The 57,671-nt window shown below is 70.1% G+C and carries 49 protein-coding genes (1 of these 49 running past the window's edge); 18 read left to right on the top strand and 31 right to left on the bottom strand.

The window, feature by feature from the left end:
* The 3 genes from V8J39_RS12560 to V8J39_RS12550 form a co-directional block, all read left to right on the top strand.
* Positions 1–712: the final stretch of an FAD-dependent oxidoreductase gene (locus V8J39_RS12560; protein WP_336461263.1), read on the top strand. It extends 935 nt beyond the left edge of the window; only the last 712 of its 1,647 coding nucleotides appear in the window; its start codon lies off the left edge, out of view; it ends in the stop codon at positions 710–712.
* On the top strand, positions 709–1,461 hold the full coding sequence (locus V8J39_RS12555) for an SDR family NAD(P)-dependent oxidoreductase (protein WP_336461262.1): 753 nt from the start codon (positions 709–711) through the stop codon (positions 1,459–1,461). Before V8J39_RS12560 ends, V8J39_RS12555 begins: the two co-directional genes overlap by 4 nt.
* 73 nt (positions 1,462–1,534) lie before the next feature.
* The gene (locus V8J39_RS12550) at positions 1,535–2,230 is read left to right on the top strand and encodes a TetR/AcrR family transcriptional regulator (protein WP_336461261.1); all 696 of its coding nucleotides are present in this window, start codon (positions 1,535–1,537) and stop codon (positions 2,228–2,230) included.
* 33 nt (positions 2,231–2,263) lie between these two features.
* Here the strand turns inward: V8J39_RS12550 and V8J39_RS12545 are convergent, their stop codons facing one another.
* Positions 2,264–2,455: a DUF2256 domain-containing protein gene (locus V8J39_RS12545; protein ID WP_336461260.1), complete on the bottom strand. Its 192-nt coding sequence runs from the start codon at positions 2,453–2,455 to the stop codon at positions 2,264–2,266.
* An 80-nt stretch (positions 2,456–2,535) separates the two neighbouring features.
* A complete protein-coding gene (locus V8J39_RS12540) occupies positions 2,536–4,089 on the bottom strand; it encodes a lyase family protein (protein ID WP_336461259.1) in 1,554 nt (517 codons plus the stop codon).
* Between the two features lie 729 nt (positions 4,090–4,818).
* Here V8J39_RS12540 and V8J39_RS12535 point away from each other — a divergent pair.
* The 7 genes from V8J39_RS12535 to V8J39_RS12505 all read left to right on the top strand — a co-directional run bounded on the left by V8J39_RS12535 (position 4,819) and on the right by V8J39_RS12505 (position 14,594).
* On the top strand, positions 4,819–5,562 hold the full coding sequence (locus tag V8J39_RS12535; RefSeq protein WP_336461258.1) for a class II aldolase/adducin family protein: 744 nt from the start codon (positions 4,819–4,821) through the stop codon (positions 5,560–5,562).
* Positions 5,563–5,711: 149 nt separating this feature from the next.
* Positions 5,712–7,277 (top strand): ABC transporter substrate-binding protein, encoded by a 1,566-nt coding sequence (locus V8J39_RS12530; protein ID WP_336461257.1) that lies wholly within the window; start codon positions 5,712–5,714, stop codon positions 7,275–7,277.
* Positions 7,278–7,343: 66 nt separating this feature from the next.
* Entirely contained in the window at positions 7,344–8,300 is a 957-nt protein-coding gene (locus V8J39_RS12525; RefSeq protein WP_336461256.1) for an ABC transporter permease, read from the top strand.
* Positions 8,301–8,307: 7 nt separating this feature from the next.
* Positions 8,308–9,132 carry an ABC transporter permease gene (locus V8J39_RS12520; RefSeq protein WP_336461255.1) on the top strand — a complete coding sequence of 275 codons (825 nt, stop codon included), beginning with the start codon at positions 8,308–8,310 and terminating at the stop codon, positions 9,130–9,132.
* A 10-nt stretch (positions 9,133–9,142) separates the two neighbouring features.
* Positions 9,143–10,756, top strand: coding sequence for an ABC transporter ATP-binding protein (locus V8J39_RS12515; protein WP_336461254.1), 1,614 nt, complete (start codon positions 9,143–9,145; stop codon positions 10,754–10,756).
* Positions 10,757–10,814: 58 nt separating this feature from the next.
* Positions 10,815–13,064 carry a glycoside hydrolase family 3 N-terminal domain-containing protein gene (locus V8J39_RS12510; RefSeq protein WP_336461253.1) on the top strand — a complete coding sequence of 750 codons (2,250 nt, stop codon included), beginning with the start codon at positions 10,815–10,817 and terminating at the stop codon, positions 13,062–13,064.
* Between the two features lie 84 nt (positions 13,065–13,148).
* Positions 13,149–14,594: a sulfatase-like hydrolase/transferase gene (locus tag V8J39_RS12505; RefSeq protein WP_336461252.1), complete on the top strand. Its 1,446-nt coding sequence runs from the start codon at positions 13,149–13,151 to the stop codon at positions 14,592–14,594.
* Positions 14,595–14,725: 131 nt separating this feature from the next.
* Here V8J39_RS12505 and V8J39_RS12500 read toward each other — a convergent pair whose 3' ends face one another.
* The 3 genes from V8J39_RS12500 to V8J39_RS12490 form a co-directional block, all read right to left on the bottom strand.
* On the bottom strand, positions 14,726–15,940 hold the full coding sequence (locus V8J39_RS12500; RefSeq protein WP_336461607.1) for an NAD(P)/FAD-dependent oxidoreductase: 1,215 nt from the start codon (positions 15,938–15,940) through the stop codon (positions 14,726–14,728).
* 4 nt (positions 15,941–15,944) lie between these two features.
* The gene (locus V8J39_RS12495; RefSeq protein WP_336461251.1) at positions 15,945–16,262 is read right to left on the bottom strand and encodes a 2Fe-2S iron-sulfur cluster-binding protein; all 318 of its coding nucleotides are present in this window, start codon (positions 16,260–16,262) and stop codon (positions 15,945–15,947) included.
* Between the two features lie 92 nt (positions 16,263–16,354).
* Positions 16,355–17,494 carry an SRPBCC family protein gene (locus V8J39_RS12490; RefSeq protein ID WP_336461250.1) on the bottom strand — a complete coding sequence of 380 codons (1,140 nt, stop codon included), beginning with the start codon at positions 17,492–17,494 and terminating at the stop codon, positions 16,355–16,357.
* A 412-nt stretch (positions 17,495–17,906) separates the two neighbouring features.
* On the opposite strand from V8J39_RS12490, the gene V8J39_RS12485 reads away from it, so the two are divergent.
* Entirely contained in the window at positions 17,907–19,895 is a 1,989-nt protein-coding gene (locus V8J39_RS12485) for an alpha/beta hydrolase domain-containing protein (protein WP_336461249.1), read from the top strand.
* Positions 19,896–19,907: 12 nt separating this feature from the next.
* Here the strand turns inward: V8J39_RS12485 and V8J39_RS12480 are convergent, their stop codons facing one another.
* The 5 genes from V8J39_RS12480 to V8J39_RS12460 form a co-directional block, all read right to left on the bottom strand.
* Entirely contained in the window at positions 19,908–20,837 is a 930-nt protein-coding gene (locus tag V8J39_RS12480) for a LysR family transcriptional regulator (RefSeq protein ID WP_336461248.1), read from the bottom strand.
* Positions 20,837–21,514, bottom strand: a complete 678-nt coding sequence (locus V8J39_RS12475; protein WP_336461247.1) for a DUF1028 domain-containing protein — start codon at positions 21,512–21,514, stop codon at positions 20,837–20,839. The genes V8J39_RS12480 and V8J39_RS12475 overlap by 1 nt, the downstream gene beginning before the upstream one ends.
* Positions 21,515–21,557: 43 nt before the next feature.
* A complete protein-coding gene (locus V8J39_RS12470) occupies positions 21,558–21,971 on the bottom strand; it encodes a RidA family protein (protein WP_336461246.1) in 414 nt (137 codons plus the stop codon).
* Positions 21,972–22,006: 35 nt separating this feature from the next.
* On the bottom strand, positions 22,007–23,290 hold the full coding sequence (locus tag V8J39_RS12465; RefSeq protein ID WP_336461245.1) for a flavin-containing monooxygenase: 1,284 nt from the start codon (positions 23,288–23,290) through the stop codon (positions 22,007–22,009).
* Between the two features lie 194 nt (positions 23,291–23,484).
* Positions 23,485–24,714 carry a Zn-dependent hydrolase gene (locus tag V8J39_RS12460; protein WP_336461244.1) on the bottom strand — a complete coding sequence of 410 codons (1,230 nt, stop codon included), beginning with the start codon at positions 24,712–24,714 and terminating at the stop codon, positions 23,485–23,487.
* Between the two features lie 224 nt (positions 24,715–24,938).
* Here V8J39_RS12460 and V8J39_RS12455 point away from each other — a divergent pair, with 224 nt between their 5' ends.
* The 4 genes from V8J39_RS12455 to V8J39_RS12440 all read left to right on the top strand — a co-directional run bounded on the left by V8J39_RS12455 (position 24,939) and on the right by V8J39_RS12440 (position 28,845).
* Entirely contained in the window at positions 24,939–25,913 is a 975-nt protein-coding gene (locus V8J39_RS12455) for a phosphotransferase family protein (protein WP_336461243.1), read from the top strand.
* Positions 25,910–26,860 (top strand): choline/ethanolamine kinase family protein, encoded by a 951-nt coding sequence (locus tag V8J39_RS12450; RefSeq protein WP_336461242.1) that lies wholly within the window; start codon positions 25,910–25,912, stop codon positions 26,858–26,860. The genes V8J39_RS12455 and V8J39_RS12450 overlap by 4 nt, the downstream gene beginning before the upstream one ends.
* A 282-nt stretch (positions 26,861–27,142) precedes the next feature.
* Entirely contained in the window at positions 27,143–28,054 is a 912-nt protein-coding gene (locus V8J39_RS12445; RefSeq protein ID WP_336461241.1) for a helix-turn-helix domain-containing protein, read from the top strand.
* A complete protein-coding gene (locus tag V8J39_RS12440; RefSeq protein ID WP_336461240.1) occupies positions 28,051–28,845 on the top strand; it encodes an HAD-IIA family hydrolase in 795 nt (264 codons plus the stop codon). The genes V8J39_RS12445 and V8J39_RS12440 overlap by 4 nt, the downstream gene beginning before the upstream one ends.
* A gap of 3 nt (positions 28,846–28,848) precedes the next feature.
* Here the strand turns inward: V8J39_RS12440 and V8J39_RS12435 are convergent, their stop codons facing one another.
* Positions 28,849–29,268, bottom strand: a complete 420-nt coding sequence (locus V8J39_RS12435) for a MarR family winged helix-turn-helix transcriptional regulator (protein ID WP_336461239.1) — start codon at positions 29,266–29,268, stop codon at positions 28,849–28,851.
* Between the two features lie 133 nt (positions 29,269–29,401).
* Positions 29,402–30,436: a substrate-binding domain-containing protein gene (locus V8J39_RS12430; RefSeq protein ID WP_336461238.1), complete on the bottom strand. Its 1,035-nt coding sequence runs from the start codon at positions 30,434–30,436 to the stop codon at positions 29,402–29,404.
* 225 nt (positions 30,437–30,661) lie between these two features.
* Between V8J39_RS12430 and V8J39_RS12425 the strand changes: the two genes are divergently transcribed.
* Entirely contained in the window at positions 30,662–32,110 is a 1,449-nt protein-coding gene (locus V8J39_RS12425) for an amidase (protein ID WP_336461237.1), read from the top strand.
* Positions 32,111–32,120: 10 nt separating this feature from the next.
* Positions 32,121–32,813, top strand: a complete 693-nt coding sequence (locus V8J39_RS12420; RefSeq protein WP_336461236.1) for a cysteine hydrolase family protein — start codon at positions 32,121–32,123, stop codon at positions 32,811–32,813.
* Between the two features lie 28 nt (positions 32,814–32,841).
* On the opposite strand, the gene V8J39_RS12415 is transcribed toward V8J39_RS12420, so the two are convergent.
* From V8J39_RS12415 to V8J39_RS12360, 12 genes are all read right to left on the bottom strand, one after another.
* A complete protein-coding gene (locus tag V8J39_RS12415) occupies positions 32,842–33,702 on the bottom strand; it encodes an urease accessory protein UreD (RefSeq protein WP_336461235.1) in 861 nt (286 codons plus the stop codon).
* The gene (ureG, locus tag V8J39_RS12410; protein ID WP_336461234.1) at positions 33,699–34,304 is read right to left on the bottom strand and encodes an urease accessory protein UreG; all 606 of its coding nucleotides are present in this window, start codon (positions 34,302–34,304) and stop codon (positions 33,699–33,701) included. Before ureG ends, V8J39_RS12415 begins: the two co-directional genes overlap by 4 nt.
* Positions 34,301–36,004, bottom strand: coding sequence for an urease subunit alpha (ureC, locus tag V8J39_RS12405; protein WP_336461233.1), 1,704 nt, complete (start codon positions 36,002–36,004; stop codon positions 34,301–34,303). The genes ureG and ureC overlap by 4 nt, the downstream gene beginning before the upstream one ends.
* Positions 36,001–36,675: an urease subunit beta gene (locus V8J39_RS12400; protein ID WP_336461232.1), complete on the bottom strand. Its 675-nt coding sequence runs from the start codon at positions 36,673–36,675 to the stop codon at positions 36,001–36,003. Before V8J39_RS12400 ends, ureC begins: the two co-directional genes overlap by 4 nt.
* A gap of 18 nt (positions 36,676–36,693) precedes the next feature.
* Positions 36,694–37,353, bottom strand: coding sequence for an urease accessory protein UreF (locus tag V8J39_RS12395; protein WP_336461231.1), 660 nt, complete (start codon positions 37,351–37,353; stop codon positions 36,694–36,696).
* Positions 37,354–37,356: 3 nt separating this feature from the next.
* Entirely contained in the window at positions 37,357–37,818 is a 462-nt protein-coding gene (locus V8J39_RS12390; protein WP_336461606.1) for an urease accessory protein UreE, read from the bottom strand.
* Positions 37,819–37,835: 17 nt separating this feature from the next.
* Complete coding sequence (locus V8J39_RS12385) at positions 37,836–39,350, bottom strand: amidase (protein ID WP_336461230.1); 1,515 nt, start codon at positions 39,348–39,350, stop codon at positions 37,836–37,838.
* Positions 39,351–39,475: 125 nt separating this feature from the next.
* Entirely contained in the window at positions 39,476–40,183 is a 708-nt protein-coding gene (locus tag V8J39_RS12380; RefSeq protein WP_336461229.1) for an ABC transporter ATP-binding protein, read from the bottom strand.
* The gene (locus V8J39_RS12375) at positions 40,173–40,910 is read right to left on the bottom strand and encodes an ABC transporter ATP-binding protein (protein WP_336461228.1); all 738 of its coding nucleotides are present in this window, start codon (positions 40,908–40,910) and stop codon (positions 40,173–40,175) included. Before V8J39_RS12375 ends, V8J39_RS12380 begins: the two co-directional genes overlap by 11 nt.
* Positions 40,903–41,949 carry an ABC transporter permease subunit gene (locus tag V8J39_RS12370; protein WP_336461227.1) on the bottom strand — a complete coding sequence of 349 codons (1,047 nt, stop codon included), beginning with the start codon at positions 41,947–41,949 and terminating at the stop codon, positions 40,903–40,905. Before V8J39_RS12370 ends, V8J39_RS12375 begins: the two co-directional genes overlap by 8 nt.
* A 12-nt stretch (positions 41,950–41,961) precedes the next feature.
* Positions 41,962–42,828, bottom strand: coding sequence for a branched-chain amino acid ABC transporter permease (locus V8J39_RS12365; protein WP_336461226.1), 867 nt, complete (start codon positions 42,826–42,828; stop codon positions 41,962–41,964).
* Positions 42,829–42,849: 21 nt separating this feature from the next.
* The gene (locus V8J39_RS12360; protein WP_336461225.1) at positions 42,850–44,085 is read right to left on the bottom strand and encodes an urea ABC transporter substrate-binding protein; all 1,236 of its coding nucleotides are present in this window, start codon (positions 44,083–44,085) and stop codon (positions 42,850–42,852) included.
* A gap of 318 nt (positions 44,086–44,403) precedes the next feature.
* On the opposite strand from V8J39_RS12360, the gene V8J39_RS12355 reads away from it, so the two are divergent.
* On the top strand, positions 44,404–46,194 hold the full coding sequence (locus V8J39_RS12355) for a nitrilase-related carbon-nitrogen hydrolase (protein WP_336461224.1): 1,791 nt from the start codon (positions 44,404–44,406) through the stop codon (positions 46,192–46,194).
* A gap of 86 nt (positions 46,195–46,280) precedes the next feature.
* On the opposite strand, the gene V8J39_RS12350 is transcribed toward V8J39_RS12355, so the two are convergent.
* From V8J39_RS12350 to V8J39_RS12320, 7 genes are all read right to left on the bottom strand, one after another.
* On the bottom strand, positions 46,281–47,240 hold the full coding sequence (locus V8J39_RS12350; protein ID WP_336461223.1) for a substrate-binding domain-containing protein: 960 nt from the start codon (positions 47,238–47,240) through the stop codon (positions 46,281–46,283).
* An 8-nt stretch (positions 47,241–47,248) separates the two neighbouring features.
* Entirely contained in the window at positions 47,249–50,647 is a 3,399-nt protein-coding gene (locus tag V8J39_RS12345; protein WP_336461222.1) for an ATP-binding protein, read from the bottom strand.
* 1 nt (position 50,648) lies between these two features.
* Positions 50,649–51,572 carry a response regulator gene (locus V8J39_RS12340; RefSeq protein WP_336461221.1) on the bottom strand — a complete coding sequence of 308 codons (924 nt, stop codon included), beginning with the start codon at positions 51,570–51,572 and terminating at the stop codon, positions 50,649–50,651.
* 80 nt (positions 51,573–51,652) lie between these two features.
* Positions 51,653–53,206, bottom strand: coding sequence for an HlyD family type I secretion periplasmic adaptor subunit (locus V8J39_RS12335; protein WP_336461220.1), 1,554 nt, complete (start codon positions 53,204–53,206; stop codon positions 51,653–51,655).
* Positions 53,207–53,343: 137 nt separating this feature from the next.
* The gene (locus V8J39_RS12330; RefSeq protein ID WP_336461219.1) at positions 53,344–55,581 is read right to left on the bottom strand and encodes a peptidase domain-containing ABC transporter; all 2,238 of its coding nucleotides are present in this window, start codon (positions 55,579–55,581) and stop codon (positions 53,344–53,346) included.
* A complete protein-coding gene (locus tag V8J39_RS12325; RefSeq protein WP_336461218.1) occupies positions 55,581–57,185 on the bottom strand; it encodes an ABC transporter ATP-binding protein in 1,605 nt (534 codons plus the stop codon). Before V8J39_RS12325 ends, V8J39_RS12330 begins: the two co-directional genes overlap by 1 nt.
* A gap of 90 nt (positions 57,186–57,275) precedes the next feature.
* Positions 57,276–57,671 (bottom strand): hypothetical protein (locus V8J39_RS12320; protein ID WP_336461217.1); only part of this gene is annotated, 396 nt, incomplete at its 5' end.

The following is a 57,671-nucleotide window of genomic DNA, read 5'->3' as shown; positions in this document are numbered from 1 at the left end:
CGCCCCCGCCCTGCCCGCCCGGCTGCGCGGCCGCGCGCTTCCGATCGGGACCTTCCACCACCGCGAGCCGGGGGCGATCCTCGTCGGGCCGGACGGGCGGCGGTTCGTCGACGAATGGGCCTTCAACCTTGGCGAGGTGCTGCTGGAACGCCGCGGCGACGGCGCGGCGGCGCATCTTCCCTGCTGGCTCGTCGGGGATGCCGCCGCGCTGTCGGGGGCGCCGATGCTGCGCTGGTTCCTGCGCGCGGCCCCGGGCTGGGCGCGCGAAGCCTCCGATGCCACCCGGCTCGGCGCGACGCTGGCGCTGCCCCCGGGCGCGCTCGAGGCGACGCTCGCCGACTGGAACGCCGGTGCGGCACAGGGCCGGGATCCCCGGTTCGGCCGCCATCTCGATCCGTGGTCGGGTCCCGATCCGCGCCGGTTGCGGCCGCTGGCGGGGGCGCTCTGGGCCCTGCCCTTCAACCTCGTGTTCCTCTCGACCAAGGGCGGGCCGCGCACGGATGCCCGCGCCCGCGTGCTCGACCGCGACGGACGCGCGATCCCGGGCCTGTGCTGCGCCGGCGTCGCGATGGCCAATCCCTTCGGCACCCGCGCGATGGGCGCCGGCACCACCATCGGGCCGAACCTCACATGGGGCTGGATCGCGGGCGCCACCCTGCTCGACCGGCTGGCCACCCCCCCTGCAGACGTCGCGAAGGAGACCGCAGCATGACGAACGATCTTTCCGGCCAGGTGGCGCTGGTCACCGGCGGCGCCCAGGGGCTCGGCGCCGCGATCGCCGCCGGGCTTGCCGAGCGGGGCGCCCGGGTCGCGCTGACCGGCCGGTCGGACATGGCAGGGGCCGCGGCGACGGCGGCGCGGCTGGGCGGGCGCGCCTACGCGATGGATCTGACCGACCGCGGCTCGGTCGAGACGGCGTTCGACCGGATCGCGGCAGAGCTGGGCCCGCCGGAGATCGTGGTGAACAACGCCGGCGCCTCGGCACGCGGCAAGCTGCTCGCGCTGTCGGGCGACGACTGGGACCATCTTTTCGCGGTCCATGCGCGGGGTTTCTTCCACGTCGCGACCGCCGCCGCGCGCCGCATGATCGCCGCCGGGGTCGAGGGCGCGATCATCGGCATCGCCGGCGCCTCGGCGCAGCGCTGCTATCCCGGCGCGGGGGCCTATGCGCCGTCCAAGGCCGCGGTGCTGGCCGCGGCGCGGCAGATGGCGGTGGAATGGGCCCCGCACCGCATCCGGGTGAACTGCGTCCTTCCCGGGCCGGTGCGCCCCGCCGACGGCGCCTGGCAGGCCCACGAGCCCGCCCTCGCCGAGGAGGTGCTGAAGATCCCCTTGTCCCGCGCGGGAACGCCCGAGGAGGTGGCCGAGGCGGTAGCCTATCTGGCAGGCGCGCGGTATGTGACGGGACAGGAGCTGGTCATAGACGGAGGCAGCACGACCACGTGGTATATCCAAGGGTGAGCCGACCCTGCCGCCCCCCGGCGCCCAAGCCGATCGATCCGACCCCAGAAGCCCTGCCCTTGCGAGCCCGAGCATGAACGGTGACGACACCTCGACGACCCGGCCCCGCCGCACCGCGCGCTCGGTGCGCGCGCGCCGCGACAGCGACGGCAGCCTGACGATCCCGCCCGGATCGCCGCCCGACCTGATGTGCCGCGTCGCGCTGGATCTGTTTGCCGACCAGAATTACTCGAGCGTCACGATCAAGGACATCGCCCGGGCCGGGGGCATGAACCCGTCGCTGATCTACTACTACTTCGACAACAAGGAGGATCTCTTCATGAAGACGATCTCCCGCGTGGTCGAAGAGGCCTTCGCCCGCTTCGAGACGCTGACGCGCGACGCGACCTCGCCCGAGGCGCTGGTGTCGCAGTGGATCGAGATGCACGTGACCGATTTCGTGCGGCTGCAGAAGGTCGCGAAGATGAGCCTCGATTACGCAAGCTCGCACAACCGCACGCCGCTGGTCGACCGCGCCATCCGCGACTTTTACGAAAAGGAAGCCGCGATCCTCAGCCGGACCATCGCCGAGGGCATCCGCGACGGCGCGTTCCGCAGCGGCAACCCGGACGAGATGGCGCTGTTCATCTCGACCTTCCTGGACGGGGCGCTGTTTCGCAACGTCATGTTCCCGACCTTCAACTACCAGCGGGCGATCCGCTCGATGCGCCGGATCGTGCTCGACCAGCTCAGGGCGCCCGCCGCCGGTGAGACGCCGCGGGCGAAGTGATCCGCCGGCCCGACACGTCGTCGCCGTGGCCGGCTAGCGCCGCCGGCCGGTGGCCACCGGCGGCGGCGCTGTCGGGTCGGGAACAGCCTTGCCCCGGCCTTCGCGACGGCAGCGCTCGGAGCAATAGACGACGTTCTCCCAGTCGCGCTGCCACTTCTTGCGCCAGGCGAAGGGCCGGCCGCAGACCGGGCAGATCTTGCTGGGAAGGTCGGACTTGCGGCGCATCTACGCGGCCGGCGACCTGCGCCGCGCCGGGCGACGGCGCCGCCTGACGCGGGCGGATGCGGTCACCGGCACGGCCATCCTCAGCCCCCGAGCAGCGCGGAGAAATCGGCATCCAGCCGCGCGAGGCTGTCATCGACATGCGCCCGCTGCGCCGCGATCCAGTCCCGGTTGCCCGTCAGCCGCTCTCGTGCCGAGGCCAGCATGAGGTCCATCTCGGCCGGCTGCGGCCCGCCGGCGGTGGCGCGGTTGCGCACGATCGCGGCCGGGTCGAGCACGGCGCGGAACTCGGCCTCGGTCAGCGGGAATTCGGCCGGAACCTCGACACCGGACTCGGTCGCGGCCACGGTCTCGGCATAGATCCGGCGCACCTCGTCATAGGGGAAGTCGAGCGGCCCGATCCCCTGCTGGCGCGCGACGGTCACCATCTCGGAGGCGACGTGGTGCCCCTCGCGGAACGGCATGCCGTGTTCGCGCATCAGCAGGTCCGCCAGTTCCTGCGAGGCGGTCCAGTCGCCGTTCAGCTCCTCGAGCGCGCGCTCGGGGTTGATGCGCAGCGCCTTCAGCACCCGGTCGAGCCGGTCCAGCGCCTTGGTGCCCGCGGCGACCATCGCGGAATTGGCATCGTCATCCTTCGGGTCGGACATGCCGGGGGTGATGTTGTGGGTCTGCAGCATCGGCCCCAGCGCCAGCGTCAGCGCGGTCGAGGCATCCGAGCGGGTCGAATTCAGGATGCCCGGGTTGCGCTTCTGCGGCATCGCGGACGAGACATAGGTGTTGTCCCCGCCTTCCTCGAGCAGGATCCACGGCCGGCTCTGGGCATACTGGGTCATCACGTCTTCGACGAAGTTGCCGACATGCAGCGCGACCGAGGCGACGATCTGCCCGGCCTCCACCGGCTGGTCCATCGAGCTGATCTGCGAGGCGTCATAGGCATTCTCGACGGTGCCGGCAAAGCCGAGGTAGTCGGCCATCCGCTGCCGGTCGAGCGGCCAGCTCGAGCCGTTGAGCACCGTGGTGCCCATGGCGGAGCGGTCGATGCGGGCATAGGCCTGCCGGATCCGCTCGGCATCGCGGTCGAGGCCGGCGGCATGGCCCAGCAGCATGTGCCCGTAGCTGTTGGGCTGGGCCGCGACGCCGTTCGTGTAGTTCGGGACGATGGTGTCGCGATGCTCTTCGGCCAGGTCGACCAGCGTGGTGGCCGTGGTGTTCAGCTGGTCGGCCAGCGACAGCATGTCGTCGCGCAGGATCGCGGCGCGATAGGTCGCGTGCATGTCCTGGCTCGACCGGCCCGCGTGCAGCAGCGTCACGTCGATGCTGCCCGCCTCGATCAGCAGCGGCTCGAAGGTGATGACGGTCGAGGGGCGCTTGGCGCCCTCCTCGGCGCCGGCGGTGATCACGGTGTCGATCGCCTTGGCGATGCCGGGCACCTTGTCCGACGGCAGCAGCCCCGCCTCGCTGTTGATCACGGCCGTGGCCTTGTTGATCTGGCCGAGCCAGAAGAATTCGTCGCGCGTCGGCGCATCCTGTGCGGCCGCGGGCAGCGCGAGGCCGAAGACGAGCGCCCCGGTCAGCCCGCCAAGACGGCGCGCGGACGAGGACGGGCGCCCGAAGGCGCGAAGGGATTGCAGGGTCATGTCTCCTCCCAGAGATCACCGCGGGCACCAGCGGCCCGCTCGGACGCCCCGGGGCCGCTCGCGGCACGGGGAGGGGCCGGTCCGGGTGGGGCCCTTCCGACTATAGGGGCCTGTCGCCGCCATGCGACCCATGCGAGCCGTCTCGGCGGGTATCCGCCCGTGCCGCGTCGTCGCCGCGCGGTGCAAGGGGTCGATGTCCGTGGCGGCAGGATCCCGACCCACCCGTCACAGAGGCTTCGATCCGCGACCGGGTCTGTCGCGATCGCGAGGCGGCCAACGCGCGCGCGATCCGCCCGGATCGGGCCCCCCGCGTGCCAGCGACACCCGCCTGCCCCTGCCGTCCATCCGAGAGGGCATCGGCAGCACTGGCGACGGGGGAATCGCCGACGGGATCTGTGCGATCGGCCCGCCGGCCGGCGCCGAGGGTCTCGTCAACACGAAACGAAACCTCAACGGATCGCCCATATCGTCATCGCCGCAAGACATAAGCGCACAATTTTCATGCTGGCGGTGTCACGGCGGTGCCTCGCCGGCCGGCGCCCCATCGGGAAATCTCGGGGCGGGAAAAAGCATTTATATGATATTAATACATATTTCAGACGGAGTTAGAATTTATCTATCCAAAGCTGCGGATTTTTGAAGTTTCGCCCAAGCCCGTCTTGTCCGCACCTCTGACGTCAACGCCGCTCGATGAGGCGCCTCGGCGAGCCGCGAACGAAAGGGAACACCATGCTGGACCAGACTGTCCTTGACGAAACCCAAGCCCGGATCGACCTTGCGGCCGCGCTGCGGATGACGGCCCGCGCCGGTATGCACGAGGCGGTCGCGAACCACTACTCGGTGGCCCTTTCGGCGGATGGCAAGCGGTTCCTGATCAACCCGAAATGGATGCACTTCGCCCGCGTCCGCGCTTCGGACCTGATCCTCGTCGACATGAACGACCCCGAAAGCCAGAAGCGCCGCCCCGACCTGGACACCACCGCCCGCGTGATCCACGGCCAGGTCCACACCCTGTGCCCCTCGGCCCGGGTGATCATGCACCTGCACCCGATCATGACGACGGCGCTCGCCAGCCTCGATCCGCCGGAAATGCCCGCGATCGACCAGAACTCGGCCCGCTATCACAACCGTCTGGCCGTCGACCTGCACTACGGCGGCATGGCCAATGCCGATGAAGAGGGCGCGCGCCTCGCCGGCCTGCTGGACGGCAAGAGCCGCCTGCTGATGGGCAACCACGGCATCATGATCACCGCGGCCACCGTGGGCGAGGCCTGGGACGACATCTACACCTTCGACCGCTCGGCCCAGATCGTCGTCGCCGCGATGTCGACGGGTCGGCCGCTCAAGCACCTCAGCCCCGAGGTGGCCGAACAGACCGCGCAGGACTGGGAAGGCATCGCCAACTTCTCGATCCGCCACTTCGAGGAGGAGAAGCTGATCCTCGACAAGGAATGCCCCGACTACCGGGACTGACCCCGCGCCGCAAAGCGTGCCCGGGCCCGCCACCGCGGGTCCGGACCGCCGGGACCGCAACGCCGGACCGGCCCTGAAACCAAGAAAAGCCACAGCAACAGCCATGCGACGGTCGGCCTCCCCCGCCTCGCATCGACGGAGGGTTTCCGATGACGTTCAACACCAGTTCCTTGCCCCAGATCGGCCGTCGCGGCTTCCTGGCGGGGGCCAGCGCGATCGGCGCCGGCCTTCTGCTGGGCGCCGGGACCGCGCGCGCGGCGACGCCGAAGACCGGCGGGCACTTCCGCATCGGCATCGGCGACTTCAAGACCACCGACACGCTCGACACCACGTCCAACGACACGAAGTTCTACAACATCTCGCAGTTCATCCTGCGCAACAACCTGGTCGAAGTCGCGCCGGACGGCGAACTTATCCCCGAACTCGCGACGTCCTGGGAAAGCTCGGCGGATGCCACGACCTGGGTGTTCAAGCTGCGCCAGGGCGTGACTTTCCACTCGGGCAAGACCTTCGGGCCCGAAGACGTGATCTTCACCCTCAACAAGCACGTGGCCGCCGACAGCACCTCGGCGATCAAGCCGTTCCTGAAGTCGATCGTCAGCGTGACCGCGACGGCCCCGGACGAGGTGACCATCGTCCTGGCGGACGGCAACGTCGGCCTGCCCGCGATCCTGACCGTGCCCGCCGCGGCGATGCTGGCCGAGGGCACCACCGACCCGCTCGACGGCAACGGCACCGGCCCCTACAAGCTCGAGCGCTGGCAGGCCGGCATCGGCGCGTCGTTCAGCAAGAACCCGTCCTACTGGAAGGAGGGCCGCGGCCATTTCGACAGCGTCGAGCTGATCGCGATCGCCGACCCCTCGGCCCGGACCGCGGCCCTGGTCGGCGGCAAGATCGACGCCTACAACCAGGTCGACCTCAAGACGGTCAACCTGCTCAAGCGCAACGCCGGCATCCAGATCCTCAGCCAGGCGTCCAAGGCCCACTACGTCTTCCCGATGAACATGACGCTGGCGCCGTTCAACAACCCCGACGTGGTCGCCGCGATGAAATACGCGATCAACCGCCAGGACCTCGTCGACCGGATCCTCAACGGCTACGGCACCGTGGGCAACGATCAGCCGATCTCCTCGGCCTATCGCTACTACAACGCGGACCTGCCGCAGCGCGAATACGATCCCGAGAAGGCGAAGTCGCTGCTGGCCAAGGCCGGCATGTCGGGGCTCAAGGTCGAACTCAACGTCTCGGACGTGCCGTTCTCGGGCGCGACCGACGCGGCGGTGCTGTTCAAGAGCCATGCCGAGGCCGCCGGCATCACCATCGACGTCAAGCGTGTGCCCGACGACGGCTACTGGGACAACGTCTGGATCAAGTCGCCGCTCTGCGCGAGCCGCTGGTCGGGCCGCCCGACCGAGGACATCATGATCGGCGGCGTCTACACCAAGAGCGCGGTGCAGGCCGGCTGGAACGAGACCAGCATGCAGGACGACCAGCTTGACCAGCTCGTCCTCCTGGCGCGCAAGGAACTGGACGAGACCAAGCGCCGCCAGATGTACTTCGACATGCAGCAGATCATCCACGAACGCGGCTCGGCGAACATCTTCGCCTTCGCCAACTTCACCGATGCCGCCAGCAGCAAGATCGCCTTCGACACGATCGGCAACGACTGGGACCTCGACGGCTTCCGCGCAGCGGAACGCTGGTGGTTCGCCTGATCGGCATCCAACCAAGACACCGGCCGGGGGGATCTTCTCCCCGGCCCTCATCCAGGTGACCCTCGCTTGACCGTCCTGACCCGCACCATCCTCACCCGGATCGCCGCCAGCATCATCATGCTGGTGCTGATCTCGGTCTTCATCTTCTTTGCCGTCGACATGCTGCCCGGCGACGTCGCCCGCGCCATCCTCGGCAGCTCGGCCACGACCGAGGCGCTTGCGGCGCTGCGCACCAAGCTCGGCCTCGACGAACCGGCGGTCTGGCGGTTCGCGCACTGGGCCTGGGGGGTGCTGCACGGCGATTTCGGGACGTCGATCACCACGCAGGAACCGGTCACCACCATCATCTCGTTCCGGCTGGGCAACACGCTGTGGCTCGCGGCGCTGGCCGCCGCGATCTCGATCCCGCTGGCGCTTGCGCTCGGCATCGGCTCGGCGCTCTGGGAAGGCTCGGCCTTCGACCGGATCGCCAGCATCGTGACGCTCGGCGCGATCTCGATGCCCGAATTCTTCGTGGCCTACTCGCTCGTCGCGCTGTTCGCGCTGAACTGGCAGATCTTCCCGCCGATCTCGACCGTGACCACCGACAGCACGTTCCTCGACCGGCTCGACGCGCTGATCCTGCCCGCGATCACGCTGGCCTTCGCCGTCGTCGCGCACATGATGCGGATGATCCGCGCCGCGATCCTCGACGTGCTGGGCAGCCCCTTCATGGTCATGGCCGAGCTCAAGGGCATGCCGCTGCGCCGCCGGATCCTGCGCCACGCGCTGCCGAACGCCGCGGCCCCGATCATCAACGTGATCGTGCTGAACCTTGCCTACCTCATCGTCGGCGTCGTCGTGGTCGAGGTGATCTTCGTCTACCCCGGCCTCGGCCAGCTGCTGATCGACAGCGTGGCACAGCGCGACCTGCCGCTGGTGCAGGCCGGCAGCCTGATCTTCGCGGCGATCTACCTGACGCTCAACACGGTCGCCGACGTGCTGGCCATCGCCTTCAATCCCCGCCTGCGCTTCCCCCGGTGACGCCATGATGACCACGCTTTTCAAGATCATCGGCTGGGGGCTGCGCGGCATCGTCGTGCTGTGGGTCCTCGCCTCGCTCGGCGCCGAATTCGTCGCGCCCTACAAGCCCAACGACATCGTCGGCCAGATGTGGAACGGCGCGTTCTGGCAGGACACCTCGGAAACCGCGCGGCAGGTGCTGGGCACCGACCAGCTGGGCCGCGACCTGCTCTCGCGCCTGCTCTACGGCACGCGCAACACGCTGACCGTCGCGCTGGGCGCGACCTTCGCGGCCTTCGCGGTCGGGATCGGCTTCGGCTTCTGGGCCGCGATCGCCCGCGGCCGGATCGACATGGCATGCTCGCGCGTGGCCGACCTGATCATCGCCGTCCCCACGCTCATCGTGACGCTGCTGGTGATCGCCGCCGTCGGCCCGTCGGTCGGCGTGCTGGTCGCGATCATCGCGGTGGTGGACGGCGCCCGCGTGTTCCGCCTGGCACGGCTGGTCGCGATGAACATCTGCGCGATGGAATATTTCGAATCCGCCCGCCTGCGCGGCGAGAACCTGCGCTGGCTGATGCTGCACGAGATCCTGCCCAACGTGCGCATGCCGCTGATCACCGAGTTCGGCCTGCGCTTCTGCTTCATCTTCCTGTTCATCGCCGCGCTCAGCTTCCTGGGCCTTGGCCTGCAGCCGCCCGAGGCCGACCTCGGCTCGATGGTGCGCGAGAATGCCTCGGCCATCAGCTTCGGCGTGCTGGCGCCGTTCTTCCCCGCCGCCGTGATCGCCATGCTCGCCATCGCCGTGAACCTGTCATCCGAGGCGCTGGTCCGCGCCAAGCGCCGCGCCTGAGGAGCTGACCATGACCCTTCTGAAAATCGACGGCCTGCGCATCGAGGTCGAGAAGGATGGCGGCTGGACCGAGGTGCTGCACGGCGTCTCGCTCGAGCTTGCGCGGGGCGAGATGCTGGGCGTGATCGGCGAGAGCGGCGCGGGCAAATCGACGATCGGCCTTGCCGCGCTGGGCTATGTCCGCGCCGGCGGGCGGTTCGCGGGCGGCAGCGTCGTGCTGGACGGGACCGAGCTGATCGGGGCGCCGACCGCGGTGCTGGAAGGCATCCGCGGCCTGCGCGTGGCCTATGTCGCGCAATCGGCGGCAAGCTATTTCAACCCCGCCCACACGATCGGCGACCAGTTCGCGGAGGTGCTGCACAGGAAGCGCGGCATGAAGCGGGCCGAGATCGACGCGAAGGCCGCCCAGCTTTATGCCGAGCTGGGCCTGCCGCAGCCCGAGCGCATCGGCGGCCGCTATCCGCACCAGCTTTCGGGCGGCCAGCTGCAACGCGCGATGATCGCGATGGCGATGGCCACCGACCCGGACCTGCTGATCTTCGACGAACCCACCACCGCGCTCGACGTCACGACGCAGCTCGACGTGCTGGGCTGCATCCGCCGCGCCATGGCACGGTCGGGGGCGGCGGGGATCTACATCACGCACGACCTCGCGCTGGTCGCCCAGGTCTCGGACCGGATCATGGTGATGCGCCACGGCCATACGGTCGAGGTCGCGCCGACCCGGCAGCTGCTGTCGGCCGCGACGCAGGACTACACCAGGGCGCTGCTCAAGGGCCTGCGCTCCGAACGCGTCGAGGCCGCCGCGCGGCCCGCGGACGAGCGTCCGCTGCTCAGGATCGACGCGCTGGATGCGCGCTATGGCACCGGCACCAAGGTGCTGAACGCCGTCGACCTGCGCGTTCATCGCGGCGAGACCGTCGCCATCGTCGGGGAAAGCGGCTCGGGCAAGTCCACCCTCGCCCGGTCGATCTGCGGCCTGCTGCCGCCGACCGGCGGCGCCATGATCTTCGACGACCGGGAACTGCCGGCGCAGCTGAGCGCGCGCAAGGCCGACACGCTGCGCCGGATCCAGCTGGTGCATCAGCTGCCCGACCTGGCGCTGAACGGGGCGCAGAGCGTGGGCAAGATCATCGGCCGCCCGGCCCAGCTGTTCCACGGCCTGCGCGGCGCGAAACTCGCCGCCCGCGTCACCGCCCTGCTGGAGATGCTGGAACTGCCGGCGAGCTATGCCAGCCGCTATCCCCACCAGCTGTCGGGCGGCGAGAAGCAGCGTGTCGCCATCGCCCGGGCGCTTGCCGCCGAGCCCGACCTGCTGATCTGCGACGAGGTGACCTCGGCCCTCGACCAGCTGGTGGCGGCGGGGGTGCTGAAGATCCTCAGGAAGCTGCGCGAGGAGTTCGGGCTGGGCATGATCTTCATCACCCACGATGTCGCCACCGTGCGCGAGATCGCGGACACCGTCGTGGTCATGCGCCACGGCAAGGTCATGAACGCGGGCTCGGTGTCCGAGGTGCTCGACCAGCCGGACGAGCCCTACACCCGCCAGCTGGTCGAGGCGACGCCCGAGATGGACCCGGACTGGATCGTCCGGGTCCGGCCCGACTTCGCCCGGGTCGCCTGAGCCACCGGGATCGGGCCGCGCCGCGCCCGGCCCCTTCCGACCCTGCCGGAGCCCTTCCATGCCCGATGACCAGCTGACTGTCCTTGCCGATGCCGACGAGGCGATCTCGCTGACGACCGGCGCCGATTACTGGACCAGCATCGCCGCGCCGGCCCACGGCCTGCGCGCGCTGCGCTTCGCCGATGGCCCGCACGGCCTGCGGCTGCAGAACGACGACGAGCCCGACCACCTCGGTATCGGCCGCAGCCTGCCCGCGACCTGCTTCCCGCCCGCGACGACGCTCGCCTCGTCCTGGGACATCGACCTGATCGCCGAGGTCGCGGCGGCCCATGGCCGCGAAGCCCGCGCGCAGGGGGTCGACGTGGTGCTGGGGCCGGGCCTGAACCTCAAGCGCAGCCCGCTGTGCGGGCGCAACTTCGAATACTACTCCGAGGACCCGCTGCTGTCGGGCACGCTCGCGGCCGCCTATGTGCGCGGATTGCAGGGCCAGGGCGTCGCCGCCTGCGTGAAGCACTTCATCGCCAACAACCAGGAAGACGACCGCCTGCGGGTCAGCGTCGAGGCGGACGAACGCACCCTGCGCGAGATGTACCTGAAAGGCTTCGAGATCGCGGTGAAGGACGGCGGCGCCTGGGCGGTCATGTCGTCGTACAACCGCGTCAACGGCACCCATGTCGCCGAGAACCGCTGGCTGCTGACAGAGGTGCTGCGCGATGACTGGGGCTTTGACGGCGTCGTCGTGTCCGACTGGGGCGGCGGCGGCGACCCGGCCCGCGCGCTGGCCGCCGGTCTCGACATCCGCATGCCCGGACGGCAGGACGACCAGCGCCTGCGCGCGGCCCATGCCGCGGGCCGCGTGGACGACGCGCGGCTTCTTGAGACCGTGAACCGCTTCCGCACCCTCGCCGCCCGCACCGCGCAGGGCGCGGCCACGGCCCCCGACCACGACGCCCACCACGCGCTGGTGCGCAAGGCGGCCGCGCAGTCGGCGGTGCTGCTGAGCAACGACGGCACGCTGCCGCTGGACCTGTCCGCCCACAGGCGCATCGCGGTGATCGGCGAGCTTGCCCGGACACCCCGCTTCCAGGGCGCAGGCAGCTCGTTCGTGAATGCCCGCCAGCCCGGCACCGGCGCGCTCGAGGCGCTGACGGCCGCCGCGGCGGGGGCCGAGGTCGTGTTCGCGCCAGGCTATTCGCTGCACCCCGGGACCGACAGCACCGAGCTGATCGCCGCCGCCGCCGATCTGGCCGCCTCTGCCGATCTGGTCATCCTGGTCCTCGGCCTGCCCGACGCCTATGACGCCGAAGGCCGCGACCGGTCGACGATCGCGCTGCCGCCCGATCAGCTGGCGCTTCTCGACCGGCTGCAGGGCATCCGCGCGCCGAAGGCGGTCGCGCTGTGCAACGGCGGCGCGGTCACCACCCATGGCTGGCGCGACAGCGTCGGCGCCATCGTCGAGTTCTGGCTGACCGGACAGGCCCATGGCGAGGTCATCGCCGACATCCTCACCGGCGCGGTGAACCCCAGCGGCAAGCTGCCCGAAACCCTGCCCGAACGGCTGGAAGACACGCCGGCCTTCCTCAACTTCCCCGGCGAGCATCAGCACGTGACCTATGGCGAGGGGATCTTCGTCGGCTACCGCTGGTACGACGCCCGCCGGATGGCGGTCGATTTCCCCTTCGGCCACGGCCTGTCCTACACCACCTTCGACCATGCCGACCTCGCGATCGAGGTGCACGCGCCGCAGGACGACATCGCCTTCACCGCCCGCCTGACCGTCACCAACACCGGCCCGCGTCACGGGGCGGAGGTGGTGCAACTGTATCTCACCGACCACGACCGGCTGATGATCACCCCGCCGCAAGAGCTGCGCGGCTGGGCCAAGGTCGACCTCGCCTCCGGCGAGAGCCGCAGGGTCGCGATCCCGGTGCGGCGCGACCGGCTGACCCACTGGCACATGCCGTCGCGGGCCTGGGTCCACCAGGGCGGTGCGGCGACGGTGCGGATCGGCAGCTCGTCCCGCGACATCCGGTGCGAGGCGATGATCGAGCTGCCGGGCCGCAAGGTCGCGGGGCCGCTGACCCCCTGGTCGACGCTTGGGGAATGGCAGGACCATGCCGCCGCGGGCCCGCTGCTGGCGGCCCTGATCGACAGCCGCGGGGGCATCCGCGGCCGGATGGGCGACCTGCTGGCCACGCCCGCGGGCTTCCATTCCGTCCGCTCGGTGCCGATCGCCGCGATCGCGGAATTCCCCGGCGTGCCCTTCGACGTCGATGACCTGCACCCGATCCTCGACCAGGTTCCCTGACCGTCCGCTGACCCTCCCCGCCCGCCCCTCTGCCCCGCCCCCCGGCACCCGCGCCGCCGGTCCTGACCGCCGAAGGAGACCCCCATGAAAAGATCCGGAAACCTGATCGTCATCCTGTCCGATGAACACACCGCGAGCGCGCTGGGCTGCGCGGCGGCAGATGTCAACGTGCTGACCCCGAACCTCGACGCGCTGGCCGCGCGCGGGGTCCGCTTCACCGGCGCCTACACGCCGACGCCGATCTGCGTGCCCGCCCGCGCGGCCTTCGCCACCGGGCGCTACGCGCACCAGAACCGGCTGTGGGACAACGCGATGCCCTATCGCGGCGACCCCGAGGGCTGGGGCCATGCGCTCCAGCGCAAGGGCGTGCGCGTCGAATCCATCGGCAAGCTGCACTACCGCGACGACGACGACCCGACCGGTTTCGACGTGCAGCACATCCCGATGCATGTCGCGGGCGGGCACGGCATGGTCTGGGGCTCGATCCGGCGCGAGGACGAGCGCGTCACCAAGTCCGAACGCATGCTGGGCGATTACATCGGCCCCGGCGAAAGCCCCTACACCCGCTACGACGCCGCCGTGGTCGCACGCACGAAGCTGTGGCTGGAAGAGACCGCGGCAGACGGCGACCAGCGCCCCTGGTGCCTCTATGTCGGGCTCGTCGCGCCGCATTTCCCGCTGATCGTGCCGCAGGAATACCTCGACCTCTATCCCGCGGACTCGCTGCCGCCGATCAAGCTGCACCCGCGCGACGGCTACGAACAGCACCCCTGGATCGCCAAGCTCAACGCCACCTTCGGGGGCGACGAGGCGATGAAGGACGAGGACGAGCGCCAGATGGCGCGGCGCGTCTACTACGCGCTGTGCACCTGGCTTGACCACAACATCGGCCAGATCGTCGCGGCGCTGGACGCGACCGGCTTCGGGGACGACACCACGCTGATCTACAGCTCGGACCATGGCGACAACGTCGGTGCGCGCGGGCTGTGGGGCAAGGCGAACATGTACCAGGAATCGGTGTCGATCCCGCTGCTGGTGGTGCCCCCCGCCGCCGAGGGCGCTGTCTGCGGCACGCCGGTGAGCCTGCTCGACGTTTCCGAGACGATCCTCGACCATTTCGACGCGACGCTCGCGGGCGAGCGTCCCGGCGCATCGCTCTACGACATCGCGGCGCAGCCCGACGATCCCGACCGGATCGTCTTCAGCGAATATCACGCGGTCGGCGCGGTGTCGGGCTGCTTCATGGTGCGCAAGGGCGGCTGGAAGCTGGTGCATTACCACGGCTTCCGGCCCGAGATGTTCGATCTGACCACCGACCCGCAGGAGATCGTCAACCGCGCCGAAGACCCCGCCTGCGCCGAGAAGCTGGCCGAGATGTACGAGGCGCTGCGCAGCATCTGCGACCCGGTGGCCGTCGACGCGCAGGCCTTCGCGGACCAGCACGCGCTGATCGAGAGCTATGGCGGGCGCGAGGCCGGGTTGGCGATCGGTTCGGCGACGGCGACGCTGCCGCCCAAGACCGGGGCCTGAGCGGCCCCGGCCGCCGATCAGGGGCCGGCCGGCCGGATGGACAGGCGCCCGTGTCGGGCGCCTGGCTCGGGCTTCGGTGTCGGGCTTCGGTATCAGGCGTCTGCCTCAGGCGTCCGGTTCAGGCGCCCGGATCAGGCGGGGGCTTTCGAGAAGGCCATCACCGCCTGCCAGCCCTCGGCCACCGCGTCGGGGGCGGGGGCCGACCCGGCGGCAAGGAACCGGCGCGCCAGCATGTGCATCGCCGGATCGCTGACCGCATCGACGGCGCAAAGCCGGTCACCGGCATAATACCAGTGCGACACCGCGCCCGCGCGCTTGCCCGCGCAGGTGACGATCCGGTCGGCGCCGGTGCCGATCCCGGCGATCTGCAGCTTCAGGTCGTACTGGTCCGACCAGAACCACGGCACCGGCGCATAGGCCACCGACGCCCCCAGCATGTTCTGCGCCGCGCAGGCGGCCTGGTCGATGGCGTTCTGCACCGACTCGAGCCGCCCCGGCACGCCGCCCAGCGGGAAGGTCGCGCAATCCCCGGCCGCGAAGATCCGCGGATCCTCCGTCGCGCAGAAGCCGTCGACGAGGATGCCGTTGCGCGTGGCAAGGCCCGCCGCCGCCGCCAGCGCATCCCCGGCGACCGCGCCGATCCCGACCAGCACGAGGTCGGCGGGCACCACCGTTCCATCGTCCAGTTCGACGCCCTGCGCCCGCGTCTCGCCCAGGATGCGGCTGACCCCGCATCCCTCGATGATGCGCACGCCCTCGGCCCTGTGCCGGGCCCGCAGCAGCGCCGCCGTCTCGGCACAGGCGACGCGGTTGAGGATGCGCGCGCCGGCCTCGACCAGCGTGACCTCAAGCCCCAGACCGCGTGCCACCGCCGCGACCTCGAGCCCGACATATCCGCCGCCGATCACCGCCAGCCGCCTGGCACCGGCAAGCGCGCCGCGCAGCGCGACAGCGTCCCCGAGGCCGCGCAGAGACAGCACGCCCGCCAGCGTGCCGCCGATCCCGGACGGCAGGCGCCGGGCCTGCGACCCGGTGCACAGCAGCAGCCGGTCGAAGCGGACCGCCGTGCCATCCGATAGCTGCACGCAAGCCGCCGCCCGGTCGATGCGCTCGGCCCGGACGCCCAGCCTCAGCGTCACGCCCTCGTACCAGGCCTGCGGCCGCAGCGAGAGCGTGGCCGCCTCGACCTCGCCCTTCAGCATCGCCTTCGACAGCGGCGGGCGCTGATAGGGCAGCGCGGTCTCGTCGCCGATCAGGGTGATCGCGGCGGTGCTGCCGGCCTTGCGCAGCGTCTCGATCGCGGACACGGCGGCCTGCCCGGCCCCCAGGATGACGATGTCGGCCACCATGTCAGACCCCCGGAACCGTCAGGCGCAGCCCGTCGAAGGCCGGCGTCACCGTCAGCTGGCAGCTCAGCCGGCTTGTCGGTTCGCGCCCGGCATCGACCATGTCGAGCATGTCGTCCTCCATCGCGTCCGGCGACCCGAGGGCGGCGGCGCGGGCGGGGTCCACCACCACGTGGCAGGTCGCGCAGGCCAGGTTGCCGCCGCACTCGCTGTGGATGCCCTCGATCCCCAGCCCGCGGGCGGCCTCCATGAGGGTGCGGCCCACGGCCACCTCTGCCTCGACCTCGCGGCCCGAGGCGCAGATCCATGTGATGCGCGGCATGTCAGGGGGTCTCCGTTCGATGGGCCGGGCAAGCCGAAAGACGCCGCGCGGGGAACGCGCAGCGCCGGATCGGGCCCGGGAAGGCAGGAAGGTCAGGCGGGGACGGAGCCGGGCGACACCTTGCCCGAGATCCACTGCGCGAACTCGTAGTTCGGGCGCTCCAGGTGCGACAGCGGCCCCGGCACGGCGAAGCGGCTTTGCAGCCCCTGCCAGACGCGTTCGGTGCAGCCCTTGTCCTCTTCGTTCACGTCATCGAGCAGGGCCTTGAGCGCGGCGAAATATTCGGGCGCTTTCGGGTCCTGCATGAACTCGGGCGACAGGCCGCCGCCGTACAGGATCTTGACGTGATCGGGACCGTCGGGAACCAGCGACAGGTACCAGAAATACCCCGGCGTCAGCGTGATCATCAGCGAGGGATACAGCGCCAGCAGCCATGTCCGGCGGCGATCCTCGCCCTCGAGCACGGTGTTGGTCGGATGCGCCAGCGCCAGCGGGACGGTGTCGTCCTTCAGGATGTGGTGATAGTTGAACCCCGGATAACCCTCGGGGCAGACCATGTCCTTGAGCTTGGTCGCGCCGCCGATCGTGCCGCCGTGGCACATCGGCAGGTGGTAGCTCTCCATGAAGTTCTCGGCGAGGATCTTCCAGTTGGTGTTCCAGCGGTGCTCTTCCCGGAAGGTCTCGACATAGCTCGACATGTCGAGATAGCCGACCAGGTCGTCGACGCCGGCGAAGACCACGTCCGGCTCGGGCAGGCTGTCGTCGAGCGTGAGCATGATCCAGCCCTTCCAGTCCACGCAGCGGATCGCGGGCAGGCGGGTGTCCTTCTTGCAGAAGCTCCCGTTCAGCTCCATCGCAGGCGCGCCGCGCAGCGAGCCGTCGAGCGAATAGGTCCAGGCGTGGTACGGGCAGGTGATCGTGCGCGTGGTGCCGCGCCCTTCCAGCAGGATCGACATCCGGTGCCGGCAGACGTTCGACATCGCGCGCAGCACCTCGTCCTGATCGCGGACGACGATGATCGCCTCGCCCGCGACCTCGAGCGTCATGTAGGCGCCCGGGCCCTTCAGCGCATCGGCCCGGCCGGCGCAGATCCAGCTTTTCGCGAAGATCTCGGACTGTTCCAGCGCCAGGAAGTCAGGTGACTTGTAGACCGAGGCGGGCATCGCCTGCGCGCTTTCGAAGGGGGTGGCGACGTTGTCGGCCAGTTCCTTCGCGGCGGTAACCTTGTTCATCTGACGCTCCTGTCGGTTTGCGGGACGCGGGCTCGCCCGTCTGGCGGGTGCATCTCCGGTCAGGGTCGCGCTGGGAGGCGGCAAGACGGGGAGGGCCGGGGAGGCACCCTGCCGCCGAACCTGCCGTGCGCGCCGCGTCAGGAAAAGGAAGAAATACTTTAGGTTGGGTTAGGAAAATACGAAGGGTGCCGGGGGCCTGTCGACGGCGCTGAAGGCGCCCTGACCGTCCATATTTTTCCGATTGAATACAGCATGATGGCGACGCCCCGGCCGACAGTGCCCCGGCCGCGCCGCGGCCACCGCCGACACGGCGATGCGCGGCTGCATCGCCCCGTGACCCGCGGCGCCGGGCGCGGTTAAAGCTAACCCGCCGGCGCGGTAGACAGGGGGCGGCAGCAAAAGGAGCCAGCCATTGATCGCGCTCGACATCGCGACGCAGGCCGAATTCGCCGGGGGCCGCACCTTCGGTTCCGCCGGGCGCTATACCGCGTCCGAGGGTCGGGTCCGGCTGGCGATCCGACCCGAGCAGATCGGCGCGGACGGCATCTGGACGCCCGAGCGGATTGCGACGGACCCGGCGGGCCTGATCCGGGCGGAGTGCGACGCCACCCTGCTGGTGCCTGACACGGGCAACGGCACGCTGCTGGTCGAATTCGTGAACCGCGGGCGCACGCGGCTGCTGTCCACCTATTGCGACGCGCCCGAGGCGAACCGACCCGTCACGGCGGATCAGGCCGGGAACGGCTGGCTGATGGAGCAGGGCTATACCCTGCTGTCGCTGGCCTGGCAGGGGGATCTGCTGCCGGGCGCGGGGCGGCTGACGGCGCGGCTTCCCGGGTTCACCGACGATCGCCCGACCCGGATCGCCACCGAATACGTGGTCAACGATCCCGGCCACACCTGCCTGCCGCTGTCGGGCGACATCATCGTGCGCAGCTATCCCGCGACCTCGACCGATCCCGCGCGGGCCCGCCTGACCCGCCGCCGCTGGCCCGAGAGCCCGCGCGAGCCGCTGGACGGCTGGGCCTTCGAACGGGTGGAAACCTCGGCCGCGGGGCGGTTCGGCCCGCCCGCGAAGATCGCGGTGACCCCGAGCGCAGAGCACCTGCACCTGCCCGCCGGGTTCGAGCCGGGCTGGATCTACGAGCTGGACTACGAGGCGACCGGCGCCCTTGCCTTCGACATCGGTTTCGTCGCGATCGCCGAAACCGTCGCCTTCCTGCGCCACGGGGGCGCGGGCAATCCGCTGGCCGGCCGCATCGCGCGGACCATCGGCATCGGGCAGTCGCAATCGGGCCGGGCGCTGCGCGAATTCCTGTGGCGCGGCTTCAACCGCGACAGCGCCGGCCGGGCGGTCTTCGACGGCATCCTGCCGCATGTCGCGGGCGCGGGCCGGATCGCGATGAACCGCTACGCCAATCTCAACATCCCCTCGTCGCGGGACTACGAGGATCATGCCCATCCGTCGGACCTGTTCCCCTTCGCCTACGCGGCCTCGACCGACCATCTCAGCGGCCGCCGCGACGCGATCCTGAAGCGGCCCGGCATCGATCCGAAAGTGATCCACAGCCAGACCTCGGCCGAGTACTGGCATCGCCGCGGCTCGCTCGTGCACACGGACACGCAGGGAAACGACCTGCCGGAACCGGAGGGGCTGCGCTGCTACCTGTTCGCCGGCGCGCATCACGTGCCGCCCAACCCGCCGGTGCGGCCGGTGCGCGGCTATTGCCAGCAGCTGGGCAACACCGTCTATGTCGCGCCGCTGGAACAGGGGCTGCTGCAGATCATGCAGGACTGGCTGACCGGCGTGGCCCTGCCGCCGCCCTCGCGCGTGCCCACGCGCGCCGCGGCGACGCTGGTGTCGCCCGAGGAGTGCCTTGCCCGGTTCCCCGCCCCCGAGGGCACCGCCCTGCCCCGGCACGACAACCGGCTGGAGGCGATCGACTATGGCACCGCCTTCGCCGCCGGTGGCGCGGCGGCCGCGGACGCCCGGCCCGATCCCGCGCGGCGCTACGTGACGCTGGTCCCGGCCTGCGACGCGACCGGCAACGACCTCGGCGGGATCCGCCCGCCGATGCTCGACGCCCCGCTGGGCAGCTACACCGGCTGGAACCTGCGCTCGGCCGAACAGGGCGGCGTGCGGCTGTTCTCGTTCGCGGGCGGCTACATCCCCTTCGCGGTGACTAAGGCCGAGGCGGCGGCGCAGGCCGACCCGCGGCCCGCGATCCTGTCGCTGTTCCCGACGCCGGAACGCTATGCGCAGGCGATCGGCACGGCGGCCCGCGCGCTGCTGGCCGAGCGGTTCATCCTGCCGCAGGGTGTCGACGCCTTCCTGCGCCACGCGGCGGGATGGGGGCGGGTCAATCATGTCCACGGCCTGTCCGAGCCGGGGGCGGACTGACCGCCCCGGCCCTCAGCCCGCGTTCATGCTGAACGGAGTGGCCGAGGTGATGTTCTGCTGCACGTGGCTGACGAAGGCCGACACCGTGCGCGACCGGTCCATGCCATCGGTGATCAGAAGGCCCAGCCGCAGCGACCGCACCGGGCCGCTCAGGGGCACGAAGCGCAGCTTGCCGCCATCGGGCGCCTCGTTCGACAAGGGCCGGATGTTGGCCACCGAATAGCCGAAGCCGTTGGCGACGAGCGAGCGCATCACCGCGATGTCGCGGGTGCGCTCGACGATGTCGGGGCGCACGCCGAGGGTCGAGTAGAACGACAGGAAGTAGTCGCTGCTCATCGGCAGGTCGAGCAGCACCATCGGGTAGTCCGCAAGGTCGAGCGGCGAGACATGGCTGCGATCGGCCAGCGGGTGCCCCTCGCCGAAGAGGGCGAAGGGCGGCAGGTCGACCAGCGGCAGGAAGGTGAAGTCCGCCGGGATGTTCAGGTCGTAGGTCAGCGCCACGTCAAGCTTGGCGGTGCGCAGGTCCGCCAGCAGTTCCGACTGGTCGCGCTCGTACTGGTGGAAGGTGACCTCCGGGTAGAGATCGACGAAGCCGCGGCGCAGCCGGGGCAGCAGGATCTGCGCGAAGGTCAGCAGGCAGCCGACGCGCAGCTCTCCGCGCACCTTGCCCGCGATGTCATTGGCCAGATCGGTCAGGCCCTGCGCGCTGGCCAGGGTCTCGCGCGCGCCGGTCAGGAAGCGGAAGCCGGCGTGCGACAGCGACAGGCTGTGGGCATGGCGGCGCACGAACAGCTTCAGGCCGAACTCGGCCTCGAGCTGGGCGATGGCGGTCGAGATCGTCGGGGACGAGACGTTGACCTTCTGCGCGGCCTGCGCGATCGAGCCACAATCGCAGACGGCGACGAAGTATTCGAGCTGTCTGAGCGTGACGCGCAGCGGCATTACCGGTCGCCCGGCACGCCGTAGGACGGTGCGGCGACGGGGTTCAGCGCCCGGGTGACGTAATCGTCGGCCTGCGGGCGATAGACCTCCCACGCCCGCGCCAGCGCGGCGATGGGGCAGCCCTCGTCCAGCCAGTCGATGCGAAGGTCGACATAGGGCCAGCTTTGCGTCCCGGCGATCAGCAGCCCGGCGGACCGCACCGGGCCCGCCTCGCCACCGGCGGCAAGTCCGGCCTGAAGCGCGGCCGTCAGCCGGTCGCCCAGCGACCCGGTCGCGCCCTCGAACCCGGCCACCATGGCGGCGGGGACGCCGGCATCGGCCAGCAGGTTGCCGCCCGACGCGCAGTTGCGCCCGGCGGCCTCGCTCCAGACGCCAAGGGCGCGCGGGCCGGAATGGATCGCCGTCGCGCCCGAGCCGTCGACAGCCAGCAGCTGGCGATAGTCGGGATGGGCGTCGCCGTCGCGCGCGGCGGCCACGGCGGCGGCCGGCCCCTCGCCCGCGGCGAGGAGGTCGAGCACCCGGTCCCCGAGCGCGGGGTTGGTCACGTTCTGCGTCGCCACCGCGCCCACGCCGGGGCGGACCCAGGCGCAGCGCGCGGCGACGGCGGGCGAGGACGACGAGATCGCGACCCCGAACTGACCGGTTTCTTCACAACGGGCGACGATCGAGAACGTCATGGCAGCGCGGGTCCTTCGGGGTCGTGGCAGTGTCTTGGGGCGTTCAGTCGGGGATCACGGCGGTCGCGTCAATCTCGACCAGCCATTCGGGGCGGGCGAGCGCGACGACGACCAGGCCCGTGCAGACCGGGAACACGCCCTTGATGTATTCGCCCATGGTCCGATAGACCGCCTCGCGGTGGCGCACGTCGGTCAGGTAGACGACCAGCTTGGTCACATGCTCCATCTTGCCGCCCGATTCCTCGACCAGCTGGCGGATGTTCTGCATCACCTTGTGGGTCTGCTCGACCGGGTCGTGGCTGTCGATGTTCTTGGCGGTGTCCAGGTCCTGCGGGCACTGGCCGCGCAGGAAGATCACGGTGCCGCGGGCGACGACCGCCTGGCACAGGTCGTTGTCGAGCTTCTGCTCGGGATAGGTGTCCTTGGTGTTGAACGGGCGGATGCGGGTATGGGCCATCTGGGATCCGTGTCTTCTGGAGGGCGTGGGAAAGGTCAGGCGTTGCTGGCGCTGGACAGCGGCACGTCGTCCTGCGGGCGATAGGCGCGGTACTGGGCGTGGATCTGGATGTGGTCGGCCAGATACTTGGCGTCGTGCCAGACGCCCCAGATGAAGCTCGACCCCCGGCCCGAGAGCCAGGGCAGGCCAAGGAAGTAGATCCCCGGTTCGGAGGACACGCCGCGCTGGTGGCTGGGGCGGCCCTGGGCGTCGAAGGCGTCGACCGCCATCCAGCCGTAGTCGTTGCTGAAGCCGGTGGCCCAGATGATCGTGCCGATGCCCGCGGTCTTGAGATCCAGCGCGGTCAGCGGATCGGTGACGCTGGCAGGCATCGGCGCGATCGCATGCGCCTCGGGTTCGGGCGGCAGGTCGAGGCCGTTGCGCGCGATATAGGCGTCGGCTTCGCGCAGGACCGACAGGTAGTTCGCGTCGCCGTTGGCGATGTTGCGCTCGAGATCGGCATCGAAGGACAGCACGCCGTCCCTGCAGGCCTCGGTGCGGCCGACCAGCGTCATCCCCGCCGCCGCCAGCTCGCGGAAATCGACGGTGTGCCCGCCGTTCGCGCCGCTGACCGCGATGGTGACATGCTCCGTCCCCGGCGCCTTCGCCTGCATGTCCCACTTGCCCAGCACGCCCAGCCACCAGACGAAATCGCGGCCGCGGTAGCTGCGCGGCGGACGGTCGTGGGGGCCGACGGACAGGTAGACCTTGCGGCCGGCCCGCTGGATCTCGTCCGCGATCTGCACGCCCGAGGACCCGGCGCCGACGACAAGGACGGCCCCGCGCGGAAGTTCGGCGGGATTGCGATAGCCCGAGGAATGCATCTGCAGAACGCCCGGCTGCTCGGGCACGATGGCCGGGACGACGGGGGTCTGGAAGGCCCCGGTCGCGACGACGACGTTCAGCGCCTCGATCACGCCCTGCGATGTCTCGACCCGGAAGCCCGGACGCCCGTCAAGCCGGGCGACGCCCGTCACCGTGACGCCGCAGCGGATGTCACCGCCGAACCGCCCGAGGTAGGTCTCGAAGTAATCCGCGACCTGATCCTTCGGCACGAAGGCATCGGGCGAGATGTCGGGGAAATCCATGCTGGGGAAGCGGTCGTGCCAGGCCGGGCCGTTCGCCACCAGCGAATCCCAGCGCCGGGTCCGCCACGATTCCGCGACCCGGTCCCGCTCCAGCACCAGGTGCGACACGCCCGCGCGGGTCAGGTGCTCGCTCATCGCGACACCCGCCTGACCGGCCCCCACAACCAGCGTATCGATCGTCTCAACGGGCATCGTCGGTTTCCTTCAGGCTAACGTCCGGCTCCCTGCTTACATCCGCACTGGGTTGCAAAAAATTACGTTCTTTGTCAGCAGCGCTTAGGGAAAAGCTAATGCGATCGGCCGTCAAGACGGCGCGGGGCCGGCGGCGCCGGTCGCGGCCCCCCAGGATTGCGCGACAGGGCCACGTCAGGCCCGCGCGCCGCCGATCAGCGTTCCACCAGCGCCGACAGCGCCGCGACGAGGACATCGCGGCCATTGAGGCAATCGCGGTCATGGGTCAGCTCTGCCGGCGTGTGGCTGAGGCCACCGACACTGGGCACGAAGACAAGGCCGCTCGGCAAGGCGCCCTGCAGCGCCAGCGCGTCGTGGCCGGTGATCGACGACATCGCCATCCCCCGCAACCCGCAGCTTTGCGCGGCCTGCATCAGCGTGGCGCGCAGGGCGGGGTCGAGTGTGGTGCCCGGGCGATGCTCGTCGGCGACGACGTCGATCCCGATCTCCTGCCGGGCGGCGATCGGGCGCAGCGCGGCAAGGACGCGTTCGCCGACGGCGGCGGCGCGGGCCATCTCCCGGTGACGCATCTCGAACCAGACGGTGACGCGATGGGCCACCACGTTGGGGCTGTCGGGCTCCGCCACGATCTTCGCCGCCGACCAGTGATAGGTGTCGGCCCCGGCCGCGTCCTCCATGATCTCGTGGAAGCGCGAGATCGCGGCTGCGGCGGCGCGCATGGCATCGCGGCGACGGGCCATCGGCGTCGGCCCGGTGTGCGAGGGCGCGCCGACGAAGGCCAGCGTCAGCTTGCGCACGGCCCAGGAGTCGTTGACGATGCCGATGTCCATGCCTTGCGTTTCCAGCACGTCGCCCTGCTCGACATGCAGTTCGAGATAGCAGCGCGCCTGCAGGGAAAAGTCCCCGGCCCCGAGGAAGCCGATGCGCGACAGCTCGTCGCCCAGCGCGCGCCCCTCGCGGTCGCGCAGCGACAGCGCCTGCGCGAGCGGCATCGCGCCGGTGAAGACGCGGCTGCCGGTCAGGCTCGGCTGATAGCGCGCGCCCTCCTCGTTGGTCCAGTTCACCACCGTCAGGTCGTGGCGCGCCGCGATCCGGCCGCCCGCGACCCGCGCGGCGACCTCGGCCGCGGCGTCGAGCCCCGCGAGCACGCCCAGCACGCCGTCGAACCGCCCGCCGGTCGGCTGCGAGTCGAGGTGCGAGCCGACGAGAACCGCGCTTGTCGCCGCCGGTGCCAGCGGGAAGGTCGCGAACATGTTGCCGATCCTGTCGACCTGCACGCCGGCGCCGCGGCGGCGGGCTTCCTCGGCGAACAGTGCCCGGGCGGCGCCATCCTCGTCGCTCGCGGTCAGCCGGCGGACCCCGCCCCCGGGCGTGGCGCCGATCCGGGCGAAACGGGCGAGAAGGTCGATCAGGGTGTCGGGCATGGCGGCGACCTTCGGCTGGGGGACGGGGTACTCGGCCCTGACTAGATCCTCGCCGCGCGCGATGCAGCCGCGCGGGGCGCCGGCGGAGGCTCAGGCATGAAACGCTGGAGCCGCAGGCAAATCCCCGGCCTGCCCGCGATATACATCGACCGGTCCAGCGGGCAGTCTTGCGGGTGACACCACGGCCCCCGGCCCCGCGCGGCCGGATCTGCAGCGGACCCCGGATGACCCAAGTTGCCCAAGACGAGGAGCTTCGCGCGGCGCTGCGCGGCATCGACGGCTTCGACACGCCCGATCTCGAGATCGGCACCGCCTTCCCGGTGCTGGCCTCGCCCAGCTGGCGCGGGGTCGACGGCGCGCCGCTGATCGTGCGCAACCGCGCCGCGGGGCGCAGCCTGTTCGTCAAGCGCCTGCATCCCGACACCGCCTTCTACATCGATCCTGACGCGGCCTGCGCCGCCGCGACCGCGGCCGGCGCGGCCGGGATCGGCCCGCGGGTCCTGCTGGCACGGCCCTCGCAGGGCCTTCTGGTGATGGAGGACCTGTCGCCCGGCTGGCAGGTCTGCGGGCTGGAGCGCGTCGCCCGGGCCGGCTTTGCCGATCGGCTCCTGCAGCGCCGCGCGGACTGCGCGCGATTGCCCGGGATCACCCGGGCCGTGGACGTCTTCACCGAGTTGCCCCTGTTCCACGCGATGCTGTGCGACACCGGGGCCCCGGTCCCCTCGGACATGGGCTGGGTCTTCGACACGGTGATGCGCGCCGCCCCCGAGGCGCGGGGCGCCTGCGCCGCACGGGTCGTGATCCACGGCGACGGCAACCTGTCGAACGTGATGACGGCCGCCGACGGCCGGATCCGGCTGGTCGACTTCGACCGCTGCGGCGTCGGCAGCCCGCTGGAAGAGATCGGCTCGGCGCTGGTCGAGATGTGCGAACTCGACCCCGCCGCGCGGCAGGTCTTCGCGCGCTGCCTGCCGATGTGGGAGGGGCTTGGCATCGACCCCGAGCGCGGCTTTGCCGCCGCCCGCCTTTACGGCGTCGCCGACGACCTGCGCTGGGCGATGATCGCCATGGTGCTCGACCACGTCTCGCCGCGCCGGACACAGAACGAATTCTACAAGTTCGGGATCTGGCGCTTCCTGCGGGCGCGCATCGCGATCCGCGACCCGCGCTTCGGTGAGCGGCTGGGGGTGGCGGCATGATCCTGAACCGCAGGCTCGGCGAGGGCGAGACGGCGGACGAGCGCACGGCCGAGGCCGCGATCCGGCGCGTGCCGCAGTGGCAGGACCGCCTGCACGATGTCAGCTACGGCATGCTGGTCGGCGGGCTGAACAACCGCAACTGGCGCATCAGCGTGGCGGGCGACACGCGGGACTACTTCCTCAAGGTCCCCGGGGCGGGCACCGAGATCTTCATCGACCGCGCCGCCTCGAACGAGGCCGCGGTCAACGCCCACCGGCTGGGGATCGCGCCCGAGGTCATCTTCTATGCGCCCGAGGACGGCACCGAGGTGCACGAGTTCCTCGATGGCTACCTCACCTGCACCACCGCCGATTTCGCCCGCCCCGAGATCCGCGCGGACGTGATCGGCCTGTTCCGCACCCTGCATTCCGGCCCGCGGCTGTCGCTGGTCAAGACGATCTTCGACCTGATCGACGAGCATCTCGAACAGGCGCGGACGTTGCAGTCGGACATGCCCGGGGACCTCGGCTGGCTGCTGCACCACTACGAACGGATCCGGGCGGCGATGCTCGCGTCGGGGCTGGATCTGGTGACCTGCTACAACGATCCGATGCCGGGCAACTTCCTGATCGCGCCGGGGCGGCCGATGCGGCTGATCGACTACGAATTCGCCTCGACGAACGAACGCAGCTACGACATCGGCGTCTTCGCCTGCGAGATGTTCCTTGACGATGACGAGACCGAGGCCCTGATCGAGGCCTATTTCGGCCGGGTGACGCCGCAGATGATCGCCCGCGTGAACCTCAACCGCATCCTCGCGGACCTGAAATGGGGCAGCTGGGCGGTGGTGAACCGCAAGCTGTCCGACTGGGATTTCGATTTCCAGAAATACGGCCTGTGGAAGTACATGCGCGGCAAGGCGATGATGCGCGATCCGCGGTTCGCCGACTGGCTGCGGCGCGCCTGACGCGAGCCGTCCGCGGGCTGCCCGAAAGGCCCGCACCCGCGCGACGCCCGCCCAAGATGCAGGCATCCGCCACGCCATCCAGACGGCGCCGCGCGCAGATAATTGCCGTTTCAATTATATCGGATGACGGTACCCGGGCGGCGGCGCACTGGCGCGCCCCGGTTTCAAGGACGATGCCCTGACTGTTCTGCCCACATCCCCGCATTGGCGCCCGGCGGCGGGCCAACGCGACGGCACCGCCATTCAGGCGCGGGCAGCGGCCCCGTGCCCCGGGGCCGCGCCATGCTGATCGAGCGGCTCGGGATGGACAGCCCGGAGACAGGCCGCGCGCTCGCGCTCGGGCGGCTGACGATCCGGCGCGACCGGCTGGCCGCGCCGGAGCGGCTGCACCAGCCCTCGGGTCCGGGATCCGACGGCTATGCGCTGGTGATCCCCTGCCGCGGCGCCCTGCGCTTTCACCACGCGGACCGGACCGGCGAGGTGGCGGAGGGTGGCTACCTGCTTCTTGACCGCGCACGGTTCTTCGCGATCTCGGGCGCGCCGGCGCAGCGCTTCTGGTCGGTGTCCCTGCCGGCCGAGGAGACGCGCCTACGGATCCCGGCCATCGAGGATCATCTGGCGGGGCGGTGCGCGCAGGATCCGCAGATGGCCCGGCTGCTTGCGCGGATGATCGAGACGACGGCGACGCTGTTCCATGCCCATCCCCCCGCGCAGCCCGAGGCGCTCGCGGCCGAGATCGTCGCGCTGGTGGCCCTTGTCCTGCGCGCCGAGACGGTCCCCGCGCCCGGGGTCGGGCGCACTGGCCGGGCCCGGACCCGCCACCGGATCATGCGCTACATCGCCCACCACCTGGCTGACCCCGACCTGCGCCCGGCGCAGCTTGCGCGCACGCACGGCATCTCGGTCAGCCACCTGCACGCCCTGTTCGCCGACACCGGCACCACGGTCGGCAACTACATCCAGTCGAGCCGGCTGCAGGCGGCCTATGAGATCCTCGTGGCCGAGGCCGGCCACGGCCTGACCGTGTCCGAGGCGGCCTTCCGCACCGGCTTCAAGAGCGTCCCGCATTTCTCGCGCAGCTTCTCGCGCCGCTTCGGCCTGCCGCCGACGGCCATGAGGACCGCCGCGGCCGCCACCCTGCCCGCGAAGTCCCGTTTCCGGGACGCGGGAAAGATGACGCAGGAGAGATCATGACCCGACAGATCCGCGCCGTCCTGTGCGACGTGGACGGCGTCATCTTCAGCGGCGAGACGCCGATCGCCACGGCGTTCGCGGCACTGATCGACTGGCAGGCCCGCGCGATCCCCTTCGCCTTCGTCACCAACAATTCGTCCTTCACCGCGGCGGATTTCGCCGCGCGGCTGAAGGCCGAAGGGATCACGGTCGGCGCCGACCGGATCGTGACCCCGATCGGCGCGGTCGAGACGCTGATCCGCTCGGGGTTCGCCCCCGGGCCGCGGGTGATGGTGATCGGCAACGCGGGCCTGGCCGGGGCGGCGCTGGCGGCGGGCGCCGAGATCGTGGCCGACGCCTCTGCCGATCTCGTGCTGCTGGGGACCGACTACGACCTGACCTATGACAAGCTGCGGCAGGCGACCCGGGCGCTGCTGGCGGGCGCGCGGCTGGTCGCGACCAACCCGGACCTGCTGTCGCCGACGCCCGAGGGGCCCGAACCCTGCGTGGGCGCGCTGGTGGCGCTGTTCGTGGCCGCCGTCCCCGGACTGGTGCCCACCGTCCTCGGCAAGCCCGCGCCGGACATGCTGATCGAGGCCGCGCGGCGGTTGCAGGTGCCGGCCGAGGGGATCGCGATGGTCGGCGACCAGATCGCTACGGACATGCGCGCGGCCCTGTCCGCCGGGATGCACCCGTTTCTGGTCACGACCGGCCTGCCGCTGTCGCGCCAGGGCGTGCCACCGGCACAGGTCACCGTGATCGAAAGCCTGTCAGAGATCCCGCTGCGCGTGCCCGCAACGGCGGCCCGCTAGCGCTCAGCCGCCGATGTCGCCGAGGATGAGGCGGATCTGGCGGATCTGGTCTTCGCTGAACGTCTCGGCGATGTGCTGCTCGTGATCGCCGCTGACATCGCCCAGCTTGCTGCACAGCTTCGCCCCCGCCGGCGCCAGCGCCACGCGCACCTTGCGCCGGTCGTCGGGATCGGCCTGACGGACCACCAGCTGTTCGCGCACCATCCGGTCGATGATCTTCGTCAGCGTCGCAGGCTCGACCAGCACGCGCTCGGCCAGCTGGCCCATCGGCAGCGGCCCGACCTGCTCAAGGGATTTCAGCACCCGGAACTGCTCGATCGCGATGCCGCCGGGCTGAAGGCGCTTGGCAAGGTCATCCTCGATCAGGCGATTTGCGCGCGCGATCAGATAGCCGATCTGTTCCGTAAGCTTCGCGTCCGCCATCTGTCTGCCTGCCTGACATCCTTTCATTTCCAAATATAGCATTATCGACAGTTATTCCAGCCCGGGGATCCTCGGGGCCGCCCGAAGCCGCCGCTGCGTGACCCGCACGCCATGAACGCGGGCACGCGGCGCTTCAGACGGTGTGGCGCACGAGGAAATCGATGCCGTCGGCCTCTGCCAGCCGCACGCTCGCGTCGCGGCTCGACCGGCCGATCAGGCGATAGGATTGCGCGCGGTCCACGTGGTGGCGCAGGTGGCGGGCCATCAGGTGGCCGTCGACGCGCCCGACGCGCTGCGCCAGCGCCGCGATCAGGTAGACCGCATCGTAGCAGTTCACCGAATTCGCGGTGACGCACGAGGTCTGCTCGGCGAAATTGTCCATGTAGCGTTCGACCATGCCGTCGCGGTCCAACCCGCGGCTCGCGTCGAAATATCCCTGCGCGGCAAACAGGTTTTCCGAGTACTGCTCGGTCACGCCCAGAAGCTGCGTCTCGTCGAAGGCGAGGTTGAGCCGCAGGGTCCGCCGCGCCAGCCCGGCCTCGGCGAAGCTGCGGTTGAAGCAGATCGCGTCCTCGCCGAGCATGGCGATGACGACGACATCGGCGCGGCTGCGCCGGATCGCGGCCAGCACCGCGTCATAGTCGCGGTCGCCCAGCGTCATCAGCGCCCGTCCGACCATGCGCCCGCCATTGCGCGAGATCGCCTGTTCGGCCGAGCCATGGGCGACGCGGGGCCAGATGTAGTCGTTGCCGACGAAGAAGAACCGCTGCGCGCGCCGGTGCGCGGCAAGCCAGGCGATGCCGGGTTCCAGCACCTCGCTGTCGGTGATCCCCAGCGTCGCCGTGCCCGGACCGCAATAGCCCCCCTCGTAATGCGGCGTGTAGACATAGGGGGCGAGCCCGTGCAGGCCCTTGCGCACCGCCGAGCGCAGGTTGCTTGCCTGCAGGCCGATCACGGCGTCGACATTCTGTTCGATCGCCAGCCGCTGCGCCGCCTCGTAGGCCGATTGCGGCGTCTCGCCCGAGTCGATGTGGACCAGCTCCACCTCGGTGCCGAGGACGCCGCCGGCCGCGTTCAGCTCGGCCGCGGCGAGCACGGCGCTCGCCTGGCAGCCCGGGGTCCAGATCCCGGCGAGTCCGCGATGAGAGAGGATCAGTCCGAGTTTCATGGAGGCCACTGAAGCATGGCGCCGGAGCCTGCGAAAAACTTTTGTGTCCCGCGTGGCGACAACCTGCCGCGGCGTCAGCGCCACGGGCTGGCATTGCCCAAAGCGAAGCCACCGGCGCCGAAATATTAATCAGGCTCTTACCACGTGGCGTCGCAGCGGCCATTTTGATTGCATCTTCTACTATCTACAATTCCATTAACTGCAGATCACCAAGGGGATTGAGTCATGAACAAACCGGCCACCATCGACATGCTCGCGACGCGCGAGATTGCGGACCTGAGCCTGCTCGAGGCAAGCCGGCTGATCTCTGGCGGCGCCGCGACGCCGCTCGAGGTGACGAAGGCGGTCCTCGCGCGGATCGAGGCGGTCGATCCGCGGATCAACTCTTATGTGACCGTGACGCGCGAGCACGCGCTGGCCCGGGCGGCGCAGGCGACCGAGGAGCGGGCCCGCGGCCTTGACCGGGGTCCGCTGCACGGCGTGCCCGTCGCGGTCAAGGACCTGTGCGAGACCGACTTCGCGCCGACCTCGGCCGGGCTTTCGCTGCTCAAGGACAATGCGACCGGCCGCAACGCGACGGTGGTGAGCCGGCTGGAACAGGCCGGCGCGGTGATCCTTGGGAAGCTTGCGATGACCGAGGGCGCCTATTCCGGCCACCACCCCGACATGCCGATCCCGACGAACCCGTGGAACGAGCAGTGCTGGGTCGGCTCGTCCTCGTCCGGCTCGGGCGCGTCGGTGGCCGCGGGGCTCTGCTTCGGCTCCCTCGGGTCCGACACCGGCGGCTCGATCCGCTTCCCCTCGGCCGCGAACGGCATCACCGGGATGAAGGGCACCTGGGGCCGCGTCAGCCGCCACGGGGTCTTCGCGCTGGCCGACAGCCTTGACCACGTCGGGCCGATGGCGCGCACGGCGGCCGACTGCGCGGCGATGATGTCGGTGCTTGCGGGGGCCGATGCCGCCGATCCGACGGCGCTGACCGCGCCGGTGCCGGATTACCTTGCCGCCTGCGGCGCCCCGATCCGCGACCTGCGCATCGGCATCGATGCCGCCGTTCTCGACAAGGTGTCGAGCGAGACGGGCGAGGTCCTGCGCGCCGCGATGGCCGCGTTCGAGGCGCTCGGCGCGATCCTGGTGCCGGTGAGCCTGCCCTGGCCCGAAGAGGCGACCACCGAATGGACGGTGCTCTGCGCGATCGAGGTCGCGATCGCCCATGCCGGCCGCTACCCCGAACAGAAGTCGGGCTATGGCCCGCACCTGGCCGGGCTTTTGGACATGGGGCTGGGCCTGTCCGCGGATGCCGTCGGCCGGGCGATGCAGTGGCGGCTGGTCTACAACGGCGCGATGGCGCGGGCGATGGCCGGCGTCGACATGGTGCTGCTGCCGGTCACCGGCGCGCCGCTGCCCTATCTCGACAACGCCTATGGCGCGCCGGCGGCGGACGGGTCGGACGCGAACCTGGGCGACCTGCTGAAATACACCGCGCCCGCCGACTTCACCGGCTATCCGTCGCTGACGCTCCCCGGCGGCATGGACCTGCGCGGCGCGCCGATCGGGTTCCAGCTGATGGGCCACGCGCTGGGCGAGGCCACGCTGTTCCGCGCCGGCCATGCCTTCCAGACGGTGACCGACTGGCACACGCTGCGCCCCGACCTGTCCGGCTTCCGCGGCTGAGGGGGACAGGATGCACAGCACCGCCATCCCCGACGAGATCCTGGCGCGCACGCGGGCACGCCGGCTGGGCCGCAGCTTTCTCGACCGGCTGGATCCCGCGACGACCGCGCTTCTGGTGATCGACCTGCAGGACGGCTTCCTGCGCGAGGGCGCCCTGCTGGAGGTGCCACTCGCGCGAGAGATCGTGCCGGTGGTGAACCGGCTCGCGGCGGACCTGCGGGCGGCCGGCGGCCATGTCGCCTTCAGCCGCTTCGCCTACCTTCCCGACGAGCCGCATCCCTGGACCGTGTTCTACGACCGCTTCCTGAACGCCGAGATCGCGCAGGAGCAGAAGGACGCCTTCGCGCCGGGGGCCGCGGATCTGCAGCTGTGGTCGGCGCTCGAGGTCGCGGGCGGGGATTTCGTGTTCGACAAGAGCCGTTACAGCGCCTTCACGCCGGGCACGAGCCCCCTGCCGGGCTGGCTGGAGCGACGGGGCATCCGGACGGTGATCGTGGTGGGCACGCTCAGCAACTGCTGCTGCGAGTCGACCGCGCGCGACGCGCTCCAGCATGGCTATGACGTCATCTTCGTCGAGGATGCGAACGCCACGCTGAGCGATGCCGAACACACGGCGGCGCTGGTCAACATGCTGACGCTGTTCGCAGATGTCGTGCCGGCGCAGGCTGTCTGCGACCGGCTTTCCGGCCGCGCCGCCGCCTGAGACGCGCCACCCGATCGCCGCGTCCGCCCTAACCGCCGGCCCCGAGCGCCCGGGCAATCGTCGCGAAGGCCTGGTCGAGCGCGCCGCCGCTTTCGGCCGCGATCCGCAGCACCTGTCCCGCCCCGCCCCGCAACGCGCCCGAGGCGGCATGGCACTGCGCCATCGCGACCGCGCCCTCGGGCCAGAGGCCGGCCCAGCGGGCCCGCTGGGCGGCCGGGCCGACCAGCACGACGCTGCCGAAGGCGGCCGGCCGCCCGGGCATCCGGCGCAGCGCGGCAAGCTGGCCCTCGTCCGCGCGCTGGCTGTCGGTCAGCACGACCCGCCCCGCCGCATCGCGCAGGGTCAGGCATGACGACCACCACCCGCCCGTGTCCTCGGCCGTGGACCCGTCCCCGGGCCCGCGGCGGCAAAAGCCGTCGAACACCACCGCGCTCGCCCCCTCGCGCACCGTCAGATCCAGCGTCTGGCGGATCCGCGCCCCCGGCGACAGCACGTAGGGGTCTGGCACGAACTGCAGCTCGGCCCCGGCACCGACCTCGATGCGCCAGCGGACGGCGCCCGGCGGGGCGTCGGGCTGCGCCCGCGGCGTGGCATGCACGAGCATCGCGCCGGCGCTGACCAGCCGCACCCGCGCCCCCGGCTCCAGCCGCAGCGCATGGCCCCAGTCGTCGCCGGGCAGCAGGGCCGCGCCCGCGGTCTGCGGCAGGACGGTCAGCGGACCGGTCCGCCCCTCGCGGCGGTAGCCGCGCGGGAAGGACCAGGGCCATTCCACGTGCCGCTCGAGGATGCCGGTCCCGCCATCGGGCATCGGGCCGCAGACCAGACGGAACTGCTCGGCCGGCACCGCCCGCGTGGCGGCGCGGGCCGGTGGTGTCGGACGCGCGTTCACCTGAACAGCACCTCGTGGCGCAGGTGCGCGATCACCGCGTCGATCCCCTCGCCGGTGCGGCAGACCGTCGGCAGCACCGGTGCCCCCGCGCGCACGCCGCGCGCCTCGTCCAGCATCCGTGCGACGTCGACGCCGACATGGGGCGCGAGGTCGGCCTTGTTCACCACCAGCAGGTTCGACTGCACGATCCCCGGCCCGCGCTTGCGCGGGATGTCGTCGCCCCCCGCGACGTCGATGACGAACATCCAGAAGTCGACGAGGTCCGGCGAGAAGGTCGAGGCGAGGTTGTCGCCCCCCGATTCCAGCAAGATCAGGTCAAGCCCGGGATAGTCGCGCTCCAGCCGGTCGGCGGCGGCCATGTTCAGCGTCGGATCCTCGCGGATGACGGTGTGAGGACAGGCGCCCGCCTGCACCGCCCGCACCCGGTCGGGATCGAGCTTGCCGCTGCGGCGCAGCCGCTCGGCATCCTCGTCCGTCACGAGGTCGTTGGTGATCACCGCCGTGTCGATCCCCTGCTCGGCCAGCCGGCCGAGCATCGCCTCGATCAGCGCCGTCTTGCCCGATCCGACCGGACCGCCGATCCCTACCCGTGCCGCCGTCATCGCAGGAAATACCTCCGTGCCAGCGGCACCTCGCGCGCCGGCTCCACCACCATCGGCACGCCGTCGGCGGTCACCGCGAAAGTCTGCGGATCGACCTCGACCTTCGGCAGCGCCGCGTTGCGCACCATGTCGGACTTGCCAAGCGCCCGCACCGACTTGATCTGCACGAACCGCTTCTGCACCCCCAGCTTCGCCTCGGTTCCCGCCGCGATCGCAAGGCGGCTGACGAAGGTCACCCCGAGGTGGCGGCGGGCCGAGCCGAGCGCGCCCCACATCGGGCGGTGCACCAGCGGCTGCGAGCCCGAGAAGCTGCCGTTGCCGTCGCCCATCGTCGCCCAGACGATGGTCCCGCCCTTGATCACGAGGTCGGGCTTGGCACCAAAGAAGGCGAAGGGCCACAGCACGATGTCGGCCATCTTGCCCGGCCCGATCGATCCGACGTGGTCGTCGATCCCGGCCGCGATCGCCGGGTTGATCGTGTATTTCGCGACATAGCGCAGGATGCGCTGGTTGTCGGCGCGCGCGGTCGTCTCCTCTGGCAGGCGGCCGATGCGGTCCTTCATCACCGAGGCCAGCTGCCAGCATTTCGCGACGTTCTCGGCCAGCCGCCCCATTCCCTGGGTGTCGGTCGCGAAGATCGAGATCGCGCCCATGTCGTGCAGCATGTCTTCGGCCGCCATGCTCTGCGGGCGGATCCGCGCCTCGGCGAAGGCCACGTCCTCCATCAGCTCGAAGCTCATCATGTGGGCGAGCATCGTCATCGGCACGCCTTCCTCGAGCGCGGGCAGCGTGAAGGGGTTCGTGGGATTGGTCGACGAGGGCAGCACGTTCGGCCAGCCGTTCACGACGAGGATGTCGGGCGCGTGGCCGCCGCCGGCGCCCTCGGTGTGGTACATGTGGATCGACCGGCCCGCGATCGCCTCCATCGTCGTCTGGTAGAAGCCGAATTCGTTGATCGTGTCGGTGTGCAGGTGCACCGAGAAATCGGCCCGGTCCGCGGCAATGAGCGAGCCGTCGAGAACGGCCGGCGAGGCGCCGAAATCCTCGTGGATCTTCACACCGAGCGCGCCGCCGGAAACGCTTTCGGCCACCGCCTCCGGGTCCGAGGCCCCGCGCCCGAGAAAGCCGAAGTTCAGCGGGTATTCGTCGGCGGCCTGGATCAGCCGGCCCAGCACGTTCGGCCCCGAGCAGCTGACATCGAAATTCGGCCCCGGCGACATGCCGATCATGGTGGTCGTGCCGCCCGCCAGCGCGTGCCAGCACTGCTGGGGCGACAGGAAATGGGCATGGGCCTCGATCGCGCCGGCGGTGACGAAATGGTTGTCGCCGTGCACGACGGTGGTGTTGGGCCCGGTCACCAGCTCGGGGTGGACCCCGTCCATGATGTCGGGGTTGCCGGCCTTGCCGATCGCCACGATCCGGCCGTCGCGGATGCCGATGTCGCCCTTCACGATCCCCAGCAGCGCGTCGATGATCACCGCGTTCTGGATCACCATGTCAAGCGCGCCCGCCGCCTGCGTGCCGGTGGTGCGGAAGCCCTCGCCATCGCGCATGATCTTGCCCGCGCCGGTCGTCAGCTCGTCGCCGTAACAGGCGTGGTCGCGCTCGATCTCGGCCAGAAGCGAGGTGTCGCCCAGCCGCACCATGTCGCCCGTCGTCGGGCCGTAGAGCGCGGCGTAGTCGCGTCGTGACAGCTTCATTCCACGTACCCCCGTGCCCTGGCCCGGTCGAGCGCGGCGCCGCGCTCGGCCTCGAGATCGCCCCCGGTCAGCCCCGCGAAGCCGTGGACGCGCCGCAGCCCGGCATAGGGCACGAGGTCGACCTCCTTCTCGATCCCGGGGTCGAAGCGCATGCCCCCGCCCGACGGCCGGTCGAGGCGCAGGCCGTAGGCAGCGGCGCGGTCGAAGGACAGCGCCGGGTTGACCTCGAAGAAATGCGCGTGGCTGCGCACCTGGATCGTGCGGTCGCCGGTGTTCAGCACCGTCAGCCGGGTGCGCGGGCGACCGGCGTTCAGCTCGATCTCGCCCTCGGCGGGGATCACCTCGCCCGGCACCGGGTCGTCGGGTCCGGGGGCGATCGGGTCGAAGACCGTCACCAGCTTGGTGCCCTCGGCCATCGACACCTCGACCGAGAAGGTGCGCAGCAGGTGGGCGACGCCGGGTTCGACATCGGCGGCGGTCAGGATCGTGCCCGCATGGCTGACGATGGCGGGATGGTCGTAGCCCAGCCGGGCCACGGTCAGCAGTTCATCGGCCAGCAGCGCGACCGCCTCGGGATGCGCAAGCCGGATCCCCAGCGCGCGGTAGCGCCGCGCCAGCTCGGCGGCGGTGAAGATCGTCAGCCGCTCGGCCTCGGTCGGGGTCAGGTGCATGGCGGTCCTCTCTGGGCGTCAGTTCACGAACAGCCGGTCCGGCCGGGGGCGCATCAGCGCGATCTCGGCCAGCGGCGCGAAGCTGGACAGGGGCTCGGTCCCGTCCGGAAGATCGCCGGCAAGCGCCGCGATCAGCGGCTGCAGCGCAAGCAGCTCGCGCTGGGTGCCGATGGCGCCAAGGGCGTTGAGCCGCACCGCCACCGACAGCGCCTGCCGCGCCGCCCCCGAAGCAGAGACCACCAGCGCCGCCGCAAGGTCGAGCCCGGCCCCGCGCAGCAGGTGCCCGTGCACCAGCGCGAAATGGCCGTGCCCGCGGTCGCGCAGCGCCTCGATCACCGGGTCGCAGGGCAGCCCGATCGCCCGCGCGGCGGCGATCAGCGCCTCGCCCGACTGCAGGCTGGCCTGACGCTGCCGCTCGAGCGCCACATGGGCGTCGACGGTCGCCGCCCAGTCGGCGAGCGCGGCGCCGGCAAGGCGGTGGCCGCCCGCCAGCACCAGCCGGTCGAACGGGTGCCAGCGCCCGCGCAGGTCCTGCGCGATCCAGGCCCGCAGGTCGCGGCGGTCCGCCGTGCCCTCGGCCAGCGCCGTCTCCAGCCCCCAGGAAAAGGCGAAGCCGCCGCCCGGGAAGGCGCTGTCGGCGAATTGCAGCATCCGGGCCAGGCGCAGGGCGTCGGTCATCGCTCAGCCGTCGATGGTGAAGCGCGCGAGCGGCTCGAGGTCGCGCAGCCGGTCGCGATAGCGCGCCTCGGGGCCGTCCATCACCACCTCCATCGCGCCGCTGCCGAAGACGACCTTCCAGTGCAGGTTGCCGCACCAGTGCCCAAGGCGCAGCGCGTCGTCGACCGTCTCGGGCACCAGCCGCAGCCGCGCGCCGCCATCGACCCGCACCACGATGGCCAGGTCCTCGCGCGCCAGCAGCACCGCGCCATCGACCAGCGCCTGGTCGCGCGGCAGCGCCACCGCGCAGTCGCGCCCGCGGTCGGTGCGCAGCCGAAGCCGCTTGCGCGCGGCCTCGGCCTCGGGGATCGCCAGCACCTCGAGCTGGCCCAGATGCTCCATCGCGTGCAGCCGGTCGTGCCAGGGGGCGTCATCCGCCTGCCCCAGCACGGCCGTCAGCATCAGCGGCGCCTCGTCGGGTGTCATGTCCACAGCGCGCGGCCTCAGAACGTCTTCCAGTCGCCGGAGGCCTCGAAGGCCGCGCCCAGCGCGTAAAGCGTCGCCTCGTCCCACAGCTTGCCCACCAGTTGCAGGCCGACCGGCAGATCCTCGACCAAGCCGCAGGGCACGGTCAGCGCGGGGTGGTGCGAGATGTCGAAGGGCGCGGTGTTGGGCAGCATGTCGAAGGCGCGCGCCACGATCTCTTCGCGCGGGGCGCCGGGCGCGGGCAGCTTGGTCGCGACCATCGGCACCGTCGGCATCAGCAGCGCGTCATATCCCGACAGCACCGCGTCATAGGCCGCCCGCAGCTTCAGGCTGAGGTTCACCGCCTTGCCGTAGAACCGCTTGCCGTGCACGTCGTCGGCGAACTGCGCGAACAGCATCGCAAGCTTCAGCGTCTCGGACAGCTCGTCGGCGCGGTTGCGCCAGCCACGGTGGAAATCCATGAAGCTGGTCACGTAGAGATCCTGGCGCGAGGTGCCGTAGCCATCGCCCAGCATCATCGTCTGCGTCAGACCCTGCAGCCCGATCGGCGCCCAGATGTGCATCGCGTCGAGGTGCATCGGGATCGACACCTCCTCGACCGTCACGCCCAGACCCGCCAGCCGATCGGCCGCGGCCCGGACCTTGGCGTCGACCTCGGGCATCGACTGGGGATGGCCGAACCCCTCGGTCAGGATCGCGACCTTCATCCCCGACACGTCCTTGCCGATCGCGGGGGTGTAGGGGGTGACGGTGCAGTCGAACTGGCGGCTGTCGAACCCGTCGGGACCGGCCAGCACCTCGAGCATCAGGGCGTTGTCGGCCACGGTCGCCGTCATCGGGCCGGTGTGGTCGATGTAGATCTCGATCGGCACGACGCCGGTATAGGGCACGAGGCCATGGGTCGGCTTCATGCCGACGGTGCCGCAGAAGGCCGAGGGCATGCGGATCGAGCCGCCCTGGTCGCCGCCGATGGCCATGTCGACCTCGCCCGCCGCCACCAGCGCGGCCGAGCCCGAGGACGAGCCGCCGGCCGAGCGCGTCGGGTCATGCGGGTTCAGCACCGGGCCCTGCGCGCCGGTGTGGCTGCCGCCCGACATGCAGAAGCATTCGCAATGGGCCTTGCCCACGATCGTCGCCCCGGCGTCGAGCATGCGGGTCACGATCGTCGCGTCGACATCGGGCACGTAGCCTTCCAGCGTCGAGGAGCCGTTCATCATCGGCACCCCGGCCAGCATGACGTTGTCCTTCAGCACCACGGTCTTGCCGGCAAGCTTGCCGCTGCCCGACCCGGCGACGGTGGATTTGACGTACCAGGCGTTCAGCGGGTTGTCGGCGGGGGCCGGGCGCACGCCGGGGGTGCGCGGATAGGTGACCTCGGGCAGCGCGTCGGGCATCAGGTCGACGGCATTGTAGCTGTCGACATAGGCCGACATCAGGCCCTTGAACGACGCGATGGCGGCATCGTCGAGGTGGAAGCCCAGTCGTTCGGCGACATCGCCGAGTTGCGCATCGGTGGGAAGTTTCACTGCCATGGTCTGTCCTGTCGTGAAGGGGCGCATGCCGGTCCCGGTAGCGCCCGAGAGATCGGGCGACGGGCTGCGGCGCGGCGGAAAACGGGTTGCGGGCCCCGGCCCCGCGGGGCCGTGGGCATCTGGGGTCAGGCGACGAAGCCCATGAATTCGCTGACGGCGCGGCTGTCGGTCAGCTGTTCGCGCGGGATCTGGCGGTCCAGCACCCCGTTCGAGATCGCGTAGACCCGCTGCGAGAGGCTGGCGATGAAGTCGAGGTTCTGCTCGACTAGGACGATGGTGATGTCGCGGGTCCGGGTCAGGGCATTCAGCGTCTCGGCGATCTCGTCGATGATCGAGGGCTGGATGCCTTCGGTCGGCTCGTCGAGCAGCATCAGCTTCGGGCGCCGGCACAGGCAGCGCGCCAGCGCCAGCAGCTGCTGCTCGCCCCCCGACAGGGCACCGCCGCGGCGATCGAGCAGGCGCTTGAGCCGCGGGAACAGCTCCAGCATCTCCTCGCTGGTCTCGGCCATCACCTTCGCATTGCCGGGGATGCCGACCTTCAGGTTCTCCTCGACCGACAGGTTGGGGAAGATCTGCCGCCCCTGCGGCACCAGGCCGATCCCGATGCGCGCGCGCGCGTTGACCGACATGCCCAGGATCGACTGCCCCTCGAAACGGATGTCGCCGCCCGTGACCTTCACGAAGCCCATGATCGAGCGCATGAGGGTGGTCTTGCCCATCCCGTTGTGCCCCAGGATGCCGACGACCTCGCCCGGCTGGACGTGGAAATCGACGCGGTGCAGCGCGGGCACGAGGCCGTAGGCCGCCGTCAGCCCGGTGACGTCAAGCAACATTGGCCTGTTTCCCCAGATAGATCTCCTGGACCTCGCGGTCCTGCATGATGTCGGCGATCATCGCCTCGCGGAAGATGGCGCCGCGGTTGAACACGGTGACGAACTTCGCGATCTGGCGGATGAAGGCCATGTCGTGCTCGACCACGACCACCGCGGCCGAGCGCGCGGCCTCGAGCACGAGGCCCGCCAGCCGGTCGCGCTCCTCGCCGGTCATGCCGGCGGCCGGCTCGTCCAGCAGGATCAGCCGCGGCTCGCCCGCCAGCACCATCGCCAGTTCCACCAGCTGGCGCTGGCCGTGGCTCAGAAGCCCGACGTCGCGCCTGGCCAGATGGGTGATGCCGCACCGCTCCATCGTGTGGTGGGTCAGGTCCTTGGCGACCGAGGGGATGTGCTTGCGCCGCGCCGACAGGCGGACGTTCTCATAGGCGCTGATCCCGTCGAACACGTTCGGGACCTGCGTCTTGATGCCGACGCCGAGGTTGACGATCTGGTGGGTGTGCCAGCCGGTGATCTCCTGCTCGTCGAAGATCACGGTGCCGGACGAGGGCGTCAGCTGCCCGGTCAGGCACTTGAAGAAGGTGGATTTCCCCGCCCCGTTCGGCCCCAGAAGGCAGCGCAGCTCGCCGTCGCGGAGGCGGAAGTCGACGTTGTCGACCGCGGTGACCCCGCCGAAGCGCATGGTCAGGCCCCGGGTCTCGAGAATGCTGTAGAGGGGTGCGTCAGTCATGTTTCACCGCCTTCTTCGCGACCGCGCCGCCGATCTTGCCCTGGCGCCACAGCGTCCAGCCGTTGATCGCCAGCATCTTCAGCGTCGGCACGATGCCCTTGGGCAGGATCAGCACCAGCAGCATCATGATCCCGCCCAGCACCGCGATCGAGTTCAGGAGCGCCATCGTCCCCAGCTTCAGCGTCAGCCATTGCAGCACGATGCAGCCGATGATCGGGCCGACCAGCGTGCCGACACCGCCCGCCATGACCCAGACCAGCGCCTTGGCCGACATCTCCATCGAGAAGGCGTTCGGATCGATGAAGGCCTGGTAGGTCGCCCACATCGCCCCGGCGAGGCCCGCGATGCCCGCGCCGATCGCGAAGACGATCACCTTCTGGCGCCGCACGTCATAGCCCAGCAGCGCGGCCCGGGTCTCGTTCTCGCGGATCCCGATCGATACCCGGCCGAAGTCCGACGCGATGAGCAGCCGCAGCGCCACGTAGATCACGATCAGGATGCCCATGAACACCTGGAACATCTGCGCGGGGTCCAGCCAGGCGTCGGGCTCGCCGGGGATGTTCAGCGTCGGGATCGAGGGGATGCCGTTGAACCCGCCCAGGCGCGCCTCGCCGATCGAGTATTCGGGGCCGGCGGTGTGGTTGATCAGCTTCCAGAAGATCAGCGCCACCACCAGCGTCACCACGCCGAGATAGACGTCGGACAGGCGGCCGTAGAACATGAAATAGCCAAGCGCCGCCCCGAAGATCGTCGGGATCACGAAGGCGAGGATCAGCGGGATCGTCGTCTCGCCGATGTTGATCGAGGCCACGGCGAAGGTATAGGCGCCCAGGCCGAAGAACGCGGCTTGGCCGAAGCTCAGGATCCCGCCGAAGCCCCAGATATAGCCCAGCGACAGCGCGAAGACCGCCAGCACGACGTATTGGGTGATCTGCATGATCGTGAACAGGTCAAGCCAGACCGGGGCTATGAACATCACGGCCAGTCCGATCGCCAGCATGATGTAGAAGCCGGGATCGCGGGTGACGGGTTTTTCCATGTCCCTGCTTCCTCAGATCGAACGTTTGAAAATGCGGCCGGTGATGCCCTGCGGCAGCAGCCGCAGCAGGACCAGCGCCGCGACCAGAAGCGCGGCATCGCCGTAGACCGGGCCGCTCAGGAAGGTCGTGCCCTGGCTGATCGTGCCCAGAAGCGTCGCCGCCGACAGGGTGCCGGTGATGACCGCCGCTCCGCCGGTGATGACGGTGATGAAGCTTTGCGCGATGAAGTTCACCCCCATCGTCGGCACCACGCCCGTCAGCGGCGCCAGCAGCGCCCCCGCGAGGCCGGTGATCGCCGAGCCGATGCCGAAAGTCAGCATGTAGACCCAGCGGGTGCGGATCCCCAGCGTCTCGGCCATGTCGGGGTTCTGCATCGTGGCGCGGGCGATCAGCCCGGCCTTGGTGAATTTCAGCACCGCCCAGATCGCCACCAGCAGCAGCGCCGCCGCGATGATCAGCACGAAGTTGTAGCGCGGCACCTGGTAGGCGCCGATCGCCATGCCGCCAAGCGGCGTGGCGACCCCGGTGACGGAGTTGCCGAAGATCATCGTGACCCCGCCGATCATCAGCATCGACAGCCCCCAGGTCGCCAGCAGGCTGTCGAGGATCCGGCCGTAGAGCCGCTGGATCACCAGCCTCTCCACCAGCACGCCGAAGATGCCGACCACGATCGGCGCGAGGACGAGCATGGCCACCCATTCGTTGACGCCGTGGCCCGTCGAGATGACCACCGTGTATCCGCCCAGCATCAGGAATTCGCCATGGGCGAAGTTGATGATGCGCATCATGCCGAAGATGATTGCCAGCCCTGCCGACAGCAGCACCAGCCACGCGATCGCACGCACCATCTCAAGCGCCACTACGAGTGCATAATCCATGCCCGTCTCCCGCGCGCAGCCTCAGAGGCTGATTTCGAAGTGCTGGTTCGACTTCGGATTGGCGATCAGGTCGCAGACCATCTGGGTGTCGGTCGGCGGGCTGTCGGGGAAGCTTTCCTTGATCTCGAAGACCTGGTCCTTCAGCTCGGCGATGTAGACGTCGCGCACGGCGTGCTGGGTCTTGGGATCGATCTTCACCTTGCCCGCCGGCAGGTCGTAGGCCTTGCCCGAGGTCAGCACCTCGAGAAGCGCGTCGCGCTTGGTCGACCCGGCCTCGCGCACGGCGTCGGCCCAGATCATCATGCCCTCGTAGGTCACTTCCGAGATCTCGGACATCACCCAGTTCTTGTCGGGATATTCCGCGGCGACCTTTTCCAGGAACGCCTTGTTGGTCGGGTTGTCGATGCCTTCGAAATAGCCGAACGAGGCGGTGATGCCGTTGCCTTCCTCGGCGGTCAGGATCAGCTGGTCCGACCCGCCGGCGCCCAGAACGGTCGACATCACCGGGATCTGCGCCTTCATGCCCGCAGCCGCCCACTGGCGGTAGAAGCCCAGGTGCGAGGTGCCGACCAGCGCCGACAGCACGAAGTCCGGCTTCGCGCCCTGGATTTTCGAGATGGTCGAGCCGAACTGGGCCACGTCGAGCGGGAAGAACTCGGTCTCGATGACCTCGCCGCCGTTCTCCTCGACATAGCGCTTCACCCATGCGGCGGTGATGTGGCCATAGTTGTAGTCGGCCGCGATCGTGTAGACCTTCTTGCCGTAAAGCTTCATCCCGTAAGGGATCAGCCGCGCGACGGTCTGGGCGGGGGTTGTGCCCAGCGTGATCTCGTTGCGGTCGCAGACGCCGCCTTCGTACTGGGTGTTGTAGAAGTAGAACGTGTCATAGCGGTGGAAGATCGGGCGGATCGTCTCGCGCGAGGCCGAGGTGATGCCGCCCATGACCACGTCGACGCGATCCTTCAGCGCCATCTGCGTGGCGTATTGCGAATAAAGCGACATGTTAGACTGCGGATCGTAGACGACGGCCTCGACCTGCTTGCCCAGCAGGCCGCCCGCCTCGTTGATCTCCTTGATCGCCATCTGGAAGACCTGGTTCATCGGCACGCCGACCGCGTCGAGCGCGCCGGACAGGTCGTGCAGCCCGCCGACCTTGATGGTGTCGCCGGCCGCGCGGGCGACGAGCGGGGCGGCAAGCGTGAGGGCGGCGGCAGTGCCGGTGCTTTGCAGGAGTCGGCGGCGGCTGATCAGTGTCATGGCAGGTCCCTGTCTGAAAGTTTCCCTGATCAGACGCGGATTACTTGAAAACGCAAATATCTATTAATCATTGTTTTCCATGCGCGGGTTTCTGCCTTCTTTCTCGGCTGAAATGGCGCGACATGCCCACATCATGGGCGAAAATGCCGGCGACATCCCAGAATCGGCGCCGAAATCGCGGCAAAGCGGCTGATGGCAATCGCGCCATCCGGTCGATCTTGGGACTTGCATTGCACGGTCGGCCATGCGCTTTGTGTCACATTCAACTATTCAAACGGCAAGTGAATTGCCGGGAACACCGCGCGCACGAGGCCACCCATGACCACTCCCCCCGCCTTCACGGCTGCTGCGATCCAGTTCGAGCCGACCATGTTCCGCAAGGAAGAGAACATCTGCCGGCTGCTCGCGCTGTGCGAGACCGCGGCGCGGGACGGGGCCAAGCTGATCGTCACGCCCGAGATGGGCACGACCGGCTACTGCTGGTTCAGCCGCGCCGAGGTCGCCCCCGAGGTCGAGACCATTCCCGGCCCCACGACCGACCGCTTCGCCGCGCTCGCGGCCCGGCACGATGCGCATATCGTCATCGGCATGCCCGAGGTCGATCCGGCGACCGGGCTCTATTACAACAGCGCGGTGCTGATCGGGCCCGCGGGCGTGATCGGCACCCATCGCAAAACCCATCCCTACATCGCGGAGCCGAAATGGGCGGCCTCCGGCGATCTCGGCCACCAGGTCTTCGAAACCGCGCTCGGGCGGATCGCCATCCTGATCTGCATGGACCTGCATTTCTTCGAGACCGCGCGGGTCGAGGCGCTCGATGGCGCCGACGTGATCTGCCACGTCTCGAACTGGCTGGCCGAGCGAGCCCCCGCCCCCTACTGGATCAACCGCGCCTTCGAGAACGGCTGCTACGTGATCGAGGCAAACCGCTGGGGGCTGGAGCGCACGGTGCAATTCTCGGGCGGAAGCTGCGTGATCGCGCCCGGGGGCGAGGTCGTGGCGCAGATCGACGCCGGCGACGGCATCGTCGCGGCGCAGGTCGATCCCGCCCTCTCGCGGTCGCGGCTGGTGCTGGGCGAACCCGTCTTCGACACCCGGCGCCCCGATCTTTACAAGACGCTGATGACGAACAGCTTCACCTGGAACGCCCGCGACTTCTTCCAGCTTTACGGGCACCAGCCGATCCCCGCCGGCGGCCCGGCGACGCTGGCCGTGGCACAGTTCACGCCGACCGATGACCCCGCGCGCAACCTTGCCGAAATCGAGCGGATCGCCGACGCCGCCGTGGCGCAGGGGGCAAAGCTGCTGGTCCTGCCCGAGCTGTCGCTCACCGGCGACCGGGACCCCGCGGCGCGGGCGCATTCCGTCGACGGGCCGCTCGTCGCGGCCTTCACCGCCATCGCCATGCGCCGGCGGCTTCACATCGTGGCGGGATTTGCCGAAACCGACGGCGCGCGGTGCTTCAACAGCCTGGTGCTCTCGGGCCCCGAGGGGCGGCTTGGCAGCTACCGCAAGATCCACCTGTCCACCACGGATCGAACCTGGGCGACGGCCGGGCAGGACTGGGCCGTGTTCGACCTCCCCTTCGGCCGCCTGGGGCTGCTCTGCGGTCACGACGCGCTGCAGCCCGAGGCGGCGCGCGTGCTCGCGATCGAGGGCTGCGATGTCATCGCCTGCCCCGCGAACCTGCCGCGCGGGTTCACCGGCGCCCATGCCGGCACCGCGATCCCGCACAACGCGCCGATCCCGCGCGGCGCGGACCCGTTCCACTGGCACGCCTTCCGCTGCCGTGCCGGCGAGAACAATCTTTACCTCGCGCTCGCCAATCTCTGCGATCCCGGGCGCGACCTGCCGGGGGAAAGCGGGATCTTCGGGCCCGACACCTTCTCGTTCCCGCGCCACGAAAGCCCGGTGCTGACAGGCCCGGACCTGTGCACGCTCGACATCGACCTGACGCAGCTTGCAGCCTCGCCCTACCCCACGACCGTCGTGCGGCGGAAGGACCTGCTCACCATGCGGCTACCCCATCACTACACGGCCATCGTCGATGAAACCGCCCGTCGCCGGAACGCGCCGGCAGACAGACTCGCCGATCCGCAGCCGTCCTGACCCGGCCCGCTCCGCGGCGCGCCGGCTTCGGGTGTCGTGCCGCGGGATCGGGGTCGGCCACACCGCATGGGCGCCGCCGTCGCCGGTCAGTGCGGCTCCGTCTCGACCAGGTCGCAGCCGAACAGCCGCAGATCGTTGCGATACCCGCCGCCGTCAAGGCCCCGAACCTGCCGATCCATTTCCGCCACAGCCGCGCTCGTCAGCTCTTCAAGAGGCTGCACCACCGTATAGCTCAGCGTCCCGAGCTCGATTGCGCGCAGCGCGTCGGGCGATCCGTCGAAGCCGCCGATCACCAGGTCCTTCGCCCAGATCTCGTCGCGGACCGCCTCGAGCGCTCCGAGCGCCATCTCGTCGTTTGCCGCGATGATGCCGTCGAACCGCACCCCTTCCGCCACCAGCGCCTTCAGCTCGGTATAGCTCGTCTCGCGGCTCCACTGGCCGTTGATCGACCTGACCCGCTCGAGGCCGGGCCGGCTGTCCAGCACCGACGCGAAGCCCTGCGCCCGAAGCGTGGCATTGGCATCGCGCGTCGGTCCGTCGAGCTGAACGTATCGCCCCGTGTCCCCCATGAGACGCGCGAAGGCCGCGGCCGAGCGCCGGGCGCAGGAGAGGTTGTCGGCCCCGAACTGCCCCGCCGTCATGCCACGCTCGATCGGCGCGTTCAGAACCAGCACCCTGACCCCCTGGTCCATCGCCGTCTGCACCGCGTCCCGCGAGTTCAGGCGATGCGCCGGGTCCAGAAGCACCGCCACGGCGTCGTTGTCGATCGCCCGGCGGATCAGGTCGCGCTCGGTGATGACGTCGCCGGAATGGGCGTAGACGGTGACCTGATAGCCAAGCCGCTGCGCCGCCCGCTTGGCAAGGACCCCTTCCGTGAACCAGAACGCGTTCGAGGGGTCGTTGACGATCACCGCGACCGGCACCTCGGCCGGAGAGACCGATTGCGCCGCCCCCGGGTTGGCGGCCGGCGCCGCCAGCGCAAGCGCCAGCACCAGGAGGAGGGGCCGCGGGACAGGCAGCCCGGATCGGAAGGCGAGCATGGTCATGGACCCCCTCATGCACTGCGCCGCTGGCGCGCCGCGCCGCGCAGGATGTCGACATAGCCGTTGAACGCAGCCCGCAGCGCATGGGCATAGGTCACCGCCGCGCGCTCCGACGGCTCGGTCTTGCGCACCTCGGCCTCGAGTTTCTCGGCGGCCTCGGCCATGGCCATCGCGCCGACCATCTTCGACGAACTTTTGAGCGTGTGCGCCGTGCGGCGCACCTGTTCGTACTGCCGCGCGTCGATGTCGAAATCCATCGCGGTCAGCTGTTCGGGCGTGCCGCCGATGAAGGTTTGCAGCAGGACACCGAACCCCTCGCCGAGCAGTTCCTTGGTCTCCTGCATCACCGGCACCGACAGGATCTCTGCCGCGGGGCGATAGGCGGGTTCCGCCTCGGCCGGTGCCGCAGGGCGCCCGTCCCCTGCCCGCGGCGCTTGTGCCTCGGGAGGTCGCTCCAACCCTTCTGGCAGGGTTCCCGACAGGGCGGCAGGACGGCTTACAACGATGTGCAGCGGCTCGGCCCCGGTGAGCGGATCGCGCCCGCCGTCCGCGGCGGCCGGTGTCACCGCAGGCGACGGCGCATCGGACAGCGGCGCCGGGTCTTGCGAAACCGGGTCGGGCACGGCCGCGAGCGTCACGGCCCTGATCGGTGGCCCCTCGAGCGGCGGCACCTCGGCCGCCTTGCCTCCCACCGCCGAGCCTCCGCCCGCTTTGCCTTCGACCGCCGGGCCTGCGACCGGCGCCCCGCCAGCGGGGGAAACCTCGCGCCCGGCGTCGTCCGGCGGGACCTTGGCGCCCTGGGTCGCCACCGCCGCCGCACCGCGGGCACGCTCGGCCCGCGACGGCTCTGTGGCCGGACGCTCGACCGCCTCGTGCGCCGCGCTCAGCGGCAGCAGGTCGCCCAGCTGCGCGACGATCTCGGCCTGCCGCACCGGTTTGGACAGGAAGGCATCCATGCCGGCCTCGAGACAGGCTTCGCGGTCGCCCTTCTGCGCATTCGCGGTCAGCGCCACGATCGGCACCCGGCGCGCCCGTCCCGCGGCCATCATCGCCCGCAATTCGCGGGTGGCTCCGAACCCGTCGAGGCCCGGCATCTGGCAGTCCATCAGGATCACGTCCCAGTCGGCGCCGGATCCGAAGGTCTCGATCGCCTCGCGCCCGTCCCAGGCGGTGCCCACGACGCAACCAAGCTTCTTGAGCAGCGCGATCCCGTACAGCTGGTTCACCTTGTCATCGTCCACCAGCAGGACCCGCACGCCCTTGAAGGTCACCCGCGTTTCGCGCTTCGGCGGCGCCTCGGGGTCGCCGGTCATCCCGGAATAGACCCGGTGGTGGAAGGCCTGGGCCACGGCACGGGTGACGCTGACGGCACTGTGCGGCGACGGGATCACGAAGGAGGCCGCCCCGAGTTCCTCGCGGGAAAGGGGCTCGGCCCCGAGGATCGACGAGCGCAGGATGCCGATCTTGACCCGCGCAAGCTCGCTGCGGCCCTTGAAGTAGGCCTGCAATTCACTGGCGATCGCCGCGTCGCCGGCGAGGATCAGGTCGATCGGGTCAAGCCTTTGCAGGGCCGCCTCGATATGGATCAGCGCATCGGCGCTGTCGCTGGCGGCCACCGCCTGACCACCGGCCGACTCCAGCGCGACCAGCGCCGCGATGCGGCGCGGCGTGTCCGGCATCACCACGAGGGTGTTCTGGATGCCGACGATGCAGCGCTCCTTGCGCAGCAACTGGGTGTGGGTATCCGCCTCGAGCCGAAGCTCGAACGAAAAGATCGAGCCCATGCCGGGGGTCGAGCGGGCGCGGATCTCGCTTCCCATCGCCCACAGCAGCTCGCGCGTGATCGTCAGCCCCAGCCCGGTGCCGCCGAAATTGCGCGATGTCGAGCTTTCCCCCTGCTCGAACGGGTCGAAGATGGTCTTGAGCCGTTCCGGCGGGATGCCGATGCCGGTATCCTCGACGCTGAAGCGGAACAGCGCGGTCTCGTCCGCGGCCTTCTCGACCAGATCGACGCGCAGCGTGACGCTGCCCTCGCGGGTGAACTTGATCGCGTTCGACAGCAGGTTGGTCAGCACCTGGCGCAGCTTCATGTCATCGACCATGACCTGCACGCTGACCTGCATCGGCAGGATCGTCACCAGCTCGACCTTCTTGTCCGACGCGAGGATGCCGACCGCGTTCGCGACATTCGCCACCACGCTGCCCAGATCGACGAGCTTGCTGTCGAGGACGACCTCGCGGGCCTCGATCTTCGAGAAGTCGAGGATCTGGTTGATCAGGGCAAGCAGGCTTTCGGCGGACTGGCCGAGCGTCATCAGGTTGCGCCGCTGTTCGCCGGTGAGATCGGTGTCGAGCAGCAGGTCGGACATGCCAATGATGCCGTTGAGCGGCGTTCGCATCTCGTGGCTCATCGTCGCGAGGAAGCGCGATTTCTGGTAGTTGGCCGAGGTCGAGGCGCGCTCGGCCTGGCGGCTGAGCCGGATCTGGCGCAGGTTCAGGAACGCGGAACTCGCCAAAAGGGCGACGCCGGCCATCAGCAGGATCTGGTTGGCGGACTTGCGTTCCACGACGAAGCCCCAGAAGTGCAGCGTGTCGGTCTGCGCGGTGATGTCCAGATGGATCGGCCCCTCGTCGATTTTCGTGACGATGCTGCGACCGAAATCCGGATGCGGCGCACGCTGGAACACGGTCTGCGCGGTGGCATTGTCATGAAGCTCGATCTTGGTAACCCAGAGCTCCGGCGCGGTGTTGGCAAACAGCAGCAGGCGGCGCATGCTGTAGGTCACGAACAAGGCGCCCCGGTACTGTGCCGCGGGGCCGCCGCGCAGGATCGGGCGCAGCACGGTGACGAGATCGGTGTTGGTCGCCTGCCCGGGCACCAGCCCCCCGCGCAGGATCATCGCGTCCGGGGACCCGCCTGTCTCGAGCTGGCGCAAAAGCTCGAGATGCGCATAGGACAGCTCCGAGCGGGCGAATTTGCGGGTCCGCGAATTGTCGCTGATCATGCTCAGCGGCGCGGTGGGATCGACCGGGATCCAGCCGTAGTTGTTGGCGACGTCCACCCCGCGGCCGATCACCGTCGCGGCGAATTCCGACAGTTCGCCCGGATCGACCTGCTCCACCGAGTTGAACAGCGCCTGCAGGGCCCTGAGGTTGTGGACGGGTTCCTCGAGAGAGCTGCCGAAGGAGCCGCTCAGTGCCGCCTCGAAGACCTGGTCCTGCTGGTCGAGGTAATGCAGGTAGTCGTTGCGCAAGAGCAGGTAGTCCAGCACCAGCGCCAGCACGAAGGTGGCGATCATCGCGGTCGCGAGGAGCGGAACGCTCCGCCGGCCGGGAGCATTGCCTGACTCGACCGGATCGAGGATGTCGATCGGGCGGGGGGACGGCACGGTGGGCCGGTCCGGGATCATGTCACCATCCAAAGGTCGCGTCCTTGCGCATCAGGGCCGCCACGCGATTGCCGGCCGGATTATAGCGGATCTCGTCGAAGGCCGTGGCCCGCGCCCGCGCGATGCCGCGCCCATGCGAGGCCGACGAGCGCGACATCTCGATCGTCATGTAGTCCTTCCAGTCGAAGCCCTTGCCGGGGTCGTCGACGATCATCAGCACCCCGTCGTCGCGGCGCTGCACCGCGACCGTGGCCGAGCGGTCGGCCCGCGCGAGCAGCCGCTCGCGGATCTCCTGGTCCAGCCGGCCGTCCTCGAGCAGGCGGCCCTTGGCCTCGAACCCGATCTCGCAGATGCCGTGCTCGACGGCATTGGACAGCAGCGCCGCGATCCCGTCGACGCTGCGGTCGGGGTCCGGAAAGTAGTTGGCGATGAACCCTGCAAGCGCGAGCGCCTCGTGCAGGGTGCGAAAGCGCCACTTGGCGGCCTCGGCCAGATCGAACCCGGTGGTCGAGCGTTCGCCGGTCTCAAGCTGGCGGGTCTGGTCCGCCTGCCGCAGCGCCGCGGCCAGGACCGAGGCGAGGATGCCGACGTCGGCGGGTTTCTGGAGATAGTAGAAGACGCCGGCATCCAGGCCCTCGCGCACCTCTTCCGGATCGTCCGAGCCGGTGACCATGATCACCGGGATCTGCGACAGGCCGCGGTCGCGCTTGAGTTCGCGCACGAAGCTCACGCCGTTCATCCCGGGCATCTCGCGGTCGACGAGGATCGCCTCGGGGCGGTAGTCGCCGACAAGCATGTCCAGCGCGACCTCGCCGTTCGGGGCGGATTCGGCGTCGTAGCCCAGCCGTTTCAGCAAGGCCTGGATCACCATCAGCGCGACCGGGTCGTCGTCGATGGCAAGGATCTTGGCATGGCGCGCGAATGCGGGCCGTCGGGCTTCCATCATCGCGCATACCCCGTCGCGCCGCCCCTGCCCGACTGCCGGACAGGGTCACCTCATGTGGCCGCGCGCATCGCGCAAGGGCCTCAACCCTCGTGGAACGCGCCCTGGACAGCCTCCTTCACCGGCCGGAACAGATACTGGAGAACGGTTCCGGATCCGTTAATCAGCTCGGCCTGCACCGCCATGCCGGGGATGAGCGGATAGTCGCTGCCGGCGTAGCGCAGGTGATCCGCCGCCAGCGCCACCTCGCCCGCGTAATAGGCCGCGCCGTCCTCGCCGATCAGCGCCGAGGGCGACAGGCTGACAAGCTCTCCCTGCAACTTGCCGTAGCGCACGAAATCCAGCGCTGTGACCTTCAGCGTCACCCGGTGCCCCGGGTGGATGTTGGCGATCTGCCGGACCGGGATCCGGATCCGCGCCACAAGCTCGTCCCCCGTCGGCACCACATGGCCGATCGGCTCGCCCGCCGCGACGTAATCGCCAACGGCCAGCCGCTCGGGGAATTTCACCGCGCCGGGGATCGGTGCCCGGATCAGCCGCCGGTCGACGGCCGCCGACAGGGCGCCGACCAGCACCGCGTTTTCGGCGAGGTCCGCGCGCACCTGCTCCATCTCCTGGCGAGCCACGGCATACCGGTCGCTCGTCACCGACGACAGGCGCCCCGACAGCTCGCTGCGCGCATCAAGCGTGCGCGCGCGCTGCGACACCAACACGTCGAGATCCGCCGCCGCGGTATCGGCCGCCTGGCGCGACTGCAGGAACACGGGGTAAGGCACGAGGTCGCGGTCATAGAGCGTCTCGCGGCGTGCCAGCAGGTCGCGCGCGGCCGCAAGCTCGGTCCGCTGGGCCGCGATCTGGCGCTCGACGATCTCGAGGTCGCGCTCGTTCTTGGCAAGCTGGTCGGTGATGATCCGCTTCTGATCCTCGTAGGCCGCGACCATCGCCTGCCAGTCGCGCCGGGCCTCGGCATATTCGGCGCCGTCCGCGGCGCCTTCGACGGCCGTCTCCGCGGTCGGCCCGCCGGCCGCCCCGGGACCGGCGCCGGGGGCGTCGCCCCCGACGAAGCCCGGCGGGCGATCCTCGACGAAGGCCGACAGCCGCTCGAGCTTGAGTTGAAGCGACAAGCGGTTGCGGCGGGCGATCCGCAGATCCGCCTGCTGGGCATCGTCGTCGAGCCGCGCGATCACCTCGCCTGCCAGGACCGGCTGGCCGTCATGCACCGGCAGGGCGACGACCCGCCCCGCCTCGCGGTGGACGAGTTCGCGCTCGTAGCTGCGCGGCATGATCTGTCCGACGCCGCGCGCCGTCTCCGGCAGCCGGGCGAAGGCGGCCCAGAGCAGGACCAGCACCAGCGACAGGGTGATGCCCCAGATCGTGAGGCGCAGGCTCAGGCTTTCGGGGCGCTCCTCGAGGCGGATGCTCTCGGCGAGGTGGCGCATGTGCGCCTCGCGCACGATCTGGCGGAACCGCGGCAGCCTGACGAGGGGCGGCGTCGCCTCGATCAGCTCCTTCGGCGCGGTCTGCCCCCCCCGCGCCGCCGGAACCGATCGCTGCGCGCGGGTCCCGTCCGGCGCCGCGCTCGTCAGCAGGTCGTCCGTCAGCAGCCCCTCCGGCAGCAGCCCGGCCGGAATCACCACCTCGCCCGCCGACCCCGGCGCCGAGGCAAGCAATGCCGGGGCCGGGAGTGCCGTCGCGCCGGGTGCGACCGCCGGGTCGCGTCCGGGGACCGCGGCATCGCCCGCGGGCCCTGCCTGGAATTGGTGCGACCGGATGCTCACATCTTCCTCATGATCTTGTCGAGCGTCCCCACCTGCGCCCGCCCGTCGCCGAACAGGGCGATCACGCGATCGGCACGGCGCAGGAAATCGGTGCGATAGCTGACGAACAGGGTCGTGCGCCGCCCAGCCCGTTCCTCGATCGCGCGGGCGATGTCGGCATCCAGCCCCGAGAGCAGCAGCATCGTCGGACGCTCGTCGATCAGCAGGATCTGACCGTCACGCAGCAACGCCCGCGCCAGCCCGATCCGCTCGCGCAGAAGCGGCATGGTCGCGGCGATCCGCACCGGGTCGATATGGGTCTCGAGCCCGCCGGGCATCGCCCGCACCGCCGGCATCGCCCCGGCCGCCTCAAGCGCCTCCTCGAGGTCGCGGTTGCGCGCGATCGGCATCGCGAGCCGCAGGTTCTCGGCCAGCGTCCCGCTGAACAGGTCGACATATTGCGGGTAATAGGCCACCTGCTCGCGCAGCTCGGCCGGGTTCAGCTGGCGGATGTCGAAGCCGCCGATGCGGACCGCCCCGAACTGCGGCACGACCAGGCTGAGCGGAAGTTTCAGAAGGCTCGACTTGCCGCTGCCGTTCGGCCCGGTGATGGCGATGGTCTCGCCCTGCGCGATCTCGAGGTTGAGACCCGAGAAGATCATCGGCGCCTTCGGCCCGTAGCGCAGCGCGATGTTGACCAGCGTGATCTGCCCGCCAAGCTTGACCATCGCCGTCGTCCGCGGGCCCGAGACCGGGTCTTCCTCCTCCATCTCCATCAGGCGGTCGATCTGGATCACGGCATTCTTCAGCTGCTCGAGCCGCGGCACCATGCCGACCACGGCATGCAAAGGGCTGAGCGCCCGGATCTGCAGCATCACCGACGCGATGAGCGCGCCGGGCCCCATGGCGCCGGCCCAGATATGCGTCGCGCCGACATAAAGCGTGGCGATCGTCGACAGGCCCAGCACCAGATGCGCGACGATCTCGGCCCCGGCGCCGATGCGGCTCATGCGCAGCGCCGCCATCTGCTCGCGCCCCGACAGCTCGCGGAACCGGTCGAGCCACTTGTCCGCCAGCCCGTCCAGCCGGATCGCGTCCAGCTTGGCGAAGGTGTCGAGGGTGAACTGCTGCATCCGCGAGCTTTCGACCGCCGCCTCGCGGATCCGCACGCCGGCGGCGCGTTGCGCGGCGAAGATCACCGCCAGCAGCACGACGATCGCGGCGAGTGCCGGCAGCACGATCACCCCGCCGAGCCAGATCAGCAACCCCACCGCCAGCACCGTCATCGGCAGTTCCATCGCCGAGACCAGCAACGGGCCGCACAGGAAATCGCGCACCGCCTCGAAGGTCTTGATCCGCGCGATCTGCGACGAGATCCCCGCCACGCCAAGCTGGCCCGCCGAGAGGCCGAGCAGCTTGTCGAAGCTGGCCACCCCCACGAGGTAGTCGAGCCGCGCCATCATCCAGATCGCGAAGCGCGAGCGCAGGCGGCGCAGGAAGATCTCGATCCCGACCAGCAGCGCCGCGCCGAGCGTCAGGTAGGCCAGCGGCCGGCCGTCGCCGCTGTCGATGACCTCGGCATGCACGATCAGGATCAGCGCGGGCACCATCAGCGACAAGAGGTTCAGCCCGATCCCCAGCGCCAGCATCGCGCGCATGTGCGGCAGGAAGCGGCGCAGAACGACCTGGAACCAGCTGAGCCGCGAGCTGTCGCGACGGGCCTTCGACGTGTCGAGATCCTCGTCCCGGATGCGCGAGAAGATCAGCACCTCGGAGCGGCGATCCAGTTCGGCGGGCGGCAGGTAGCTGCCGTCGGTCCCGTCGTAAAGCCGGCGCACCCCGCGATCCTCGTGGCAGACGGACCAGCCGCCGGCGGGCCCGCGCACCAGCGCCGGCAGCAGGCGGGGGTCAAGCTCAACCGGCCGCGCCGCCCGCAGCCGCAGGTAGCGGAAACCAAGCCGCGCCATCGCGTTGATCAGCGTCATCTCGTCGAAGCGGCCGGTTTCCGCCCCGCGCAGCACCGCGGCGATGCTTCGGGGCGCGATCAGCGGATCCAGCCGACCGATGAGCAGGCAAAAGCACAGCGCCAGCGGCTCGTCCCCGGGCGCGACGCTCCAGGCTGCGGCCTTCAGCCGGGCCTGCAGCAGCCGCGCCGCCGCGTCCGCAAGCTGAGACGGCGCCTCGGCCGCGCGTGCCGGCGGGGCATCGCCCGCGGCCACGGCAGCACGCGCCGGCACAGTGGCAACGGCGCGCATCACAGCCGGAACTCGCGATAGGGCATCACGCCGGGCCCGCGCCGCGCAACCGCCGCGTCCTTGGTCAGCTGCCGGCCCTGCAGCACGAAGCGGTGATGCGCGAGGGCCCTGATCGTCGGGTCGTCGCTGGCAATCAGGACCGTCGCCTGCCCGCGCAGGCGTGCGAACAGGTCGTAAAGCGCCGTATAGCTGCGCCGGTCGAGACCGGTATCGGCATGGTTGAACAGGATCACCCGCGGCCGCGACGCCAGCGCCCGGGCCAGCGCGATGCGCTGGCGCAGGCCGGGCGGCACCGGATCGCCGCCGTCCCCGCGCAGCGTCGTGTCGAACCCCTGCGGCAGCGCGCGCAAATCCTCGTCAAGCCGCAGCTGGTGCGCGACGAACATCAGGTCCGACACCGGCACCTGGCCGAAGCGCGACAGGTTGTCCATGATCGTGCCGCGATAGAGGACGGTCTCGGGCCGCAAATAGCCGATCTGGGCCGCGCGCCGGTCCGGCGGCAGCCGGGCGATATCGGCGCCATTCAACATCACCTGCCCCTCCTCGGGCGGGCTGAGCGCGCAGAGCGTCGCGAAGAATTGCGCGAACTCGCCATGGGTTGCGCCGTCGATCAGGCTGATGTCGCGCTCTGGAAAGACCAGGCTCGTGCGCTCAAGCAGGGTCGCGTGGCGCGGATCGCGGGCGCCCTGCTCGACGATCACCACCGATTCCAGCGCGAGCTGGCCCGTGTTGGCCGGGCAATCCGCCGCCGCCAGCGGCTCGGGCGGGGGCGCGGCATCCAGAAGCCGCCCGACCTCCGCCCGCTCGATCCGCAGCGCCTGCTGGCGATGCAACACCGCCAGCGCCTTCTGCAGCGGCGGCGTCGCCCTGCCCGACAGGATGATCGACGCCACCATCGCGCCGACCGAAATCCGGCCCTGAAGGGCGAGCAGCGCCCCGTAGAGGATGACGGCAAAGATCATCACCGTGCCGAAGCTTTGCGTCAGATCCGCGATCAGCGTCTGGCGAGAGCTGACCTGGTACTGTGCGACGGTGCTTTCGAACTTCCGCTCGGCGTGCCGCCCCGACAGGATCCGTTCGGCCGACAGCGCCTTGACCGTCTGCCCGGCGCCAAGCGTCTCGACCATGAAATCCATGCGCGCGGTATCGCTGAGCTGGCGTTCCTCGCGGGCGCGGTGAAGCCTGCTGCCGGCCACCAGAGTGAAAAGGCCGAACAGCGCGATCAGCCCCAGCGTGACCAAGACCAGCCGGCCGGCGATCAGGGCGATCAGCACCAGCACCAGTGGCAGGATCGTCAGCTCTGCCAGGGTCATCGCCCCCTGCCCGGCACCCGCCCCGTGCATCCCGCGCACGAGGCTGAGCAGCGCGAGCTTGCCACCGATGCTCGCCCGTCCGGGCTCGACACCGCCGGCAAGCAGCGTCTGCATCGTCCGGCACCCCGCACGGTGGGCATCGCTTGCCCCCTGCCAACCGTGCAGCGCCGCCCGCGACCAACGCAGGACGGCATCCAGCGCCAGCGCCAGCACCGCCGCGCCAGCCATCACCCGAAGCGAGTCGAGCGACTGGTTCGGGATGAAGGTGTCGTAGACTTGCCGCACGGTCACTGGCACGACCAATTCAAGCACAACGATGGAAAGCGTGGCCAAGACCAACGGAGTGCGCTTCATCTTCACCTGGGCGACCTCGGCCTCTCGTCAAAACAGGGAGTGAGAGCCCCAGCCGCTGAGTTTGACCGTCGAACTTACCGCAACCAGGCTTATGCCGACCGACACGTCGGCCTCTGGCAACGGCATGGCCGTCACGCTGCTGCTGCTCACCGTGGTGCTGCTGGCCGTGTCCGTGGTCATCGCCCACAGATCCGCCGACGCATCCGTGCTGGAGAACGTGTCGGCGGTCGTCTCGGCGAACAGCGCGTCGCCCGAGAGATCGAGCAGTCCGTCGACATCAAGCGTCAGGTCGGCATCGTCGATCAGCACCTCCGCAGCATCGAGCGGAACCTCGGCGTCGATCGGTCCCAGATCCAACGCAAGATCCGTGTCACTCGGGTCGAGATCACCGCCACCCGAGCCGCCGATCGCCAGATCGACGTC

Source organism: Frigidibacter sp. MR17.24 (assembly GCF_037095655.1).
GTDB lineage: Bacteria > Pseudomonadota > Alphaproteobacteria > Rhodobacterales > Rhodobacteraceae > Frigidibacter.
Note: the sequence above shows the minus strand (reverse complement) of the source record. Positions and strands in the feature narration are given on the sequence as shown.

Excerpts from the sequence above, each read along its gene's own strand:
- V8J39_RS12495 (WP_336461251.1), bottom strand. The coding sequence starts at position 16,262 with ATGCCGCGCATCACATGGATCTGCGCCTCGGGCCGCGAGGTCGAGGCA.
- V8J39_RS12360 (WP_336461225.1), bottom strand. The coding sequence starts at position 44,085 with ATGACACTGATCAGCCGCCGCCGACTCCTGCAAAGCACCGGCACTGCC.
- V8J39_RS12550 (WP_336461261.1), top strand. The coding sequence starts at position 1,535 with ATGAACGGTGACGACACCTCGACGACCCGGCCCCGCCGCACCGCGCGC.
- V8J39_RS12445 (WP_336461241.1), top strand. The coding sequence starts at position 27,143 with ATGCTGATCGAGCGGCTCGGGATGGACAGCCCGGAGACAGGCCGCGCG.
- V8J39_RS12375 (WP_336461228.1), bottom strand. The coding sequence starts at position 40,910 with ATGACTGACGCACCCCTCTACAGCATTCTCGAGACCCGGGGCCTGACC.
- V8J39_RS12365 (WP_336461226.1), bottom strand. The coding sequence starts at position 42,828 with ATGGATTATGCACTCGTAGTGGCGCTTGAGATGGTGCGTGCGATCGCG.
- V8J39_RS12380 (WP_336461229.1), bottom strand. The coding sequence starts at position 40,183 with ATGTTGCTTGACGTCACCGGGCTGACGGCGGCCTACGGCCTCGTGCCC.
- V8J39_RS12520 (WP_336461255.1), top strand. The coding sequence starts at position 8,308 with ATGACCACGCTTTTCAAGATCATCGGCTGGGGGCTGCGCGGCATCGTC.
- V8J39_RS12555 (WP_336461262.1), top strand. The coding sequence starts at position 709 with ATGACGAACGATCTTTCCGGCCAGGTGGCGCTGGTCACCGGCGGCGCC.
- V8J39_RS12385 (WP_336461230.1), bottom strand. The coding sequence starts at position 39,350 with ATGGCAGTGAAACTTCCCACCGATGCGCAACTCGGCGATGTCGCCGAA.
- V8J39_RS12425 (WP_336461237.1), top strand. The coding sequence starts at position 30,662 with ATGAACAAACCGGCCACCATCGACATGCTCGCGACGCGCGAGATTGCG.
- V8J39_RS12475 (WP_336461247.1), bottom strand. The coding sequence starts at position 21,514 with ATGACGTTCTCGATCGTCGCCCGTTGTGAAGAAACCGGTCAGTTCGGG.
- V8J39_RS12435 (WP_336461239.1), bottom strand. The coding sequence starts at position 29,268 with ATGGCGGACGCGAAGCTTACGGAACAGATCGGCTATCTGATCGCGCGC.
- V8J39_RS12515 (WP_336461254.1), top strand. The coding sequence starts at position 9,143 with ATGACCCTTCTGAAAATCGACGGCCTGCGCATCGAGGTCGAGAAGGAT.
- V8J39_RS12535 (WP_336461258.1), top strand. The coding sequence starts at position 4,819 with ATGCTGGACCAGACTGTCCTTGACGAAACCCAAGCCCGGATCGACCTT.
- V8J39_RS12440 (WP_336461240.1), top strand. The coding sequence starts at position 28,051 with ATGACCCGACAGATCCGCGCCGTCCTGTGCGACGTGGACGGCGTCATC.
- V8J39_RS12530 (WP_336461257.1), top strand. The coding sequence starts at position 5,712 with ATGACGTTCAACACCAGTTCCTTGCCCCAGATCGGCCGTCGCGGCTTC.
- V8J39_RS12390 (WP_336461606.1), bottom strand. The coding sequence starts at position 37,818 with ATGACACCCGACGAGGCGCCGCTGATGCTGACGGCCGTGCTGGGGCAG.
- ureG (WP_336461234.1), bottom strand. The coding sequence starts at position 34,304 with ATGACGGCGGCACGGGTAGGGATCGGCGGTCCGGTCGGATCGGGCAAG.
- V8J39_RS12460 (WP_336461244.1), bottom strand. The coding sequence starts at position 24,714 with ATGCCCGACACCCTGATCGACCTTCTCGCCCGTTTCGCCCGGATCGGC.
- V8J39_RS12540 (WP_336461259.1), bottom strand. The coding sequence starts at position 4,089 with ATGACCCTGCAATCCCTTCGCGCCTTCGGGCGCCCGTCCTCGTCCGCG.
- V8J39_RS12450 (WP_336461242.1), top strand. The coding sequence starts at position 25,910 with ATGATCCTGAACCGCAGGCTCGGCGAGGGCGAGACGGCGGACGAGCGC.
- V8J39_RS12470 (WP_336461246.1), bottom strand. The coding sequence starts at position 21,971 with ATGGCCCATACCCGCATCCGCCCGTTCAACACCAAGGACACCTATCCC.
- V8J39_RS12420 (WP_336461236.1), top strand. The coding sequence starts at position 32,121 with ATGCACAGCACCGCCATCCCCGACGAGATCCTGGCGCGCACGCGGGCA.
- ureC (WP_336461233.1), bottom strand. The coding sequence starts at position 36,004 with ATGAAGCTGTCACGACGCGACTACGCCGCGCTCTACGGCCCGACGACG.
- V8J39_RS12350 (WP_336461223.1), bottom strand. The coding sequence starts at position 47,240 with ATGACCATGCTCGCCTTCCGATCCGGGCTGCCTGTCCCGCGGCCCCTC.
- V8J39_RS12505 (WP_336461252.1), top strand. The coding sequence starts at position 13,149 with ATGAAAAGATCCGGAAACCTGATCGTCATCCTGTCCGATGAACACACC.
- V8J39_RS12395 (WP_336461231.1), bottom strand. The coding sequence starts at position 37,353 with ATGACCGACGCCCTGCGCCTGGCCCGGATGCTGCAATTCGCCGACAGC.
- V8J39_RS12345 (WP_336461222.1), bottom strand. The coding sequence starts at position 50,647 with ATGATCCCGGACCGGCCCACCGTGCCGTCCCCCCGCCCGATCGACATC.
- V8J39_RS12330 (WP_336461219.1), bottom strand. The coding sequence starts at position 55,581 with ATGCGCGCCGTTGCCACTGTGCCGGCGCGTGCTGCCGTGGCCGCGGGC.
- V8J39_RS12465 (WP_336461245.1), bottom strand. The coding sequence starts at position 23,290 with ATGCCCGTTGAGACGATCGATACGCTGGTTGTGGGGGCCGGTCAGGCG.
- V8J39_RS12370 (WP_336461227.1), bottom strand. The coding sequence starts at position 41,949 with ATGGAAAAACCCGTCACCCGCGATCCCGGCTTCTACATCATGCTGGCG.
- V8J39_RS12545 (WP_336461260.1), bottom strand. The coding sequence starts at position 2,455 with ATGCGCCGCAAGTCCGACCTTCCCAGCAAGATCTGCCCGGTCTGCGGC.
- V8J39_RS12490 (WP_336461250.1), bottom strand. The coding sequence starts at position 17,494 with ATGAACAAGGTTACCGCCGCGAAGGAACTGGCCGACAACGTCGCCACC.
- V8J39_RS12340 (WP_336461221.1), bottom strand. The coding sequence starts at position 51,572 with ATGATGGAAGCCCGACGGCCCGCATTCGCGCGCCATGCCAAGATCCTT.
- V8J39_RS12355 (WP_336461224.1), top strand. The coding sequence starts at position 44,404 with ATGACCACTCCCCCCGCCTTCACGGCTGCTGCGATCCAGTTCGAGCCG.
- V8J39_RS12510 (WP_336461253.1), top strand. The coding sequence starts at position 10,815 with ATGCCCGATGACCAGCTGACTGTCCTTGCCGATGCCGACGAGGCGATC.
- V8J39_RS12400 (WP_336461232.1), bottom strand. The coding sequence starts at position 36,675 with ATGCACCTGACCCCGACCGAGGCCGAGCGGCTGACGATCTTCACCGCC.
- V8J39_RS12480 (WP_336461248.1), bottom strand. The coding sequence starts at position 20,837 with ATGCCGCTGCGCGTCACGCTCAGACAGCTCGAATACTTCGTCGCCGTC.
- V8J39_RS12430 (WP_336461238.1), bottom strand. The coding sequence starts at position 30,436 with ATGAAACTCGGACTGATCCTCTCTCATCGCGGACTCGCCGGGATCTGG.
- V8J39_RS12455 (WP_336461243.1), top strand. The coding sequence starts at position 24,939 with ATGACCCAAGTTGCCCAAGACGAGGAGCTTCGCGCGGCGCTGCGCGGC.